Annotated in this window: 63 protein-coding genes (1 of these 63 cut by a window edge); 16 read left to right on the top strand and 47 right to left on the bottom strand. The window is 61.8% G+C overall.

Features of this window, described 5'->3' with window-relative positions; genetic code table 11:
* Window positions 1-625: the 5' end (the start) of a glutamine--fructose-6-phosphate transaminase (isomerizing) gene (glmS, locus tag O1W68_RS09355; protein ID WP_269303008.1), read on the bottom strand. 1,238 nt of this gene lie to the left of the window's left edge; only the first 625 of its 1,863 coding nucleotides appear in the window; it begins with the start codon at window positions 623-625; its stop codon lies beyond the left edge, outside the window.
* Window positions 626-736: 111 nt separating this feature from the next.
* Between glmS and O1W68_RS09350 the strand changes: the two genes are divergently transcribed.
* Window positions 737-1,591, top strand: a complete 855-nt coding sequence (locus O1W68_RS09350) for a dienelactone hydrolase family protein (RefSeq protein ID WP_269303005.1) — start codon at window positions 737-739, stop codon at window positions 1,589-1,591.
* A 320-nt stretch (window positions 1,592-1,911) separates the two neighbouring features.
* Here the strand turns inward: O1W68_RS09350 and O1W68_RS09345 are convergent, their stop codons facing one another.
* Together O1W68_RS09345 and O1W68_RS09340 are read right to left on the bottom strand one after the other, a co-directional pair.
* Window positions 1,912-3,942: a hypothetical protein gene (locus O1W68_RS09345; RefSeq protein ID WP_269303003.1), complete on the bottom strand. Its 2,031-nt coding sequence runs from the start codon at window positions 3,940-3,942 to the stop codon at window positions 1,912-1,914.
* On the bottom strand, window positions 3,939-4,259 hold the full coding sequence (locus O1W68_RS09340) for a type VII secretion target (RefSeq protein ID WP_269303001.1): 321 nt from the start codon (window positions 4,257-4,259) through the stop codon (window positions 3,939-3,941). Before O1W68_RS09340 ends, O1W68_RS09345 begins: the two co-directional genes overlap by 4 nt.
* Before the next feature lie 149 nt (window positions 4,260-4,408).
* Between O1W68_RS09340 and O1W68_RS09335 the strand changes: the two genes are divergently transcribed.
* Window positions 4,409-5,449 (top strand): LLM class F420-dependent oxidoreductase, encoded by a 1,041-nt coding sequence (locus O1W68_RS09335; RefSeq protein WP_136169553.1) that lies wholly within the window; start codon window positions 4,409-4,411, stop codon window positions 5,447-5,449.
* A gap of 36 nt (window positions 5,450-5,485) precedes the next feature.
* Here O1W68_RS09335 and glmM read toward each other — a convergent pair whose 3' ends face one another.
* The 8 genes from glmM to eccCa all read right to left on the bottom strand — a co-directional run bounded on the left by glmM (window position 5,486) and on the right by eccCa (window position 15,020).
* Entirely contained in the window at window positions 5,486-6,823 is a 1,338-nt protein-coding gene (glmM, locus tag O1W68_RS09330; RefSeq protein WP_269302998.1) for a phosphoglucosamine mutase, read from the bottom strand.
* A gap of 109 nt (window positions 6,824-6,932) precedes the next feature.
* Window positions 6,933-7,469: a 30S ribosomal protein S9 gene (gene rpsI / locus O1W68_RS09325; protein ID WP_269302996.1), complete on the bottom strand. Its 537-nt coding sequence runs from the start codon at window positions 7,467-7,469 to the stop codon at window positions 6,933-6,935.
* A complete protein-coding gene (gene rplM / locus O1W68_RS09320; protein ID WP_136169556.1) occupies window positions 7,466-7,909 on the bottom strand; it encodes a 50S ribosomal protein L13 in 444 nt (147 codons plus the stop codon). Before rplM ends, rpsI begins: the two co-directional genes overlap by 4 nt.
* Window positions 7,910-8,073: 164 nt before the next feature.
* A complete protein-coding gene (locus O1W68_RS09315; RefSeq protein WP_269302993.1) occupies window positions 8,074-8,421 on the bottom strand; it encodes a TraR/DksA C4-type zinc finger protein in 348 nt (115 codons plus the stop codon).
* 134 nt (window positions 8,422-8,555) lie between these two features.
* Window positions 8,556-8,846 carry a WXG100 family type VII secretion target gene (locus tag O1W68_RS09310; protein WP_084348455.1) on the bottom strand — a complete coding sequence of 97 codons (291 nt, stop codon included), beginning with the start codon at window positions 8,844-8,846 and terminating at the stop codon, window positions 8,556-8,558.
* A gap of 91 nt (window positions 8,847-8,937) precedes the next feature.
* The gene (locus O1W68_RS09305; protein WP_269302992.1) at window positions 8,938-9,246 is read right to left on the bottom strand and encodes a WXG100 family type VII secretion target; all 309 of its coding nucleotides are present in this window, start codon (window positions 9,244-9,246) and stop codon (window positions 8,938-8,940) included.
* Window positions 9,247-9,411: 165 nt separating this feature from the next.
* Window positions 9,412-11,025 carry a type VII secretion-associated protein gene (locus O1W68_RS09300; RefSeq protein WP_269302990.1) on the bottom strand — a complete coding sequence of 538 codons (1,614 nt, stop codon included), beginning with the start codon at window positions 11,023-11,025 and terminating at the stop codon, window positions 9,412-9,414.
* On the bottom strand, window positions 11,022-15,020 hold the full coding sequence (gene eccCa / locus O1W68_RS09295; protein WP_269302988.1) for a type VII secretion protein EccCa: 3,999 nt from the start codon (window positions 15,018-15,020) through the stop codon (window positions 11,022-11,024). Before eccCa ends, O1W68_RS09300 begins: the two co-directional genes overlap by 4 nt.
* A gap of 243 nt (window positions 15,021-15,263) precedes the next feature.
* Here eccCa and O1W68_RS09290 point away from each other — a divergent pair, with 243 nt between their 5' ends.
* The 3 genes from O1W68_RS09290 (at window position 15,264) to mycP (ending at window position 19,338) form a co-directional block, all read left to right on the top strand.
* Complete coding sequence (locus O1W68_RS09290; RefSeq protein WP_269302985.1) at window positions 15,264-16,253, top strand: LLM class flavin-dependent oxidoreductase; 990 nt, start codon at window positions 15,264-15,266, stop codon at window positions 16,251-16,253.
* A gap of 134 nt (window positions 16,254-16,387) precedes the next feature.
* Window positions 16,388-17,899 (top strand): type VII secretion integral membrane protein EccD, encoded by a 1,512-nt coding sequence (gene eccD, locus O1W68_RS09285; protein WP_269302983.1) that lies wholly within the window; start codon window positions 16,388-16,390, stop codon window positions 17,897-17,899.
* Window positions 17,900-17,919: 20 nt separating this feature from the next.
* Window positions 17,920-19,338, top strand: a complete 1,419-nt coding sequence (gene mycP / locus O1W68_RS09280; protein ID WP_442972337.1) for a type VII secretion-associated serine protease mycosin — start codon at window positions 17,920-17,922, stop codon at window positions 19,336-19,338.
* Here the strand turns inward: mycP and eccB are convergent.
* Window positions 19,287-20,738, bottom strand: a complete 1,452-nt coding sequence (gene eccB / locus O1W68_RS09275; protein ID WP_269303702.1) for a type VII secretion protein EccB — start codon at window positions 20,736-20,738, stop codon at window positions 19,287-19,289. The two genes, mycP and eccB, sit on opposite strands and share 52 nt — an antisense overlap.
* 262 nt (window positions 20,739-21,000) lie before the next feature.
* Here eccB and eccE point away from each other — a divergent pair, with 262 nt between their 5' ends.
* Window positions 21,001-22,686, top strand: coding sequence for a type VII secretion protein EccE (gene eccE / locus O1W68_RS09270; protein WP_269302981.1), 1,686 nt, complete (start codon window positions 21,001-21,003; stop codon window positions 22,684-22,686).
* On the opposite strand, the gene O1W68_RS09265 is transcribed toward eccE, so the two are convergent.
* The 22 genes from O1W68_RS09265 to rplN form a co-directional block, all read right to left on the bottom strand.
* Window positions 22,656-23,213: an NADPH-dependent FMN reductase gene (locus tag O1W68_RS09265; RefSeq protein WP_269303701.1), complete on the bottom strand. Its 558-nt coding sequence runs from the start codon at window positions 23,211-23,213 to the stop codon at window positions 22,656-22,658. The genes eccE and O1W68_RS09265 overlap by 31 nt on opposite strands.
* Window positions 23,214-23,265: 52 nt before the next feature.
* A complete protein-coding gene (gene truA, locus O1W68_RS09260; RefSeq protein WP_269302979.1) occupies window positions 23,266-24,156 on the bottom strand; it encodes a tRNA pseudouridine(38-40) synthase TruA in 891 nt (296 codons plus the stop codon).
* A 5-nt stretch (window positions 24,157-24,161) separates the two neighbouring features.
* Complete coding sequence (gene rplQ / locus O1W68_RS09255; RefSeq protein ID WP_269302977.1) at window positions 24,162-24,752, bottom strand: 50S ribosomal protein L17; 591 nt, start codon at window positions 24,750-24,752, stop codon at window positions 24,162-24,164.
* A gap of 34 nt (window positions 24,753-24,786) precedes the next feature.
* Entirely contained in the window at window positions 24,787-25,851 is a 1,065-nt protein-coding gene (locus O1W68_RS09250; RefSeq protein ID WP_084348463.1) for a DNA-directed RNA polymerase subunit alpha, read from the bottom strand.
* A 97-nt stretch (window positions 25,852-25,948) separates the two neighbouring features.
* On the bottom strand, window positions 25,949-26,554 hold the full coding sequence (gene rpsD, locus O1W68_RS09245; protein ID WP_084348464.1) for a 30S ribosomal protein S4: 606 nt from the start codon (window positions 26,552-26,554) through the stop codon (window positions 25,949-25,951).
* Between the two features lie 21 nt (window positions 26,555-26,575).
* Entirely contained in the window at window positions 26,576-26,989 is a 414-nt protein-coding gene (gene rpsK, locus O1W68_RS09240) for a 30S ribosomal protein S11 (protein WP_084348465.1), read from the bottom strand.
* Window positions 26,989-27,363 carry a 30S ribosomal protein S13 gene (gene rpsM, locus O1W68_RS09235; RefSeq protein ID WP_269302974.1) on the bottom strand — a complete coding sequence of 125 codons (375 nt, stop codon included), beginning with the start codon at window positions 27,361-27,363 and terminating at the stop codon, window positions 26,989-26,991. Before rpsM ends, rpsK begins: the two co-directional genes overlap by 1 nt.
* A gap of 215 nt (window positions 27,364-27,578) precedes the next feature.
* Window positions 27,579-27,692 (bottom strand): 50S ribosomal protein L36, encoded by a 114-nt coding sequence (gene rpmJ / locus O1W68_RS09230; RefSeq protein WP_136172438.1) that lies wholly within the window; start codon window positions 27,690-27,692, stop codon window positions 27,579-27,581.
* 107 nt (window positions 27,693-27,799) lie between these two features.
* Entirely contained in the window at window positions 27,800-28,021 is a 222-nt protein-coding gene (gene infA / locus O1W68_RS09225) for a translation initiation factor IF-1 (RefSeq protein WP_005140011.1), read from the bottom strand.
* A 415-nt stretch (window positions 28,022-28,436) separates the two neighbouring features.
* Window positions 28,437-29,231, bottom strand: a complete 795-nt coding sequence (gene map, locus O1W68_RS09220) for a type I methionyl aminopeptidase (RefSeq protein ID WP_269302971.1) — start codon at window positions 29,229-29,231, stop codon at window positions 28,437-28,439.
* On the bottom strand, window positions 29,231-29,785 hold the full coding sequence (locus O1W68_RS09215) for an adenylate kinase (RefSeq protein ID WP_186627021.1): 555 nt from the start codon (window positions 29,783-29,785) through the stop codon (window positions 29,231-29,233). Before O1W68_RS09215 ends, map begins: the two co-directional genes overlap by 1 nt.
* Window positions 29,782-31,104, bottom strand: coding sequence for a preprotein translocase subunit SecY (secY, locus tag O1W68_RS09210; RefSeq protein ID WP_186627185.1), 1,323 nt, complete (start codon window positions 31,102-31,104; stop codon window positions 29,782-29,784). The genes O1W68_RS09215 and secY overlap by 4 nt, the downstream gene beginning before the upstream one ends.
* 295 nt (window positions 31,105-31,399) lie before the next feature.
* The gene (gene rplO, locus O1W68_RS09205) at window positions 31,400-31,843 is read right to left on the bottom strand and encodes a 50S ribosomal protein L15 (RefSeq protein WP_269302968.1); all 444 of its coding nucleotides are present in this window, start codon (window positions 31,841-31,843) and stop codon (window positions 31,400-31,402) included.
* A 2-nt stretch (window positions 31,844-31,845) separates the two neighbouring features.
* Window positions 31,846-32,025, bottom strand: a complete 180-nt coding sequence (rpmD, locus tag O1W68_RS09200) for a 50S ribosomal protein L30 (RefSeq protein WP_084348471.1) — start codon at window positions 32,023-32,025, stop codon at window positions 31,846-31,848.
* Complete coding sequence (rpsE, locus tag O1W68_RS09195) at window positions 32,025-32,696, bottom strand: 30S ribosomal protein S5 (RefSeq protein ID WP_269302965.1); 672 nt, start codon at window positions 32,694-32,696, stop codon at window positions 32,025-32,027. Before rpsE ends, rpmD begins: the two co-directional genes overlap by 1 nt.
* A gap of 34 nt (window positions 32,697-32,730) precedes the next feature.
* Complete coding sequence (gene rplR, locus O1W68_RS09190; RefSeq protein ID WP_088943008.1) at window positions 32,731-33,147, bottom strand: 50S ribosomal protein L18; 417 nt, start codon at window positions 33,145-33,147, stop codon at window positions 32,731-32,733.
* Window position 33,148: 1 nt separating this feature from the next.
* Window positions 33,149-33,688, bottom strand: a complete 540-nt coding sequence (rplF, locus tag O1W68_RS09185; RefSeq protein WP_269302963.1) for a 50S ribosomal protein L6 — start codon at window positions 33,686-33,688, stop codon at window positions 33,149-33,151.
* 14 nt (window positions 33,689-33,702) lie between these two features.
* On the bottom strand, window positions 33,703-34,101 hold the full coding sequence (rpsH, locus tag O1W68_RS09180; protein ID WP_084348475.1) for a 30S ribosomal protein S8: 399 nt from the start codon (window positions 34,099-34,101) through the stop codon (window positions 33,703-33,705).
* A 434-nt stretch (window positions 34,102-34,535) separates the two neighbouring features.
* A complete protein-coding gene (locus O1W68_RS09175; RefSeq protein ID WP_084348476.1) occupies window positions 34,536-34,721 on the bottom strand; it encodes a type Z 30S ribosomal protein S14 in 186 nt (61 codons plus the stop codon).
* Between the two features lie 4 nt (window positions 34,722-34,725).
* Complete coding sequence (rplE, locus tag O1W68_RS09170; RefSeq protein ID WP_084348477.1) at window positions 34,726-35,298, bottom strand: 50S ribosomal protein L5; 573 nt, start codon at window positions 35,296-35,298, stop codon at window positions 34,726-34,728.
* Window position 35,299: 1 nt separating this feature from the next.
* Window positions 35,300-35,617: a 50S ribosomal protein L24 gene (gene rplX, locus O1W68_RS09165; protein ID WP_084348478.1), complete on the bottom strand. Its 318-nt coding sequence runs from the start codon at window positions 35,615-35,617 to the stop codon at window positions 35,300-35,302.
* Window positions 35,618-35,986 carry a 50S ribosomal protein L14 gene (gene rplN / locus O1W68_RS09160; protein ID WP_084348479.1) on the bottom strand — a complete coding sequence of 123 codons (369 nt, stop codon included), beginning with the start codon at window positions 35,984-35,986 and terminating at the stop codon, window positions 35,618-35,620.
* A gap of 250 nt (window positions 35,987-36,236) precedes the next feature.
* On the opposite strand from rplN, the gene O1W68_RS09155 reads away from it, so the two are divergent.
* Genes O1W68_RS09155 through O1W68_RS09145 form a run of 3 tightly spaced genes read left to right on the top strand, consistent with a single transcriptional unit; the run spans window position 36,237 to window position 41,118 of the window.
* Window positions 36,237-37,313: a DUF559 domain-containing protein gene (locus tag O1W68_RS09155; protein ID WP_269302959.1), complete on the top strand. Its 1,077-nt coding sequence runs from the start codon at window positions 36,237-36,239 to the stop codon at window positions 37,311-37,313.
* Window positions 37,310-37,945, top strand: a complete 636-nt coding sequence (locus O1W68_RS09150; RefSeq protein ID WP_269302958.1) for a hypothetical protein — start codon at window positions 37,310-37,312, stop codon at window positions 37,943-37,945. Before O1W68_RS09155 ends, O1W68_RS09150 begins: the two co-directional genes overlap by 4 nt.
* On the top strand, window positions 37,945-41,118 hold the full coding sequence (locus O1W68_RS09145; protein ID WP_331283582.1) for a helicase HerA domain-containing protein: 3,174 nt from the start codon (window positions 37,945-37,947) through the stop codon (window positions 41,116-41,118). The genes O1W68_RS09150 and O1W68_RS09145 overlap by 1 nt, the downstream gene beginning before the upstream one ends.
* Before the next feature lie 147 nt (window positions 41,119-41,265).
* Here the strand turns inward: O1W68_RS09145 and rpsQ are convergent, their stop codons facing one another.
* Genes rpsQ through rpsJ form a run of 11 tightly spaced genes read right to left on the bottom strand, consistent with a single transcriptional unit; the run spans window position 41,266 to window position 46,574 of the window.
* Window positions 41,266-41,544: a 30S ribosomal protein S17 gene (rpsQ, locus tag O1W68_RS09140; RefSeq protein ID WP_084348482.1), complete on the bottom strand. Its 279-nt coding sequence runs from the start codon at window positions 41,542-41,544 to the stop codon at window positions 41,266-41,268.
* Window positions 41,541-41,786 (bottom strand): 50S ribosomal protein L29, encoded by a 246-nt coding sequence (gene rpmC, locus O1W68_RS09135; RefSeq protein WP_072806568.1) that lies wholly within the window; start codon window positions 41,784-41,786, stop codon window positions 41,541-41,543. The genes rpsQ and rpmC overlap by 4 nt, the downstream gene beginning before the upstream one ends.
* Window positions 41,786-42,202, bottom strand: coding sequence for a 50S ribosomal protein L16 (gene rplP, locus O1W68_RS09130; RefSeq protein ID WP_084348483.1), 417 nt, complete (start codon window positions 42,200-42,202; stop codon window positions 41,786-41,788). Before rplP ends, rpmC begins: the two co-directional genes overlap by 1 nt.
* A gap of 2 nt (window positions 42,203-42,204) precedes the next feature.
* A complete protein-coding gene (rpsC, locus tag O1W68_RS09125; protein ID WP_088943003.1) occupies window positions 42,205-43,011 on the bottom strand; it encodes a 30S ribosomal protein S3 in 807 nt (268 codons plus the stop codon).
* Window positions 43,011-43,442 carry a 50S ribosomal protein L22 gene (rplV, locus tag O1W68_RS09120; RefSeq protein ID WP_084348485.1) on the bottom strand — a complete coding sequence of 144 codons (432 nt, stop codon included), beginning with the start codon at window positions 43,440-43,442 and terminating at the stop codon, window positions 43,011-43,013. The genes rpsC and rplV overlap by 1 nt, the downstream gene beginning before the upstream one ends.
* Window positions 43,439-43,720, bottom strand: a complete 282-nt coding sequence (gene rpsS / locus O1W68_RS09115; RefSeq protein WP_008718309.1) for a 30S ribosomal protein S19 — start codon at window positions 43,718-43,720, stop codon at window positions 43,439-43,441. The genes rplV and rpsS overlap by 4 nt, the downstream gene beginning before the upstream one ends.
* 13 nt (window positions 43,721-43,733) lie before the next feature.
* A complete protein-coding gene (gene rplB / locus O1W68_RS09110; protein WP_136169584.1) occupies window positions 43,734-44,573 on the bottom strand; it encodes a 50S ribosomal protein L2 in 840 nt (279 codons plus the stop codon).
* Between the two features lie 39 nt (window positions 44,574-44,612).
* Window positions 44,613-44,918 carry a 50S ribosomal protein L23 gene (gene rplW, locus O1W68_RS09105; protein ID WP_027496310.1) on the bottom strand — a complete coding sequence of 102 codons (306 nt, stop codon included), beginning with the start codon at window positions 44,916-44,918 and terminating at the stop codon, window positions 44,613-44,615.
* Window positions 44,915-45,592 (bottom strand): 50S ribosomal protein L4, encoded by a 678-nt coding sequence (gene rplD, locus O1W68_RS09100; RefSeq protein ID WP_269302948.1) that lies wholly within the window; start codon window positions 45,590-45,592, stop codon window positions 44,915-44,917. The genes rplW and rplD overlap by 4 nt, the downstream gene beginning before the upstream one ends.
* Window positions 45,589-46,254 carry a 50S ribosomal protein L3 gene (rplC, locus tag O1W68_RS09095; RefSeq protein ID WP_269302946.1) on the bottom strand — a complete coding sequence of 222 codons (666 nt, stop codon included), beginning with the start codon at window positions 46,252-46,254 and terminating at the stop codon, window positions 45,589-45,591. Before rplC ends, rplD begins: the two co-directional genes overlap by 4 nt.
* 14 nt (window positions 46,255-46,268) lie before the next feature.
* A complete protein-coding gene (gene rpsJ, locus O1W68_RS09090) occupies window positions 46,269-46,574 on the bottom strand; it encodes a 30S ribosomal protein S10 (RefSeq protein WP_003938093.1) in 306 nt (101 codons plus the stop codon).
* A 510-nt stretch (window positions 46,575-47,084) separates the two neighbouring features.
* Here rpsJ and O1W68_RS09085 point away from each other — a divergent pair.
* From O1W68_RS09085 to O1W68_RS09055, 7 genes are all read left to right on the top strand, one after another.
* Window positions 47,085-47,588 carry a hotdog fold domain-containing protein gene (locus O1W68_RS09085; RefSeq protein ID WP_269302945.1) on the top strand — a complete coding sequence of 168 codons (504 nt, stop codon included), beginning with the start codon at window positions 47,085-47,087 and terminating at the stop codon, window positions 47,586-47,588.
* A 36-nt stretch (window positions 47,589-47,624) separates the two neighbouring features.
* Window positions 47,625-48,521: a prephenate dehydrogenase dimerization domain-containing protein gene (locus tag O1W68_RS09080; RefSeq protein ID WP_269302944.1), complete on the top strand. Its 897-nt coding sequence runs from the start codon at window positions 47,625-47,627 to the stop codon at window positions 48,519-48,521.
* Window positions 48,518-49,471: a diiron oxygenase gene (locus tag O1W68_RS09075; protein WP_269302943.1), complete on the top strand. Its 954-nt coding sequence runs from the start codon at window positions 48,518-48,520 to the stop codon at window positions 49,469-49,471. The genes O1W68_RS09080 and O1W68_RS09075 overlap by 4 nt, the downstream gene beginning before the upstream one ends.
* A 134-nt stretch (window positions 49,472-49,605) precedes the next feature.
* Window positions 49,606-50,649, top strand: a complete 1,044-nt coding sequence (locus tag O1W68_RS09070; protein ID WP_269302941.1) for an ATP-binding cassette domain-containing protein — start codon at window positions 49,606-49,608, stop codon at window positions 50,647-50,649.
* 56 nt (window positions 50,650-50,705) lie between these two features.
* Complete coding sequence (locus tag O1W68_RS09065; RefSeq protein WP_269303698.1) at window positions 50,706-51,491, top strand: ABC transporter permease; 786 nt, start codon at window positions 50,706-50,708, stop codon at window positions 51,489-51,491.
* On the top strand, window positions 51,488-52,345 hold the full coding sequence (locus tag O1W68_RS09060) for an ABC transporter permease (RefSeq protein WP_269302938.1): 858 nt from the start codon (window positions 51,488-51,490) through the stop codon (window positions 52,343-52,345). The genes O1W68_RS09065 and O1W68_RS09060 overlap by 4 nt, the downstream gene beginning before the upstream one ends.
* Before the next feature lie 151 nt (window positions 52,346-52,496).
* The gene (locus tag O1W68_RS09055) at window positions 52,497-53,465 is read left to right on the top strand and encodes an esterase/lipase family protein (protein ID WP_269302937.1); all 969 of its coding nucleotides are present in this window, start codon (window positions 52,497-52,499) and stop codon (window positions 53,463-53,465) included.
* A 94-nt stretch (window positions 53,466-53,559) separates the two neighbouring features.
* Here the strand turns inward: O1W68_RS09055 and O1W68_RS09050 are convergent, their stop codons facing one another.
* Window positions 53,560-54,624: an alpha/beta hydrolase gene (locus O1W68_RS09050; protein ID WP_084348495.1), complete on the bottom strand. Its 1,065-nt coding sequence runs from the start codon at window positions 54,622-54,624 to the stop codon at window positions 53,560-53,562.
* Window positions 54,625-54,758: 134 nt separating this feature from the next.
* Window positions 54,759-56,596: thioesterase domain-containing protein (locus O1W68_RS09045; protein WP_269302935.1), on the bottom strand; the 1,838-nt coding region annotated here is incomplete at its 5' end.

Genomic DNA, 56,596 nt, shown 5'->3' with positions numbered 1-56,596 from the left:
TGTGCTCGATGAATGCAGCCACATCCGAACCCACGAACATTTCGCCGACACCTACGCCTACGACCAGCGGCGTCGAGCGACGCGCGGCGACAATAGTGTCGGCATGATCGGAATGGGTGAACACGAGAGTGAACGCGCCCTCGAGTCTGCGTAACACCGCCTTCGCGCTGGCGACGAAATCGCCCTTCGTCGGGCCCTCTTCATACGCGCACGAGACGAGGTGGACTGCGACCTCGGTATCGGTGTCACTGGAGAACTCGACGCCCCGGGCTTCGAGCTCGGCGCGAAGTGGACCGAAGTTTTCGATGATTCCGTTGTGCACGACCGCGACCGACCCCGACACGTCACGATGTGGATGTGCGTTTCGATCTGTCGGCCGCCCGTGAGTTGCCCACCGGGTGTGACCCATCCCCGTCGACCCGACGAACCTCTCGGCGCCGACTTCTTCCAGTTCGGCCTCCAGATTCGCCAACCGACCCGCCTTGCGTTCGACAGCGGTGTTCCCAGCACCGTCGAGTATCGCAATCCCCGCTGAGTCGTATCCCCTGTATTCCATACGCCGAAGCGCCTCGACCACTACACCCAGAGCTTGGCGGTGGCCGACGTATCCCACGATTCCGCACATGGTGCTTGAGGGTACTCGGAGACCGGCGGAGATCCTCGCGGGAGAACGCGAGAACCCCGACTCGGCCCCGTACCCCCGCCGATCACACTCGATCCGATAGCGTCTACATCCGTGGCGACACCTAAGAAGCTCGCAGCAGAACTCAGCAAGCGCGGTCCGCACGAAGTGCTCCGCGGTGACCTCGCCCTCGCCGGGCAACCCGGCGTCGTCTACACCCCGGCGGAGGGCTACAACCTGCCCGGAGTCGCTTTCGGGCACGGCTGGCTGTTGCGCGGCGACCACTACACGAACACCCTGAAGCACCTTGCGTCGTGGGGCATCGTCGCCGCGGCGCCCGACACCGAACGCGGGCCATTTCCGTCACACCGCGGCCTTGCCGCCGACCTCGGCACAGTGCTCGACATCATGACCGGAGTGCGGTTGGGAACCGGCAATATCAGTGTGCACCCCGACAAACTCGCCGTAGCCGGCCACGGCATGGGAGCGAGCGTTGCAGTTCTCGCAGCCGCATCGCGCTCGGACATCAAAGCCGTAGCCGCGCTCTTTCCAGCACCGACGGTGCCGAGCGCGGAGACCGCAGCGCAATCCTTGTCGGTGCCAGGTTTGGTGCTGGGAGATGCAGCCATGACCGATTCGTTGAACGACAACACACTCGCGCTCGCCGGCGCATGGGGAGGGCCCTCGACATTTCGACGCATCGACAAAGCGTCGTCCGACGGCATGGTCGAAGGAAGACGGCTTCTCAGCCCCCTCGGCTTCGGCGGTACCGAGAGGTCGACAGTCGAGGTCGTCCGCGCGCTACTGACTGCATTCCTGTTGTTCCACCTCTCCGGCGACAAGAAGTACGAAGAACTCGCCGGTGCAGCGGAATTGAAGAACACGCGAGTAATCGATCCCCACGCACCAATCGCGGAGCAGCCGAAGCCGAGCGCAATCTCGGCAGTGCGTGCAGTGATCGGTCGCTGATCCTCTTCACCTCAGCCAGCTCGAAGGCGGGTCATCCTCGGCCCAGGTTGCCTGGACTGCTGCATGCACCCGCGTATCGAGGTTCGCCGGCAACAGATACGACCGGTACGCGTTCACGGATCGATCTTCCTCGACGTTCTCGTTAGAAACTCCACTCGGCCCCGGACGCGGGCCGTGGTCGTCAATTGCGGCCGGTGACGGCCCGACACCGGCCGTAGTTCGCGCAATCGTGTCGAGTCGATCCGACACCCGATCCAGTGCGGCACGGTGCTCGGCCCGAACGCGTTGGATTTCGCTCCTCCACGTGCCCCCACCGCCGGTCACAGCGGCCCGGCTTCGGCAAGGTGTGCACCAGAGTCCAACGACGGCCCCTCTGCACCCTGCTCCGCCGCTGAAGGTGCCGGACCCTCTGCCGGTGTCCGGGGCTGCGACGGAGTTTGCATCGGGGGTTCTATCGGGGCGGCTTCACCCTCGGCACTCCCCCGGTCCGGCGCGCACCCCCCAGGTTCGAAATATTCGGGTTCGGAGTCTTCGGACGTACCGAGGTCCGGTACGGCGGGTGCAGGCTCTGGGTCGGGCCCTTCCTCCGGTTCCACCTCCGGCTTCTCGACGTTCGATTCACCCGTAGGCCGGTCGGGATCTCCCTGTTCGGGGATAGCTCGCTCGGGGTTAGCTAGCTCGGGTGTCTGTTGTTCCGGAGCCGAGCCGGAAACGACTGGCGGAGCTTCGAGAGTCTCGACGATCACGGGAAGCCCGAGCGGACCCATCCGAAGTTCGAATCGACGTACTCCGCCGTCGGGGTTACCGAGTTCCAATGACAACGTTCCATTATCCGCCACAGCGATCTTCGCGCTGTGCCCATCCAACTCGGCCATGAGGTGCCCTCGTTCTGGTGACATTCCACCCGGGTCCGGCTCCGCCGGGCCAGCAGTCGGCAATTGCGTGCCAGCGTTCGCTGGTTCCGCGTCAGCTTCCGGCAGCTCCACGAAAGCCGGTGAATCCTGTTCCGGAACAGAGCTGTTCGAGCTCAGCTCCTCCCCTCGACCGTTCAGAGGGGCCGGTGTTTCACCAGCTTCGGAATCAAGAATGCGATCTATGGCCGAGCGAATATCAGCGGTGAGCGGTTCGAGTGCACGTTGCACCGCCGACTCGATTGCTGCCACCGAGTCGGGCGAGCCTGCTGAACCGGAAGGGCCAGTGCGACTTCCGGTGTCGATGTCCGGGCTCTGCTGCGGCTGCGGCTGCGCTGGCATGCTGCTGGTCGCAGGGGCTGTTGTCGGCACAGCCTGTTGAGGAAGTGCGGCCTGCGGCTGGGCCGAGTGCTGCGGTGCGGACTGCTGCGGTTCGGACTGCTGCGGTTCGGACTGCTGCGGTTCGGACTGCTGTGGTTCGGACTGCTGTGGTTCGGACTGCTGTGGTTCGGACTGCTGTAGTTCCGGCGGCGGCATCGTGCCCGGGCCAGATTCCGGAAGATCGTCGGGTGCAGTTCGGCACTCGGGGTCCAGTCGGCTCACAGCCGAGTCGTCGATGTCGGTGGACCGAAATTCGGAATCATCGATGGCCTCCGCTGTGTTCGCCACGACTGCCAAGAGGTCTCGAACGCCGGTGTCCGTAGCCGCGCAGATTTCCACGAATGCGAGGCAGGTCTCCGTGACCGCGGGCCGGAAAACCTCGTTCAGCCACGCATCGCAGACTTTTCGAACCTTGCCCAGTCCGGCACTGTCGAGGGGTGTCCGCGTGTCGACCACCTCCGCGATCTCCGGCAGCGCAGTCTCGACCGTAGCCAGAAACGCATTCGCGACCGGCCCGACACCTTGGAAGGAATCGAGCTCGAGACCGGCGAAGTACGAGATCGCCTCGATCGACTCGATCGGTTTGCCGCCGACGCGAGAGAAGTCGATCGATCCCACGACGGTCGCCTTGTCCCGTACGATCTCGCCGATGACATCGACTGCGGTGTGCATGGATTGGTGCAGCTGATCGATCGAGTTCACACGCGAGAGTGCGCACTGCAGGTCCGATTCCACGTCCGACATCGCCGCCTCACCGGCTGTGCCCGACCACGAACGGTCCAGCACCGCGGACAGACGCCGCTGTTCCTCGATCTGCGAGCGTGCAAGCTCGAGCACTCTGCCCAACGCTTCGGCATCGGCAGTCAAGGCCGCAATATCCAACCCGCGTTGCTCGTCGTAGCGTGCGCACATTTCGGCGTACGTCCACTCGAGAGAACCATCGATCCGATTCAGCGTCGGGAGGTGACGTTCGAAATACAGCAAGCCACGGGTACCGCCGTCGAGAAGGCTGTCGACCGAGACCAAAGACTCCACACCCGGCATCGTCGGTGATGTCATCGGGTCGATTCGATTCGGGGATCGTGCAGGCCCGTCGACAGCGCATCGTCGAAAAATCGATATCCGTCGACGCTGGTGCGAAACCGGTCGGCGTTGTCCTCGGACGCCTCACTCCAGCGTCGTAGCGACGACCCCACACGTTCGCCGGCCGCTGCAATACGCACACCGAGGTCGCCGTAGTTCCGGCCGGCGACCGTCGGACCGAAAGTAAACCCGCTCGCAATTTCTGCAGCCGACGCAATTGCCTGGGCGCTATCGCCGAAAGCTCCGGCTACAGCACCGACTGCCTCCGCATCGATGTCCAACTCGTCACACATCTCGCACACCACGCTTCCACGTCCGTCGGGCGAAATACCCCTGTCCTGTTCGACGCAGCCCGCGTGGGATCGGTTCCCTCCGGTACCGGTAACGTCCCAGGTATACAGCTCGGGTTACAGATAACACGCTCACACCTGCGAGGAGTCTCATGCATATCGGAACCACGCTCAACTACTCGGGCGGTTTCAAAGAAACCGTGGCCGAGGTAGAAGAACTCGAGAAGTCGGGCCTCGATATCATCTTCGTTCCCGAGGCATACTCGTTCGACGCCGTCAGCCAGCTCGGCTTCCTGGCAGCGAAGACGTCCACGATCAAGATCGCGTCGGGCATCTTCCAGATCTACACCCGCACACCATCATTGACTGCCATGACTGCAGCCGGCCTCGACTACGTCTCCGACGGTCGCTTCGTTCTCGGCCTCGGCGCGTCCGGCCCCCAGGTCGTCGAGGGTTTCCACGGGGTCAAGTACGACGCACCCATCGCTCGGACTCGCGAGGTCATCGAGATCTGCCGTCAGGTGTGGCGCCGCGAGAAGGTCGTCCACCAGGGCAAGCATTACCAGATCCCCTTGCCTGCAGACAAGGGCACCGGCCTGGGCAAGCCGCTCAAGTTGATCAATCATCCTGTGCGCGAAAAGATCCCGGTAGTCATCGCTGCACTCGGACCCAAGAACGTCGAGCTCACCGCAGAAATCGCCGAGGGCTGGCAGCCGATCTTCTACTTCCCGGAAAAAGCGGACCAAGTGTGGGGCGACGCGCTGAGCGCAGGCAAGGCCAAGCGAGACCCGTCCCTGGGCGACCTGGAGGTCTTCGCAAGTCCGACGCTCGCCATCGGCGAGGACGCTGAGAAGTACCTCCCGTGGGTCAAGCCTCACCTCGCCCTGTACATCGGCGGAATGGGAGCCAAGGGAAAGAACTTCTACAACGACCTCGCTCGACGATACGGCTACGAAGCCGAGGCCGAGAAGATTCAGGACCTGTATCTGGCAGGCAAGAAGGAAGAGGCAACGGCTGCGGTGCCCGACGAGCTCGTGCGCGCCATCAACCTGATCGGGCCGGAAAGCTACGTGAAGGAACGCGTCGCAGCATTCGCCGAGGCCGGTGTCACCACACTGAACGTCCAGCCTCTGGCAGAAAACACCGCAGGACGTGTCGCACAGTTGACCGCGCTTCGTGCTCTGACGGACTGATCCGACCGAAAACACTGATCTCGGGGACGGCCCGAGTCAGACCTGCCCGACCCGATTCGCCAACTCCTCGGCGAGTCGACGGGCGAGGTCCGGCTCGGCCGCCTCCACCATCACCCGCACCAACTGTTCGGTGCCGCTGGGCCGCAACAACACTCGACCTGTGTCCCCCAAAATGCGCTCGACCTCGGCCACACCTTCGAGCACCGCAGGCGCCGTCGCCACAGCTGTCTTGTCCGATACCTTCACGTTGATGAGCACCTGCGGAAGTGTGGTCATTGCCGAGGCCAGATCGGCCAAAGAACGACCGGTCTCGGCCATTCTCCCCATGATTCGCAACGCGGTGAGGGTTCCATCACCGGTGGTCCCGAATCCGGGAATGACAACGTGGCCACTTTGCTCGCCCCCCAAGGCGTAGCCCCCAGCTCTAAGATCCTCGAGAACATACCGGTCGCCTACTGCTGTGGTGCGCATGTCGATATCAGCGGCGCGCATCGCAATGTGCAAACCGAGATTGCTCATGACGGTCGCGACCAGCGTGTTGTCGGTGAGCTCGCCGGATTCCTTCATTCCGATGGCCAGTATCGCCATGATTGCGTCGCCATCGACAATGTGCCCGGAGGCGTCGACGGCGAGGCATCGGTCGGCGTCACCGTCGTGAGCGATGCCCAAGTCCGCTCCATGGGACACCACGGCTGCCTGTAGCTCTTCCATGTGCGTGGATCCGCAGCCGTCGTTGATATTGAGGCCGTCCGGGTCCGCGTTGATCGCGATCACCCTCGCTCCCGCTGCCGCGTACACCGAGGGTGCGACGGCGGACGCAGCACCGTTCGCACAATCGACGACAACGGTGACGCCGTCGAGCCGAATCGACAGTGCCGAGCCGAGATGCGCCGCATATTCCTCGGCAGCACCCGTCATCACTCGGACGCGGCCGATACCCGAACCGGTGGGTGCGGGCATGGCACCGTCTCCGGCTACGAGGGTCTCGATTCGAGTTTCGACGTCGTCGTCGAGCTTGTGTCCGCCTACCGCGAAAATCTTGATTCCGTTGTCCGGCATCGGATTATGAGACGCGGAGATCATGACACCCAGTTGCGCACCGCGCGCCGATGTCAGGTACGCAACGGCAGGTGTCGGGAGGACCCCGACGTCGAGCACGTCGACTCCCGACGCCGTAAGGCCTGCAGTGACCGCGGCTGCGAGCATCTCACCACTCGCTCGAGGATCACGACCCACCACCGCGACGGGTCGTTCCGTCGCTGAAGCCTGCGTCAAGACGGTTGCGGCAGCCCTGGCTACCTTCACCGCCAACTCCGGAGTCAACAAGCCGTTGGCCAGCCCCCGCACACCATCGGTACCGAACAGTCGAGTCATCTGGAGTTCGTCCCCCTTCGCCAGAATAAAAATTGATCTTCAAACGCCGCGAGGGCAGGCATCCGAGAATTCTGGACGCCTGCCCTCGCGGGTAGAACTGGAAAGAACGTCAGCGCTTGGAGTACTGCGACGCCTTACGTGCCTTCTTCAGACCGTACTTCTTGCGCTCCACCGAACGCGCATCACGCGTGAGGAAGCCGGCAGCCTTGAGCGGCGGACGGTCTTCCGGGGTGAGCTCGATGAGGGCGCGCGCGATAGCCAGACGCAATGCGCCTGCCTGTCCGGACGGGCCGCCACCGTGAAGCAAGGCGACGATATCGAAGGACTCTGCCCGATCGACGAGGACCAACGGAGCCTTGATCAGCTGCTGGTGCACCTTGTTGGGGAAGTAGTCTTCGAGGCTACGGCCGTTGAGCTTGAACCCACCGCTGCCCGAGGAGAACCGCACGCGCGCGACGGCTTCCTTACGACGACCGACCGTCTGGATCGGGCGATCGAACAGGATCGGTGCAGGCGCTGCAGCAGCGGCTTCGATCTCCTCGACTACCTCAGGCTCTTCGACGGCCACGAACTCGTCCGCGGCGATCTCGACGACCTCTTCGGTGTTCTCCTGCGACGTCACGTCATTTCCCTCCGGCGCCGTCACTGGGACACCTGCTTGATCTCGAACGGAACGGGCTGCTGAGCTGTATGCGGGTGGTTCGGTCCCGCGTAGACCTTCAGCTTGCCCGCGATGGCACTGCCGAGCTTGTTCTTGGGGATCATGCCGATGACGGCTTTTTCCACGAGACGATCAGGGGTCCTGTCGAGAACCTCGCCGACCGTGCGCGACTTCAAACCGCCCGGGTGGCCGGAGTGGTGGTAAAGGAGCTTGCCATCGCGCTTGTTACCGCTGATGGCAACCTTCTCCGCGTTGATGATGACGACGAAGTCGCCACCGTCGACGTTCGCTGCATAGGTGGGCTTGTGCTTGCCACGGAGCAAGTTGGCTGCCTGGACGGCGAGCCGACCGAGTACAACGTCCGTAGCGTCGATCACATGCCAAGTCCGGGTGGTGTCCCCGGCCTTAGGGCTGTATGTAGACACAAAAATTCCTGTCTTCATGATGTCGCTGCTGGCCAAGACGTGTGTATCCCCTCGGCGGCCAGTTGAGACCCGAGAGCAAGTGATCGCCGTACAACGCGCGCGACGATCTCATCCACGCCATCGTGGGACAATACCGGTTGTAACTACAGCAGGTCAAAACGCCTTCACCGAAGTCGGACGCAGACTATGCAGCGCCGAGCCGAGGGGAGCGCCTCCAAGCGCGGATCCGCGATAGCCGAACCGCATCGCTCGCACACTCCGTAAGAACCTGACGCGACACGTTCCTGAGCTGCGTCGAGCTCACGAACTTCGTCCTCTGCATCCCGCGCCAGCCCGATCACCTTGGCGCGCTCGAAGGCGATGGTCGATCCTTCCGGATCGTGCTCGTCGTCATCGGTGGTCCACTCGGACCCCGCCACGATCACATCGAACTGTGCACGCAAAGACTCCAAGCGACTCTGCGCTGCACTCCGCGCATCGACTATGCGCCTGCGTGCTTCGACGGGGTCCACGCTTCCACCTCACAGGTACGACGACGTAGAAGCAACCCGAGTCGAGTGCCGATCAGTATTGGCGGCTGGTCCTGCGGACACGACACGGCCCCGGCATCGAGCGCAATGCCGGGGCACATGGCCACACGACTACCTCACGAGAAACGGGACCGGTTCATAGCTTCCTGTTCCATCATCTTTTGGTTGCCGGAGTTGACCGCGCCGATCAGGCTTTGCAGGACCGTGGTGAGCTCGGTCTGCGCCGAGTTCCACTCCCCTTGCTTGACCTGATACGCGTCGGCATCGGCACCCTGCCACGTCGCAACGAGAGGTTGAATCGACGACTTGATCTCGTCGAGTTTGTCGTTGAGCGACTGCCATTTGTTGGTCATACCGCCGGCCAGATCGGTGATCGAGCCGAAGTTGTATCTGATTTCGCCGTCCATAGTCAGTTCCTCGTTTCCGTTCGGTGGGGCAAGTGGTGGACTCTCGTGAGATGTGTTCGAGTGCTTCGCAACCGCGAAGCACGCTCGGACATCACAGGTTCAGCGTGCCTGCGACCGCATTGATCGACGAGACGTTGTCCTGCTCGGACTGGTCGTACTCGATACCACTGGTCTTGATCGACTCACTGATGCCCGCGAGCGCATTCTCGAGTTTGAATGCGCTCGAATCCCAATTGATCATGACCTGACCGAACGAGGTCGACGCCTTCCCTTTCCAGATTCCCGATGCCGCAAGGTCGACATCCGAGCGAAGCAGCCTCAGCAGCCCTCCGATCTGGTCGCGCAGGCCGTCTACCTTTGCGGCCACGGCGATCATGGTTTCGATATTGGCTTCTGCCATGTCAACTCCTCGATGTCTTCGGTTCCGAGTGCTCGGTCGAGTACTCGAACTGGGCAGCGGTTCGCCTTCGGCGCAAGTGCGATTCCCCCCTACATCTGGTTGGACGCACGCGCGATGCCCTTCGGTTCCATGGATGTGGAAATTTTTGAATGAATTGATCGCAGTTCACTCGGGTGCAACCGTCAAAGTGGAGACAACCCCGGCGCATTCGGCATCGAGCAGGTGCTGCTCACCACGCCGACTCTGACAACCGATGCTGATCTGCAGATCGTCCTCGACGAAGATCTGCCAGGTCACCGTCGAGTCGACATCGGGGGATTCCGTGTACGACAGCGCGACTCGGCCACCGACGTCCCTCGCCCGAATCAGATCGCCGACCACGCCATCGGAAGCACGGGCGGCCACCATCGCGGACAGATCGTCGGCAACGTCGTCGAACGATGCGCCTGGACGCAGAACGGTGGTAGTGACCACGATTCTGCGATCGGGCAGATCCGACGGCACGAGAATCGACCGCTCAGCGTCCTCCCGGTGCGACCAACCGTCCGGAATCCGAAGCTCGACGCGGCCGTAGGAGTATTTCGTCGACGGTCCGTCTTCAACTCCTCTCGGCGCCGAGGCAGCGGGTACGGCAGTGCTCGTCACCGGTGAGGACGAGGTAACAGGACCGGGCACCGACGCGGACGGGATGGTCACCGATGGTGAATCCGCGTGCGAGGGATCAGCGAGCCGATTCGGTTCTCCACGAATCGAGACGACGGCCACCAACACCGCCGAACTCAGCGCCACCGCGACCGCCACCAGGACAGCCTGCTGCACCTTCCGACGACGCCGGGCACCCGACACCGCGCCGGTATCGAACTCGTCCAGCCAGGCTGCCGCACGGACGGGCATGGGCGTCATCCTCGCCCAGTGATCCTCCGTCTCGTCTTCCGAGCTGCCCGAATAACCAACTTCATCCGCTGGATTCGCCCTCGACTGCCCCGGGCTGTCCGCTGGAATCGACAGCCCTGCGCGAGCCGCCATGGACCGAACGATGTCCACGCCGCGCATTCGATGGATGCGATACGGCGATTCGTCGAGTACTTTTGCGTCACCGCCGGCCGTAGTGTCCAGTACGAATACATCCACCCCCTCCCGATGGCGTTGCGTGGCAACGAATGACGAGACCCGGTCGAGAATCGAAGCCTCGGCCCCTCGATCACCACCCAAGTCGCGCGTGCCCTGCACATCCCATCTGCACGTCCTGATGTAGCCGCCTCGGCCGTCGGCGGTGACCGCACACACCACCGAATCGAGTTCGGCCAATTCGACGACGATGGCGTACGAAGGCGCTCGCTGACCGACGGAGTGAGTTGCCGCGCTTGCAGCATCGACCACGATCACCTCACGCGCCAAAGGCATGGCGGCAGCGCGAACGTCGCGCACAGCGACGGGGCCCCAGTGCGACGGACAGGCAATTTCGAGGACGTCGACGATCGGTGGTGCACCAGCCGCAGCGAGCGATGCACCGAGGACACCGTGCATCACCACTGCCGTGGGTACAACGGTCGAACCAACAAGGCACTCGGCGTCCTCGACGAAGCTCATGGGGTACGCGTGCGCAACCTCCGGTGGGGTATCCCGCCCGAGTTCGGTTACCAGGTACTCGGGCGTTCCGTCACGCATCGACACCGTGGGTCGAAACTCGAACTCTGCCGAGCCGCGACCCGACACCGTCAATACCGACACCGGACCGTCCCCGAGACTTACTGCTGCGTAGCTGCTTTCGCTGATCACCGCGCTGTCCACGCCAGCTGAACAAGCGACTTGCCTCGCCTGTCGACCAGCGTGCCACGCCCGGGCGGCATGGCGCTCGGCTTGACCGAACCGATCAGATTTCCCTCGTCGCGACTACCGCTCATGACCAGACCAGGCGACACGAGATCACGCATACGTGAAATGACGGGGTCGTACAACGCTCGCGATGCCCCGCCCGATCTCCGCGAGAGCACCACGTGCAACCCGATGTCGCGGGCGTGTGGCAGATACTCGACGAGAACGGTCAATGGGTTTCCCGTCGACGTGGCCACCAGGTCGTAGTCGTCGACGATCACGAATATCTCCGGTCCACTCCACCAGGTGCGCTCACGAAGTTGCTGCTGAGTGACGTCGGGCCCAGGCATCCGATCGGCGAGTTTGGCGGCGAGCTCGGTCATCATCGTCATCAGAACAGCTTGCGAGGCTGCATATCCCGCGAGATGGTCGGTGTCGACTGTGCCGAGCATCGTGCGACGGTAGTCGGCGAGTATCAACTTTACCTGCGACGGCGTGTTGGCCTCGATGAGAGAAGTGCAGATCGACTCGAGCAACGCTGTCTTACCGCACTCGGTGTCACCGAATACCAGGAAATGCGCTTGCTCGGCGAAATCGAGTGACACCGGATCGAGTTCTGCCTCGTCGATTCCGATGGGAACCCGCAATTCCGGCACCGACCCGCGTGAGCGTGGCCAGCGGCCGACAAGCCGATCGACCAGCTCGCCTCGCGGCAAGCTCTCGGGAAGCATGCGCACACGTGGCGCCGAAAGACCGACGTAGGCCTGCGCAACCGCCGCCACTGCATGCTGAATTCCGACACCGAGATCGACGGTCGACGAGGAGCCGTCGACCCGCGGCAATCCTGCGAGGAGGTGCAACCCCTCCTTCGTGATTCCCCGACCGGGCCTGCTGTCCGGAACCCGCACGGCCTTCACTCTCCCGAACTCGGAATCGGACGCGTCACCCAACTTCAGTTCGATCCTCGTTCCGACGAGATCCTTGGTTGCAGGACGGATCTCGGCCCACCGCGACGCGGTGAGGATCAGGTGAACGCCATACGACAACCCCTGCGCTGTCAGCGCGGCAAGCTGAGGCTCGAGTGCTTCGAAATCGGATCGAATACTGCCCCAGCCATCTACGACCAGGAAGACGTCTCCGAAACCATCCTCGTCGTCGATCAGTTGCTCGGCACGACGACGACGAAATTCGACGATAGAGTCGATACCCCGTTGTTGGAATATTCTCTCGCGTCGTCCGATCACTGCCGCGACTTCGGCGACGGTCCGCCGCACCCGGTCGACGTCGAGCCTGCTCGCGACCGATCCGACGTGTGGAAGCGAGGCGAGTCCGCCTAGCGTTCCTCCCCCGAAATCGAGGCAATAGAACTGCACCTGCGCAGGAGTGTGGGTCAGAGCGAACGACATGATCAGCGTCCGAAGCGCCGTCGACTTCCCGGACTGTGGCCCTCCGACGATCGCGAGGTGGCCTTGGGCCGCCGACAAGTCCACCACCAGTAGATCGCGCCGTTGATCGAACGGGCGGTCCACTATGCCGATCGGTGCCCGTAGCGACGGGATCGTTGCAACCGGCGCCGACAGAACCGAATCGGGAATCATCAGATCGAGCGTGGGCGGCAAATCGAGCGGTGGCAACCAGACCCCGTGTGCCGCTTGACCGCTGCCCTGCAGCCGTTCGACCACGACGTCGAGCACCGTCCTGCTGTCGCGCCTGGCTTCTTCCTCCTGAAGGTGCTCCTCGTACGGGGCACCGATATCGTTGATCGACGGTTCGACCGCATCCATCTGCACCGGATAAGCGCTGAAAATCCGCGGTCGAACCGTCACCGAACTATCGCTGCTCCCCCGTACCGCATTTCGAGGGCGGACGTAGGGCCCGGACACGTATGCCGCCGCGAAGCGGACGATCTCGGCAGAATCGCATTTGAGATACCCGGCGCCAGGTTGCGCGGGTAGATGATACGCATCCGGAACTCCGAGAACAGAGCGAGACTCGTTGGCAGAGAACGTCTTCAATCCGATTCGATACGATAGATGACTGTCCAGCCCGCGCAGCTTCCCTTCCTCCAAGCGCTGACTGGCCAGCAGGAGGTGCATGTGCAGCGACCGCCCCAACCGCCCGACAGCAACGAAGAGATCTGCGAACTCGGGCTGTTGGCTCAGCAACTCCGAGAACTCGTCGACAACGATGAACAACGCAGGCAATGGAGCGAGCGCGGCACCGCCAGCTCTTGACTTCTCGTAGTCGGACACATTGGCGTAGTTGCCCGAATCGCGGAGTAGCTCCTGACGGCGATTCATTTCGCCCGCAATGGCGTCCTTCATCCGATCGACCAGCGACAGGTCCTCGGAGAGGTTGGTGATCACCGCAGCAACGTGTGGCGCTCCTTCGAGCCCGGCGAACGTCGCACCACCTTTGAAGTCGACGAGTACCAGATTGAGCTGGTTCGGGTCGTGTGTGGCAATAAGACCCAGGACGAGTGTCCTGAGAAACTCCGACTTTCCCGAACCGGTTGCGCCGATGCACAACCCGTGCGGGCCCATGCCGTTCTCGGCCGACTCCTTCAGATCGATCTCCACCGAGCTTCCATCGGGTCCAATTCCGATAGGTACGCGAAGGCGATCACGGCCACGACGGGGCACCCACGCGCGACTCGGGTCGAGGAGACCGACGTCGGCGATTCCGACAAGATAGTTCCAGCTCGAGGTCGACTCGGTATCCTCTCCGCCGGAATCGACGCCGACATCGACTGCGGTTCGATACGGAGACAGCCTTCGCGCCACGGTTTCCGCCTGTGCGACGCTCATCGCGTCCGAGACGCCGAATACCTCGACGCGTGAGCCGCTGACAGCGCCGATCGAACCGTTCTCGGCAAACAAGCGAATGCCTCGACTGGCAGCAAGTGCGGTGCAGAAGTCGGAGAGATCGACGATCGTGACCGCATCGAGCCCGGTTCGCGGAAGATCGGTTCCACTGTTGTCGAGTAGGCCACCGTCGACGATGATCACGAGCTGCGGGACTCCCGCGGACGGCGAGCCACCACGGGCGAATCTGTTCCGCCGCGAGAGGTGTTCGCCGAGCGAGGATTCGAGTTCGAGGAACGATCCATAGATCATTCGCGCAGTCCCGACACCGTCCCTGGCAACATCGTGCTGAGTGTGGGGAAGCCATTTGGTCCAATCCCAGAACGCAACCGTGTCGGGGCCGCAGACCACTGCGAGCCGCAACTGGTCGGGATCGTGGAACATGCAGAGCGCCGCCACCATCGAACGGACCATGGCACGTGAGGAATCACGATCTCCGGACACGGAAATGGCAGCGAATCCGCGAAGCGACACCGCGGTGGGGAGACCCCCCACAACGGAATGTGCCCGTACGAACCGCCGCAGTGACACCGCAGAGACGGGTTCGAGTTCTTCGACGGGCCCGGTCTCCGGGGGAACGAGGCGCGTCGCCAGTCGCTGGTCTCCCCGACCTATCCGAACATGACAGAAGTCCGGATCGGAGATGCGGCGCTCCCACATCCTCGGGGTGCCCGCATACGACCACAAAATCTGCGGGTCAGGATGCGACCACTCGAGCGCCTCACGCTGGCTGGCCGCGGTTGCTGCCACGTCCCTGCGCAGTTGGTCGAGGTAGCGCAGATAGTCCTTGCGGTCTTCGTTCGACTCCGCAGTTTTGGCGCCACCGCCGCGCCCACCACCGGCGACCATGCCCAGCATCGATACCAGCATCATCGCCGGAAACATCAGCATCATCGGGTTGGCAGCCATGCCGGAGGTGAACATCAACGCGACCATGCCGACCATAGCTGCCACCATGACCAGGGGCATGAGCTTCATCAGCAAGTTTCCCGGGATCACCCGAGGTATCTCCGGTGGCGTCTGAAGCGTCACCTCACCGCCTGGAGTACGAGGAACTTCACGCCGCGCACCGCGAACGAACCGAACAGTATTCACGCCTCGATGCCCCCACCGGTCGGTATCCCCATTACCGCACACACGTCACGTTTCCCCAACGAGCAGTATGTTTCGCGAAAGGCTAACTCATTCGGTGCTTCACTGCCACCGACCACCGGCTGCCTACCAAGGCGGAATAGGACTACCTCGCGCACGGTTGATTACCGGAGGAAGTGAGTACTCACACTCTTACCGGTGTGTCACTTCGCACTCGAGCTCCTCTGCGAAAGGCAGGCGTACACCGTGACCGTTCCACTCTCGATTCTCGATTTGGCCTTCATCGGCGAAGGCGAGAGCGTCAAAGACAGTTTCGACGCCAGCGTGGAGCTCGCGCAGCGAGCCGAAGAATGGGGCTACCAACGCATTTGGTATGCCGAGCACCACAACATGACCACAATCGCCTCGTCGGCGACCAGCGTTCTGATCGGACACGTGGCTGCGAACACCAGCCGTATTCGGTTGGGATCCGGCGGCGTGATGCTGCCCAACCACGCCCCGCTGACCATCGCAGAACAGTTCGGCACGCTGGCCACTCTGCACCCGGACCGGATCGATCTCGGTCTCGGACGTGCACCCGGCAGCGACCAGGCCACCATGCGCGCGATGCGCCGCGACCCGTCGTCGGCCGAACGATTCCCACAAGATGTGCAAGAGCTGCAGGCGTACCTGTCGAACGAATCGTTGATTCCCGGGGTGCGCGCCACCCCGGGAGCGGGGACACACGTGCCCCTCTACATTCTCGGTTCTTCACTTTTCGGCGCCCAGCTCGCCTCCGCACTCGGCCTCCCGTTCGCGTTCGCCTCGCATTTCGCACCCGACGCACTCGAGCAGGCCGTCTCAATTTATCGACGTGACTTCAAGCCGTCGGCGCAGTTGGAAGCACCACACGTGATCGCCGGCGTCAACGTCATCGCCGCCGATACCGACGAGGACGCTCAGCGACAATTCCTCGCCACCAAGCGAAGCCGAGTGAGCCTCCTCCTCGGCCGCGGACGCAAGTTCACCGACGAAGAAGCCGATATGCTGCTCGATTCGCCCCAGGGACGCCAGATCAACCAAATGACGACGTACTCCGCCGTCGGCACGCCCGAGGTGGTTCGTGAGTACTTGGACGGGTTCGCGCGTCACGCGAACGCCGACGAGCTGATCGTTGCTTCCGGCGTCGTGGATCGACAGTCGTGGTTGCGCTCGTTCGAGCTCCTCGCCGATGTCAGCGAACTGGCCCCCGTCTGATCTCGGCTCCGACTGAGCTTCGTTCGCGGTAGCTGATACACCCTGGACGACTCCGGGACGGTACAGTCTCTCGCTGCCGGCATTCGTGCGGAATGCGGCGGTGATTTGCCGTAATCAATTCCGGGGGGAACTTGATGACAGGGAACCTTGTCGAGCCCGTCGACCACACCGGTCTTCGCGTCACGGGTGGGGAGCGTCGCCGCTCGGTCGGCACGTCCGCGCCCATAGCAGCGATGGAGCTGTGCCGATTGACGATTCTTGCCCGGGCGGTGCAAGTGGACATGGCCCTTCCCACCGATGTGCCGATCGCGTTGCTGATCCCGGGGATCGTGGATCTGGCCGGGAGCCGAGCAGTGAGCGGCGAGGCTACGGACACCGAGAGCCGTCGGCCGGCGTCGTGGGTTCTTTCCAGAGTCGGCCAACCGCCGCTGGAGGCAACACGGACACTCAGCGACGCGCTTGTCCGCGACGGTGAACTCCTGGTCCTCGGCGATGCCGAATCTCCCGCGCCGTCACCGCTGTTCGACGACCTGATGCATGCCGTTGCATTGTCGGGAGCTACCGAGAGTCGACTGTGGACGCCTCGGACTGCGCAGTCGGTCGGGTTCGGTATCGCCGCCGTCGCACTGCTGATTGCCTGTTTCGGCCTTCTTCGAGAGCCGTTGTCGCAAGGTCCGCGTTACACCGCGGATATCTTCCTCGGTGTCGCAGCTGCATTCGTCGGATTGCTGTTCTTGGTCGCCGGCTCGATAGTCGGACGTGCCTACTCGGACGAGCGAACCGGAGTCTTCTTGTCGGGATGCGCTCTGCCACTGGTGTTCACCGCGGGTGTGCTTTTCGTGCCAGGTGCGCTGGGCGGTGCGCATCTGATGCTCGGCGCCGCGGTCGCGGGAGCTGTCGCGATACTTGCCCTCCGTCTCGGTGGACACGGCGAGGCATTGTTCACGGGTATCGCGGCGCTTTCGGGCATTGCTGTTTCAGCTTCTGCGGTAATGCTGTTCGGTTCTCTTTCACCATCCGCAGTCGGCGCCGGCGCCACCGCAGTGGCGTTGTTGGGGCTTGCCGCCGCACCGAGGATGTCGATGATGCAGGCGCGAATGCCACTGCCTCCGGTGCCGACCGCTGGTGCATCGCTCGACGGAGAGGGCGAAGCGGATACGAATTCCTTCCACGATCTGGAGGACGTGTCACGCACTGCGCGTAGCTACCTGACCGGTTTTGTTTGCGCTTGTTCGGCTGCCGCGACCGCCGGGGCGCTATGTTCAGCATTTGTTGGCCAGCCGATTTCCGAGATCTATTGGCCGGGAGTCGTCCTAGCGTTGCTCACTGCGTTCGTACTCGTCCTTCGCGGTCGCACTTTCGCGGAACTCGACCATGCAGTCCCTGTTGTTGCTGCCGGATCGTTCATCGTTCTCGCGGTGTCGACGGCATCGGTGTTTGGCATTCCCGATCGACCGATCACACCCTTCGCGGCTGCCATCGGTGTCGCTGTCATCGCACTCCTCTTCGGATCGTTCGTTCCCCAACGCGAATATTCTCCGGTGCTCCGGCGCACCGGAGAACTCGTCGAGTACGCGGCGATCGCTGCGATCGTTCCCATCGTCTGCTGGGTCTGTGGCCTGTATGCGGCGATGCGCGGATTGTGAAAGCGCTGACGCCTCGGACGATGGGTGCGATCGGTGTCGCGGTCGTGGTAGCTGCGTCCTTTCTCGGTGGCGGAGCGGCATCAGCGGACAGGCCGTTCGTCGACCCCGCGCTACTCCCCGAACCGGCTCCGCCTGCGCCACCGGAGCCCACCGAGCAACGAAATCTCTGTGTGCCCGCTTCGCCAACCCCGGACGGCCCCGCCGTGCCCGATGCACAGGGCGTACTCGATTTCCGTGCCGTGTGGCCGATCACTCGTGGTGCTGGTCAAATAGTCGCTGTCATCGATACCGGCGTCTCACCACACCCTCGACTACCCGGCCTCCGGCCGGGAGGGGACTATGTATTTGCCGGCGACGGGTTGTCGGACTGCGATGCGCACGGAACCTTGGTGGCGGGACTCATCGCTGCACAGACTGTCCCGGGCAGCGGTTTCGCCGGTGGAGCTCCCGACGCCCAAATCCTGTCGATACGTCAGTCCAGCAACGCATTTCAACGTGAAAGAGCTGCAGAGGATGAGGAGACACCAGCAGACAACGCGTCCGGATATGGCAACGTCATGACGATGGCGCAGGCCGTGCGTACCGCCGCAGATTCCGGCGCTTCCGTCATCAATATCTCCGAGGTCGCGTGCGTTCCGAGCGGTAGGGGGATCGCCGACGGGCCCCTCGGCGCGGCGATCGACTATGCCGCTCGTATCCGCAACGTAGTTGTCGTCGCGGCCGCCGGCAACACCGGTGGTAGCGGTGAAGCCCAATGTCGCAGTCAAAACCCTCCACCCGATCCAGCCGATCCCGATGCCGAGCAATGGGATCGAATCGCGACCATCGCCACCCCTGCGTGGTTCGACGAGCAGGTGCTGACCGTCGGCTCGGTCGACCCAGACGGCCGACCCTCTGCCTTCACCCTCGGTGGACCCTGGGTGGACGTAGCAGCGCCGGGTACCTCGATGACCTCACTGTCTCCGACTGGCAGCGGGTTGACCAACGGCACGGTCGACGGGCAGGGCCATACTGTGCCGATTCAGGGCACCAGCTTCGCTGCTCCCCTCGTCTCCGCGGTAGCGGCACTGATTCGGGCTCACCGACCCGAGCTGACCGCAATGCAAGTAATCGAACGTATCGAGGCCACAGCACACAAGCCCGCAGATGGCTGGAATCCGCTGATCGGTCACGGAATCATCGATCCACTCGCGGCCGTAACCGCACAGGTAGATGGAATCCCTTCGGCAGCCGCGGTGGACCCGGTGTCGATGCAGGCGCCCGTCGTACCCGACCCACCGGATCTTCGGCCACGCTCGATCGCCACCACAGGATCCATCCTCGTAGGGGTCGCACTCCTGCTGGGGCTGGGAATCGCGATGCCACTCCGGCGCCGAAACCTCAGCGGTCACCCCGCCGGGAGTCTCGCCGCATCGGGATCGGGCCCGACACCGTCGTGAGCAGTCAGTGCCGCGGCACGACTCAATGTGGGCCCAGTGCCCAATAATTGGACGATCTGCCACGGAGCAGGGGCAGGAATGCCGAGACCCAGCGCATCGACAGCATCGACGTCGGGCACGCCGAACCGAACTCCGGTATCGGCAACGAAGAACGACGCGTCCTGTCGCACGCTCGTCGGTTCGATGCCTGTGGTCTGCACGAAACCACCACTGCCAGGCTCGAGGTAGACCTCATCGGCAGCCACTCCTCCCCCGTCTGCCTGCGCAAGTCTCACCGGACGCGCCGAGTCGACGAGAGGAAGAGTGCGCCCTGCCGACATGACCAGCTGCGCAGTAGGACCACCGTCGGGGGCAGCCTGAGGAATCCACGTGAGGCATCCGACCGGTTCGGCGGCTGCATCCACGATCTTCGGGGCCACCCGCGGAAACATCTCGACCTGCAGCCCTGTCACCGTCGGCGCCGAAGGCAACACGTCGGGGTTCAGGGAATCGATCTCGGGGCTGCCCTGCGAATCGGCGAACTTGATCAGCTGCGCCGTCGACTCCGTGATCGCCTGGATGCCGTCTTCCAACACGACGTAGTACCGAACGTCGACACCCGATACCTTCACGACCGAACCGATCGTCTTCCCCGCAATCGGGTAGGTCGGAATCTCGCCTGCACGCGCGATCGCCGGTGGCACGATCGCTGGAACAACAGGAACAGCATTCGCAAGTCCGTCACTGACACTCGACGGCCGCGCTCCCTCCAGCCCGAGTGCGCGCACGACCGAGCGATCGCCCAGATCGATCCGTGCTCGGACGCCGTCGTACACCAGGTACGTTCCGTTCGTCGTGCTCCAGAGGAAGGCTTCGGCGTCGTCGAGTGGACCGATTCGGTCGTCGTAGTGCGGATCCCCCACCACTACGGTCGTACCGGCGACGGCACCCGTGGAGTCGAGTGTGTCGCACACGGTCCACGACTCCGGCGAGCCGGACTCCTCAGTTGGCAGGCTCGACGGCGCTCCGGGTATCCCCACCAGCGAACCCCGATCGAGTGCGGCCAGCTCGGATTCCTTCACGATCACCGGGTTGTCCGGACTACCGACGATCAACCGCGCCGAGGCAAGATTCAGAACCGGATGAAACGCTTCCTCCACTCGGACGAACATTGCACCCGAGTCCTTCCCCACCGCGATCGTCGCGTCGCCGATCTTGTCCTGGGGCCGAAGCAATGCCAACGCCGCGCATCCGGCAAGACCCAGACACGCCACCACGAGGCCTACTGCCAAAGCCCTCGATTGTGAGCGCATCGGATCGTGCAGCATGCGCACATCGCGACGCACCAAGGCGTGTTCCATCCGTCGGACGAGAAATCGATACCCGCCGACCTGCCACTTGGTTGTGGGCGTTGCCGCCACGAGACCCCCCTGCTGTGCTGCGGGCTCGATCCCCATACGAGCCCTTCCCGCGCGAAAGACTACAGCCCCTAGGCGAAGCGAAGGTCCTCTGTGCCCGTGGCACCTGACGAGGGCAGCACGCAGGAAGACCCGGTACAGTCTCGAACACGAGTCGACGAGCTGCTCCGCTGCTCGACTACGTGACCTTCGGGGGGAGGAAAAGTAAATCTTGTCTGCGCCAACACATTCTCATGGCAGTTCTGGGTCGGGTGACAACCGTCAGATGCCCGCGCGTTCCTCGATGTACTTCGTGTCGCTGCGCATTCCCAGGATCGCCAGATTGGTCGCACTCGAGTCGGTCCTTGCTGTCGGCGTGGCGATCGCGGTGGCGTTCGACGCCTCGCTTGCCGTAATCGTGTCCGCCGCCGCACCCGCAACGACAGTTCCATTTCTGGTGATCGCCGGGCGACCGGTCCTCGACTGGGCTACCACGGCGTCTCGTTACGCATCGCGCACGATATCGAATCCCGGTGTTACACGAGACTATTCAGAAGACGATGGCCGAGCAGCCGGAATTCACTGGCGAGGTGGAACCGTATCGTGTGTTCTCGAACTACACCCTCCCAGTGCGGCGATGACAAGGCTCGGCCGTGCGGAAGCATCCACCGATACCGGACTCGACCTCCCCGTACTGGCAGAGTGTCTTTCTCAGCACGATATTTCCATGAGCAGCATCGACATCGTCTCTCACGGTATGCGAACAGCGTCGGGTACACCGGCAACCGACGTCTACGAACGGTTGATCGGGCCGCTTCCAGCAGTGGCGACGCGCACTGTCTGGGTCACCGTCACGCTGAATATCTCGCACAATCGTGCTGCGATCGACGCGCGCGGAGGCGGACGACTGGGGGCATCGCGTGCTGTGTGGGTCGCATCGGAACGACTCGCTCGCGCCCTCGAAAGGAGGGGAATCAGTTCGAGGATGCTGGTGCGCAGCGAGATTCAGTCGACGGCTTCCCATATGTGTCGGGGTGTCGCCGCCAACCGTCTGACCGAGAACTGGGGATCCGCACCACTTCCTGGCGTGATCGACACCGGATTCGGGTTCGACTGTCGCACAATCGATACCACTGCCCTGACCGAGTTGTGGGCAATTCCGTCACTGTCGACAACGATCGCGTTTCGCCTGACCCCGGGTTCGAGCGCCGACCGTGTGCGCATCAGTGGCGCATGCCGTTTCGTGAACCGGGGGGCCACTCCCCGACCCGACATACCGGGCGCGGTATCGATGAACGGGCGCCACCGTGAAGCGTTGATTGCTTCCCTCCCACTCGCAATCTTCGCTCGTGGCCATGCAGAACCTATCCGAGACCTTCCTTACGACAGTGTCGAGCGCCTGGACATTCCGATCTCCGGGTGCGGCCAGCTTCTCGGGTCGGACACCGCAGGCCATGGCGTTGCAGCACGGGTACATGGAAGAGGCATCGACACCGTACTGGTGGCAGGCGAACTGTACTTGGCTCAGCAACTCGTATTTCGCGCACTGTCGACCGGCGCACACGTTCTGATCAGGTCCGATCGACCACACGCTTGGGGCCCACTCGTCGACTCGATCGCGACGCCGGACAGGCTACTCATCGACGGCGGCCCACACCGAGCCATAGGAGGATTCGACGTACTCGTGCAGGACTTCGCCGAGGCCGTCGTGGTGCCCGCGCGCTCGCGACCCGACGGCACCACAGTGATGACCGTGACCGAACGTCCACCTCGCGAACCGATGTCGGATCCCGACCTTTCCATCATCCAACCCGGCGCCGCAGGTGACCGCATCATGGTTCGCGCCGGTCGAAACGAAACCGAGTTGACGCTCGTGACGATTTCCCAGGAAACCGCGTTCATCGGCAGGCCCCGCAGCGTGCGAAGCGCTGCCGATCTCATTCAGCCCGGATACGGAAACGCTCTCGATTGAACTTTCGATGCAGTTGCCCACCAATGCAATTGGCCCAACATCCGGCCGGCAGCATCGACTGCAGCACTGTCGTCGGTATTACCGTTCTCATCGAACGCGGCGCGTACCCGGTGAAAGCCGACACTGTCGCGGACCGACACCATGTGCAGCTCCGCCGCCACCTGACGCAGTTGTTCCGTTGCGCGCAGTCCACCACCGAGTCCGCCGTACGACACGAATCCGATGGGCTTGCCCCGCCACTGATATTTCACGGTATCGAGTGCCGTCTTGAGGGAAGAAGGATATCCATGGTTGTACTCCGGCGTAACTACCACCACCGCGTCCACCGCACCGATCGCCGCAGCGAACGCCTCCCCTGCAGGAGACGGCGACAAGTCCGCGGGGAGCGCTGCATCCATCAGGTCGATCTTCGTAGCCACGACGTCGTTGCGCTCCGAAACGGTCCGCAAGAACCAATCAGCAACGACAGGCCCGAAGCGTCCCGGCCGGACACTGGCTAGAACGACGGCAAGTCCGATCGGGTCCATGGTCACGGTGAAAGTCTAGAGGTGCCGGTATCACCGGAACGGAACCGCTCGGCTAACAACACCCGCCAGGCTGGGTGATTGCCGAGCGAACTTCGCGTGTCGCCCGGTTCCGCGCGACGAGCTCACCCTCGGCAGGATAATCGACAGCCATCAGCGACAGTCCGTGTGCGGGCGCAACCGTCACTTCACTCGACCGCGATCGCGTATTCAGAAGCGCCTCTGTCCACTCCGGAGTCCGACGACCTTCACCCACTGCCTGCATTGCTCCTACGAGACTGCGAACCATGGACCAGCAAAACGCGTCGGCACTGACGTATGCGCTGACGCGGTCCCCAGTGCGTTCCCAGTCGAATCGTTGGAGCTCGCGGACGGTGGTGGCGCCATCCCTACGCTTACAGAAGGCCGCGAAATCATGCAGGCCCAACAACCTCGACGACGCATCCCGGATCGCATCGAGGTCGATCTCTCGCGCCCATCCCACCACACCTCGCACTTCGAGTGGGTCGACTCCGTAGCGAGCAGTACTGAACCTATATTCGTAGTGTCGGCGAAGCGCGGAGAAGCGCGCATCGAAATCTTCCGACACGACCGAGATCGCCTTCACCCGAACATCGGTGGGTAAGAACCTCGCCATCCGGCGTACCAAACGCTCCGGCTCGTCGATTCCTCCGACCACATCGAAGTGTGCGACTTGCCCGAAAGCGTGCACACCGGCGTCGGTACGGCCCGCGACCGTCAGCTCGATTCGCTGCCTCAGCACGGTCGAAAATGCGTCCTCCAGTACTCCGCACACAGTCCTGATGCCGGGCTGCCGGGCCCAGCCGGAGAAATCCGTACCGTCGTACGCAATGTCCAGCCGAAGACGAGCAGCCGACCGCAAAGAAGCGGACCCGCCATCCCCGGAAGGAATGGCGGGCCCGCTTCGGTCGTGCGATGAGGTCAAGGGAACTAGTCCTTCTTGCCCTGTGTTTCAGTCGACACGGCCTCGGCATCAGCGGCGTCCGACGCGTGAGCGTCGTTGTCCTCGATGCCTTCGACTACAGCTTCGGCGTTCTCGACCTCGGCCTCGGTCGCATCGGCTTCGACAGCCTCTACGACGTTGTCTGCGGCAGGTGCCTCCGCAGCTGGAGCAACCTGCGAAGCCTTCACGCGACGAGCGCGATCTGCTTCGTTGGACACCGTCTGCTCGTTGACGAGCTCGATGATGGCCATCGGCGAGTTGTCACCCTTGCGGGGAACTGTCTTGATGATGCGCGTGTAGCCACCGTCGCGATCGGCGAAAAACGGCCCGATCTCGGCGAAGAGCTTATGAACGACATCTTTGTTGTTGATGATCTTGAGGACCTCACGACGATGAGCGAGATCGCCATGTTTTGCATGGGTCACGAGCTTCTCGGCGTGGGGACGAAGGCGCTTGGCCTTCGACTCGGTGGTGGTGATGCGGCCGTGCTCGAAGAGTGCCGTCGCGAGGTTGGCCAGGATGGCCTTCTGGTGCGACGCCGACCCGCCGAGACGGCGGCCCTTGGTGGGCTTGGGCATGTTGAATCTCCTAGTAAGAGCTCCAGCGAGCTGGTTACAGCTGTTCTGTCTCGGCGTAGTCCTGCTCGGCGCCTTCGCTTTCAGCGAAGGATCCGGCGTCGGTGTCGCTCCACGTACCCGTGGTGGCGTCGTATCCGGGCACGGTCGTCGGATCGAAGGACGCGGGGCTGTCCTTGAGTGAAAGACCAAGCGAGTGCAGCTTGACCTTCACCTCGTCGATGGACTTCTGTCCGAAGTTACGAATGTCCAGCAGATCGGACTCGGTACGACCAACCAGCTCGCCGACGGTGTGAACACCTTCGCGCTTGAGGCAGTTGTAGGAACGGACCGTGAGGTCCAGATCCTCGATTGGGAGTCCGAAGGATGCAATGTGATCGGCCTCGGCGGGCGAGGGTCCGATCTCGATTCCTTCTGCTTCGACGTTCAGCTCACGGGCGAGGCCGAAGAGCTCAACCAGGGTCTTGCCCGCCGAAGCGAGCGCGTCCCGCGCGGTGATGGAGTTTTTGGTCTCCACGTCGAGAACGAGCCGATCGAAGTCGGTGCGCTGTTCGACGCGAGTGGCCTCCACCTTGTACGTGACCTTGAGCACGGGCGAGTAGATCGAGTCGACCGGAATACGGCCGATCTCGGCGCCTGATGCCTTGTTCTGGACGGCAGGGACATAGCCACGACCGCGCTCGACTACGAGCTCGATCTCCAGCTTGCCTTTGTCGTTCAAAGTCGCGATATGCAGATCCGGATTGTTCACCGTGACGCCGGCCGGAGGAACGATGTCGCCTGCGGTGACAGCGCCTGGGCCCTGCTTGCGGACGTACATGGTGACCGGCTCGTCCTCTTCGGAGCTCACGACGAGTCCCTTGAGGTTCAGGATGATGTCGGTGACGTCTTCCTTTACTCCCGGAACAGTAGTGAACTCGTGGAGGACGCCGTCGATACGGATGCTGGTGACAGCAGCGCCGGGGATCGACGACAGCAGGGTACGACGGAGCGAGTTGCCGAGTGTGTAACCGAAGCCAGGCTCGAGCGGCTCGATGACGAATTTCGAGCGATTGTCGGCGATGACCTCTTCGGTCAGCGTCGGGCGCTGTGAAATGAGCATTGTGTGTTCCTCCTGTACGGACGTCCGCTATTTGACGTCCAGGTATGGAGACGCACACGCATGTGAACTTGTCGAAAGCTCACATGCGTGGTGCGTCTTACTTCGAGTAGAACTCGACGATGAGCTGCTCCTGGAGCGGCACATCGATCTGTGCGCGCTCCGGCACCCGGTGAACGAGGATGCGAAGACGGTTCGGAACTACCTGCAACCATGCGGCCACCGGACGATCCCCGTAGCTCTCACGAGCGATCTGGATCGGCAGTGTCTGCGCGGACTTCTCGCGGACATCGATGATGTCGTACTGCGAGACGCGGTAGCTGGGGATGTCCACTCGCTTGTTGTTCACAAGGAAGTGACCGTGTGTGACCAGCTGGCGTGCCTGACGGCGCGTGCGTGCCAGACCGGCGCGGTACACGACGTTGTCGAGACGCGTCTCCAGGATTGTCAACAAGTTCTCACCGGTTTTGCCGGGGCGACGGTTGGCTTCCTTGTAGTAGAGACGGAACTGCTTCTCCATGACGCCGTAGGTGAAGCGAGCCTTCTGCTTCTCCTGCAGCTGGAGCAGGTACTCGCTCTCCTTGATCCGCGCACGGCCGTGCTGGCCGGGCGGGTAGGGACGACGCTCGAACGCCTGGTCGCCTCCAACAAGGTCAACGCGCAGACGACGAGACTTGCGGGTGATAGGACCGGTATAACGTGCCATTTTCTAAACCTTTCCTTCCCGCTAGACCCGACGCCGCTTCGGCGGACGGCAACCGTTGTGCGGCTGGGGGGTGACATCGGAGATGGTGCCGACTTCCAGGCCTGCGGCCTGAAGCGAACGAATAGCGGTCTCACGGCCGGAGCCTGGACCCTTGACGAACACGTCGACCTTCTTGACACCGTGTTCTTGCGCCTTGCGAGCAGCACTTTCGGCTGCAAGCTGGGCCGCGAACGGCGTGGACTTACGCGAGCCCTTGAAGCCCACGTGACCCGAGGACGCCCAGGAGATGACGTTGCCTGCGGGGTCGGTGATCGAGACGATCGTGTTGTTGAACGTGCTCTTGATGTGAGCAGATCCGTGCGGGACGTTCTTCTTGTCCCTGCGACGCGTCTTCTGTGTCTTCTTGGGACCTGTACCGCGTGCTTTAGGGGGCATTACTTCGCCTTCTTCTTGCCGGCAATGGTGCGCTTGGGGCCCTTGCGGGTGCGCGCATTGGTCTTGGTGCGCTGTCCTCGGACGGGCAGACCACGACGGTGGCGAAGGCCCTGGTAGCAGCCGATTTCGATCTTGCGACGAATGTCGGCCTGAACCTCGCGGCGCAGGTCGCCCTCGACCTTGAGGGACTCCTCGATGTACTCGCGGAGCTTGCCCAGATCTTCATCGGACAGGTCCTTGCTGCGAAGGTCGGGACTGACCCCTGTCGCAACCAGGATTTCCTTGGAACGGGTACGGCCAACGCCGTAAATGTATGTCAGTGCGATCTCCATGCGCTTTTCGCGCGGAAGATCCACACCTGCGAGACGTGCCATGTGGCAATCCTTTTCGTGTCCGGAGGTCTGCTCCCAGTCCGTCCCCTGTGCCTCTGTACTGCCGAAAACAGGTCCTTCTCGAAGCAACCGTCTTCTTAAAACTCAGTGGGGCCCCGGCCTCCGTGCCGGGGGTATGCCGCGACGCATGTGTCGCGGTTGGTGCTGGGAGGTCATCTTCTAGCTATGTGCCAAGCAGAAAGCGAAATGCTCGGTGGTTATCCCTGACGCTGCTTGTGACGCAGGTTGTCGCAGATCACCATGACTCGCCCGTTACGGCGAATCACCTTGCATTTTTCGCAGATCTTCTTGACGCTTGGATGAACCTTCACGTCGTTGATCTCCTGTGTGTAGCTCGTGCGCACCAGGCCGTTCGTAAAGAACGGCTCCGACACGTTCGAGCATGGTTCTCTTCGACCGGACCTGGCCGAAGAAGCTCTTACTTGTAGCGGTAAACGATGCGCCCACGCGTGAGGTCATATGGAGATAGCTCCACTACGACGCGATCCTCGGGAAGAATACGGATGTAGTGCTGCCGCATCTTTCCACTGATGTGTGCGAGTACTTTGTGGCCGTTCTCGAGCTCGATGCGAAACATCGCATTGGGCAAGGGTTCGACAACTCTGCCCTCTACCTCGATGGCGCCGTCTTTCTTTGCCATATCCTCCGCGTCCCTGGCTTTGTACACCTGGTTGATTGCATATGTGATTCGTCTACCGTGATGCTCGCGCCGCCGCCCAGCCGAAGCCGGCGACTCCAACCTTCAGAACCGGCAACATCCATTGCACGAGCAGCAATTTCTATCGTCTGAGCTGGCAGTATCGGCCGGTCGACCGTTCGCCAACTTGCGTAGGCATGCGAGCAACCGGCGCGCATGGCGCACCGTCGATCAATGTTACCGGCAAACCCTCACCAGGCCAAATGAGGTCAACCGCGAGTGAACGAAAGACGGGCAATTCGTCCACATGAGCGTTGATATGTCGCACACGAAACGCTGTGGAATCGAGATGCCGATCACCTGAGATCAGCTCGGCGAACGCCGAGCGACAGAACTACGACACCGCAGCCGAAACGTTTCAGGGGCGCAGAGTCAGGATCCGGGGACCATCGTCTGTGACCGCGACAGTGTGCTCCCAGTGCGCTGCTCGCGAGCCGTCGGTTGTTACGACTGTCCAGTCATCCGACAGGATCTCGGTCTCGTAGGTGCCGAGTGTGAGCATCGGCTCGATCGCCAAGGTCGACCCCACTACCAGCTCAGGCCCCTTACCCGGAGCACCCTCGTTCGCCAGGAACGGGTCCATGTGCATTTCACGACCGATGCCGTGACCGCCGTAACCGTCGACAATTCCATAAGCGCGACCGTGAGCCTCTTCCGCCGCACGTGTTCCGTTTTCAATAGCATGCGAAATGTCGGTGAGCCGATTGCCTGGGAGCATCGCCGCAATTCCAGCTTCCATCGACAGCCGCGTCGCTTCGCTGAGCAACGCGTCTGCCTCGATGATGTCTCCGATACCGAACGTCCACGCCGAGTCCCCGTGCCAACCATCGAGAACTGCACCGCAGTCGATCGAGATCAGATCTCCGACAACGAGGATGTCCTCGGCCGACGGGATTCCGTGCACGACTCGGTCATTGACTGACGAGCAGATGCTTCCGGTGAACCCGTGGTATCCCAGAAAGGAAGGGACCGCACCGGCGTCGCGAATGACGGCCTCGGCCACCCTGTCCAATTCGAGGGTCGACACTCCAGGCTTGGCCGCATCACGCACGGCTACCAGCGCAGAACCGACGATCAGCCCAGCTGCAGCCATGGCGTCCAACTCGCCCGCGCTGCGAAACGGCACTACCTTGCGTTTACGACCGAAAGCCATCAGTTGTCGAGATCCTCTATCGCCTTCAACGCGCGTGCGCTGACTTCTTCGACCTCACCGATTGCATCGACAGTAAGGATCCGATCTTTGTAGTAGTCGAGCAGAGGCGCAGTCTCATCGCGGTAGACCTTGAGCCGGTTGCGGATGACGTCCTCTTTGTCGTCGGCGCGCCCACGCGAGAGCATGCGAGCAACTACGACGTCCTCGTCGACGATGAACGACAACACGCCATCGAGCTTTGCGCCCATATCGGCGAGGATAGTGACGAGTGACTCTGCTTGACCTACCGAGCGCGGGAATCCGTCGAGAAGAAAGCCGTTGACGGCGTCTGGTTCGGCCAAGCGACTACGAACCATATCGACGGTCAGTTCGCTCGGTACGAGATCTCCAGCATCGAGGTACTTCTTTGCCTCGATCCCGAGGGCGGTCTTCTCGCCGATGTTTGCGCGAAATAGATCGCCCGTCGAAATGTGCGGTACACCCAGCTTCTCGGAAAGAATCTCGGCTTGGGTGCCCTTGCCGGCACCGGGAGGACCAAGAAGAACAAGTCTCACTTGAGGAACCCTTCGTAGTTGCGCTGCATCAGCTGACTTTCGATCTGCTTCACCGTATCGAGACCCACGCTGACCATGATCAGCACAGCGGTGCCACCGAACGGCAGGTTTTGCGCACCGCCCGAGCTCCCGATGTCGAGGAACAGGTTGGGCAGCACGGCAATGGTGCCCAGGTAGATAGCACCCGGCAACGTGATGCGGCTGAGCACGTAGTTCAGGTAGTCGGCGGTCGGCTTACCCGGTCGAATACCCGGGATGAAACCACCGAACTTCTTCATCTCATCCGCGCGTTCCTCTGGATTGAACGTGATCGCGACGTAAAAATAAGTGAAGAAGACAATGAGTCCGAAGTAGATGGCGATGTAGACCGGATTAGCCGGGTTGACCAGGTACTCGTTGATGATTCGCTGCCACCAACTAGGGTCCGTCGCCGTACTGGCAGAGGTGAGCTGCGCGATCAGGTTGGGCAGGTACAGCAGCGACGACGCGAAGATCACCGGGATGACACCAGCCTGGTTGACCTTCAACGGAAGATACGTCGATGATCCGCCGTACATCTTTCGGCCGACCATCCGCTTGGCGTACTGCACCGGAATTCGACGCTGCCCCTGCTCGACGAACACAACGCCGGCGATGATGAGTAGTGCGGCAACGCACACCAGGCCGAACACAAGGCCGCCGCGGCTGTCCAGGATGGACTTGCCTTCGGACGGGATGCGCGAGGCGATGCCTGCGAAGATCAGCAGCGACATGCCGTTTCCGACTCCGCGCTCGGTGATTACCTCGCCGAACCACATCACTACCGCAGCACCTGCGGTCATGACGAGGACGATGATGATCAGACCGAAAATGCTCTGGTCGGCGATGATGTCCTGTTGACAGCCCTGGAGTAGTTGACCGCGGGACGCGAGAGCCACCAGCCCGGTCGCCTGCAGGATCGCCAAGGCGATCGACAGGTAACGCGTGTACTGGGTCATCTTCGCTTGGCCCGACTGGCCCTCCTTGCGGAGTTCCTCGAACTTGGGGATGACGACGGTCAACAACTGCACGATGATGCTCGCCGTGATGTACGGCATGATGCCGATTGCAAACACGGACAGCTGTAGCAGCGCGCCACCGGAGAACAGGTTGATCAGCGAGTAGATGCCGGCTTGATCGCCGCCTGATACCTCATCGATACACGCCTTGACGTTGGCGTAATCCACGCCTGGGGATGGGAGCGTAGCGCCGAAGCGATACAGGGCAACCAACCCGAGGGTGAAAAGGATCTTCCGTCTCAGGTCAGGAGTCCTGAGGGCCGACACGAAGGCGGAAAGCAAAGATCCTCCTGGCACGACTGCGTTGGTGGTCGGTGTCTGCGGTGCCGTTACCGGCCTCGGCGACACTCGACCATGGACTGCGAACGATAGGAATCGTCTGCATGGAAAAGCACTTCCGTGAACTCTAGAACTCTAACAGTGTGCAGCAATCGACCTATCGGTCAGTCGCCGCCCCACCCTGCCGGACAGTGTAGAGATACCGGTGAGGCAGCGATGGCCGCAGCGTTGGCCTGTGAAGGCTTGTCGCTGCGGCCATCGACACACGATGCGCTCACTCGACCAAGGTCGAATGTGGCTAGACCTCGGTTACAGAACCGCCGGCAGCGGCGATCTTTTCCTTGGCCGAACCCGTGAACTTATTGGCGGAGACATCGACCTTGACCGATATCGTGCCGTCGCCGAGCACCTTGACGGGCTCGTTCTTACGGACTGCGCCCTTGGCAATCAGATCAGCGACGCTGACCTGGCCACCCTCGGGGAAGAGCCGCTCGATGTCGCGAAGGTTTACAACCTGGAACACGACGCGGTTGGGGTTGGTGAAGCCCTTGAGCTTCGGAAGCCGCATCTGGAGAGGCATCTGCCCACCCTCGAAGCGTGCCGGCACATTCTTGCGCGCGCCGGTTCCCTTGGTACCGCGACCTGCGGTCTTGCCGCGCTTGCCGCCTTCACCACGGCCGACGCGAATCTTCGTCGACTTGGATCCGGGCGCTGGGCGCAGGTGATGGAGTTTGATGGTCATGGTTAGACCTCCTCAACTGTTACGAGGTGGCGCACCTTGTTGACCAGACCGCGATTTTGCGAGTTGTCCTCGCGGAGCACCGTCTGGCGAATGCCTTTGAGTCCGAGAGTCCGCAAGGTGTCACGCTGTGTCGCGCGCTGGCCGATGGTGCTTCTGATCTGGGTGACCTTGAGCTGCGCCATTACTTGACCGCTCCTGCCTGTGCACGTGCACGCAGCATCCCGGCGGGTGCAACCTCTTCGAGGGTCAGACCGCGGCGAGCCGCGACTTCCTCGGGACGCTGCAGACCCTTGAGTGCTGCGACGGTGGCGTGCACGACGTTGATGGCGTTGTCGCTACCGAGCGACTTCGACAACACGTCGTGAATACCAGCGCACTCCAGGACGGCGCGAACTGCACCGCCGGCGATGACGCCGGTACCTGGGCTGGCCGGACGCAGCATTACGACACCAGCCGCAGCTTCGCCCTGAATCGGGTGCGTGATGGTGCCAGCGATCATCGGAACGCGGAAGAAGCTCTTGCGAGCTTCCTCGACACCCTTCTGGATCGCCGCAGGAACTTCCTTGGCCTTGCCGTAGCCGACGCCGACCAAACCGTTGCCGTCTCCGACGATGACGAGGGCGGTGAAGCTGAAGCGACGACCACCCTTGACCACCTTGGAGACGCGGTTGATGGCAACCACGCGCTCGATGAAGTTCGACTTGTCGGCAGCGTTTCCGCCGCGCGAGTTGTCACGACGGTCACGACCACCGCGGTTGTCACCGCGCTGGCTGTTGTCACCGCCGGCTGCGTTCGGGCCACTGTTCTGTCCGGCGGGGCCGCTTCCGCCGTCACGCCGTTGACGTCCCGGCATCAGGCTGTCCTTCCGTTTTCGGTCATTGTCATCATCAGAACGTCAACCCGCCTTCGCGAGCCGCTTCTGCCAGGGCCGCGATGCGGCCGCTGTAGCTGTTTCCACCGCGGTCGAACACGACAGCGTCGATTCCGGCAGCCTTCGCACGGCTGGCGATGAGCTCGCCCACCTTGGCGCTGACAGCCTTCTTGTCGCCATCGAGTGCACGCACGTCGGCTTCGATGCTCGAGGCGCTCGCGAGCGTACGGCCCGCAAGATCGTCGACCAGCTGGACGTGAATGTGACGCGAAGAACGGTTGACGACCAAGCGAGGACGCTCGGGCGTTCCGGAGATCTTCTTCCGAAGGCGGAAATGACGGCGTGCCTTCGACAGGCGACGCTTCGTCGACACGTCCGTGCCGCGCGGAGTGCGCTTCACGACGTTCGCTTTGTCTGCTGTTTGCTGGCTCATATCACTTACCCGTCTTCCCGACCTTGCGGCGGATAACTTCACCCTCGTAGCGGATGCCCTTACCCTTGTACGGGTCGGGGCGCCGCAGACGACGGACGTTGGCCGCGATCTGGCCGACCTTCTGCTTATCGATGCCGATGATGGTGAATCGCGTGGGCGACTCGACCGTGAACGTGATGCCCTCAGGTGCTTCGATCAGCACGGGGTGGCTGTAACCGAGCGCGAACTCGAGGTCCTTGCCCTTCACCACAACGCGGTAGCCGACGCCGTGGATCTCCATCTTGGTGGTGTAACCGTTGGTGACACCGGTGATGAGGTTTGCGACGAGGGTGCGCGAAAGGCCATGCAGTGAGCGACTACGACGCTCGTCGTCCGGACGGGTGACAGCGAGAGTGCCATCTTCCGACCGGGCAATCTGGATGGGTTCGGCGATCGTCAACTCGAGGGCACCCTTGGGGCCCTTGACCGCGATGTTCTGCCCGTCGATCGTGATGTCAACGCCCGCGGGGACCGTGACCGGCAATTTTCCAATACGTGACATGGTGGTGGCCTCCCCTACCAGACGTAGGCGAGGACTTCTCCGCCCACACCCTGCTTGGCCGCCTGACGCTCCGTAAGCAAGCCTGTGGACGTGGAGATGATCGCCACGCCCAGGCCGCCGAGAACCTTGGGCAGATTGGTGGATTTTGCGTATACGCGAAGACCGGGCTTCGAGATACGACGGATGCCTGCGAGGCTGCGCTCGCGGCTGGGTCCGTATTTGAGGTCGACGATGAGGGTCTTGCCCACCTCGGCGTCCTCAGTGCGGAAATCTGCGATGTAGCCCTCGCGCTTGAGGATGTCGGCGATATTCGCCTTCAACTTCGAGTGGGGAAGCTTCACCTCGTCGTGGTACGCCGAATTGGCGTTGCGCAGACGGGTCAAGAAGTCTGCAATTGGATCGGTCATCGTCATGGTGTGACCTGTGCACCTTTCTCGTAGCGGTTCCCATGCAGCACGCGCGAGCTGGTGCCCCGTACAGGGCCTGACTCGTCACATCGTGGGCCTACAGCGAAGTGAACATGTCCTGACCGACTGTTGCCGGTCAGGGGTTGCGCTCCCGGCAATGCACGAGTCGATGGCACATCCGATGCGCGCACGTGCACTGTCGAGTGTCTCTAGCAACATGCTGGAAACTCGAGCTGCTCGGGCCGTGTGCAGACACGACGGGACCCGGGCAACCGGTTAAGTGTAGACACGTGAGCTTCCAATTCCAAATCGAGCCGACGTGTCACTCGATGATGCGGTCCCGGAGATGCCTACTGCTGGGTAAACAGAAAATGGGTGTGGGTTCCTGAAACGGAACCCACACCCATCGACGTGGTCGAACGAGGCCCGAGGGCCTCAGATCACCAGGAGCTCTTGCGAACGCCGGGAAGTTCTCCTGCGTGTGCCATTTCGCGGACACAAATTCGGCACAGGCCGAACTTGCGGAATACTGCGCGGGGACGGCCGCAGCGGTTGCAACGTGTGTAACCTTGCACCGCGAACTTCGGCTTCTTGTTGGCCTTGTTGACCAATGCCTTCTTCGCCATGGACTCAGTTCTCCTTGAACGGGAAGCCGAGGTGCTTGAGCAACGCACGGCCTTCTTCGTTGTTGGTTGCGGTGGTCACCACGGTGATGTCCATGCCGCGCGGACGATCGATCTGGTCCACGTCGATCTCATGGAACATCGACTGCTCGTTGAGGCCGAACGTGTAGTTTCCGTTGCCATCGAACTGCGTGCCGGAGAGGCCGCGGAAGTCCCTGATACGGGGAAGGGCAATGGAGGTCAACCGGTCCAGGAATTCCCACATGCGGTCGCCACGAAGTGTGACGCGGGCGCCGATGGGCATGCCTTCGCGGAGCTTGAACTGAGCAATTGACTTGCGAGCCTTGCGGATCTCCGGCTTCTGACCGGTGATCGCTGCGAGGTCGGCAACTGCACCGTTGATCAGCTTGGCGTCACGGGCGGCGTCGCCGACGCCCATGTTGACGACGACCTTGACGACACCGGGGATCTGCATGACGTTCTCGTATGCAAACTCGGTGTTCAGGGCGTCTTTGATCTCGGCGCGGTAGCGCGCCTTGAGGCGGGGCTGTACGCCCGCGGTGTTCTCAGTGGTAGTCATCTCAGATGTCCTTCCCGTTTTTCCGGGAAATCCGAACGCGCTTGCCGGTCTCCTCGTCGGTCCGGTAACCCACACGCGTCGGGTTTCCGTCCGAATCGACTACTGCAACGTTCGATACGTGGATCGGGGCTTCCTGTGTGACGATGCCGCCCGAAGACGCGCCACGCTGGTTGGAGGAAACCGCAGTGTGCTTCTTGATGCGGTTGACGCCCTCGACGAGAACCTTGTCATTGTCCGGGTAGGACTGAATGACCTTGCCCTTCGCGCCTTTGTCCTTGCCTGCGATCACGAGAACGGTGTCGCCCTTGTGCACCTTCATTTACAGCACCTCCGGGGCGAGCGAAACGATCTTCATGAACTTCTTCTCGCGCAGCTCGCGGCCGACCGGGCCGAAGATGCGGGTTCCACGGGGATCGTTGTCCGGCTTGATCAGCACGGCAGCGTTCTCGTCGAAACGGATGTACGAGCCATCCGGACGGCGGCGCTCCTTGACGGTGCGGACGATGACGGCCTTGACGATCTCGCCCTTTTTGATGTTTCCACCGGGAATGGCATCTTTCACCGTAGCTACGATGATGTCGCCGATTCCGGCGTAGCGACGTGACGAGCCACCGAGAACGCGGATGCAAAGGATTTCCTTCGCGCCCGTGTTGTCAGCGACGCGTACTCGCGACTCCTGCTGAATCACTAACTTCTCCTAGACCTGGATTTACTTACGCGCCGGATTTCCGTCCCGACGCGCGCGGTCGGCTGCCAGAACGGCAGTGGCACGAAGACACACTGCTGCCTCGGGCAACCGGTCAAGTGTAGGGGAAACAGCTGAAGGAGTCCAAATCGGTGAACCCGAAAGAGGCAGCTGGATGCGAGAAGAGAAACGGACCACCGGTATGGTTTCTCGATGTGTATGCGCAGCGCAGGAGGGAACCGGTGACTGTGGCATGACAATTGGACACGTCGACACGTGGGGTCTCCCCCTCGATCGAGCCGTATGCCTCGTGGGCGCACCCGGAGATGCGATCGCGGTCGCGCTCGAGGATCTGTCGGACACGGCCGCTGCCTTGATTCGCGTTCATGTCGGGCCGAGGGACCGTCAGGCCGCTGTGATCGAGCAGGTGCTCTCGGCGCTGACTACGATCGCGATCGAACTGTTCCCTGCGTGGTTGCCCGACGCATCGTCGATCACCGGTTGCAGCTCGCTGGATTTCGCGGCGGTTCGGATCCACGCGCGTCGGCTGGCCGCGACGAGCGATCACTACGGCCCGTTCCTGGCGGATCTCGCCGAACGATCCCTCGGCAACAAAAACAAAGTAGTGGGACGTCAGTTCTCCGACGCCGAGGTGGCGGAAGGGTTGGCCGGCATCCTCGGTGCCAGTTGGCAACGTGCGCAGGTCGCGCTTCTGTTGGATTCGGACGAGCTGTCATCGATGCAGCAGCGTGCCCTCGCGGCTGCGTCGGAGTGGCTGGCCGCCCGCGGGTTCGCCGTATGGCTCGTCGACAATCCAGTGCCCACCGTCGACCGACTGTCCAGCGTGTTCGTGACGTTGCCACGGGAACTACTCGAAGTGGAAGACACCGGCCAGCGCTCTCGAACGAGGCCCGCGGTCGAGTATTGGGCCGTCGCTGGAAGGCCTCACCCGGGCAGCGACGTCGAGAAGAGCGTCGACCGAGAGCTTTCCAAGCGTTCGTGGGCCACGAATCGGCGACTCAATCACCCTTTCCAGTACAACGACATCGCGCAGAAGTACTTCCTCGACATCGTGTGGCTCGAAGACTTGTTCGCCGTCGAGTTGGACGGCCACGAACATCGGTCTGTATGGAGTAAAGCCAAGGACGACAAGCGTGACGAGATTCTTCGTGGCGTGGGCTTCGAGGTCCTGCGGATTCCCAACGAGCGAGTACATGCAGACGTATGGCAGGTTGTCGACGAGATACAGGCTGCGCTGTACCGCCACCGCATCATCCGAGACTCCGATCCGAACATACTTACTGCCACGAAAGAAGGATCACACCAGTGACAACCGAGCTGACATTCGTCGAACGGACAACACTGCTCGTATTGATGGCGGAATCTCGGCCACTGAAGCTCACGGAGCTGAAGGCCCTCGGCTCCGAACTGAGCGCGAAGTCACGGGACAAGCTGCTCGGAGCCCAACTGATCGGGGTCGAGAAGGTCGGCCGCGGAATAGTTGTCGACCTCACGGACACGGGATGGGCCCGCGGAAGCCAGGAGTTCGGCGCTCCCACCCCGTCACAGGCAAGCCGCAGTGGCGGCAAGACTTTGTACACACTGCTGCGCGCAATGCGGCGATACTTCGATCGCGTCGGGATCGAACCCAACGAGGTGTTCCTGCCCGCTACAGCGGGCACGACCCAGAAGCACGCCAGCATCGATCCCGAAAGCCTGGTTCGCGACAGTTATCACCGCCTTGCCAGTGAGCCGCGTGCATGGGTCTCGCTGACGCGACTTCGCGTGGCTCTGCCGGCCATGGATCGATCGGTGCTGGACGCGGCTCTGAGTTCGCTCTACCGTGCCCAGAAGATCAACCTGATTCCCGAAGCCAACCAGGCGACCTTGACCGATGACGACCGCACAGCAGCACTCCATATCGGCGGTCAGTCGCGTCACATGATGAAGATCGACCGCTGATGGCCATGGACGCCGAGCAGTACGCAGCACTCTCCTCCATTCAACTGACCTGGGCCCCCACTCCCGACGACGTCTGGCGCACGAACGAACTTCACGTCGGTGGAATGAACGAGAGCTCACTGAGCAGTGTCATGCGATCGTTCGACGAAGCCGACAAGCGATCGACCTCGAAGCCATTGGGAGTGGTGATCCAGGGCGCCGCCGGGTCGGGAAAAACTCACATGTTGGGCCAGGTTCGTGAGAAGGTTCAAAGCGCCGGCGGATACTTCTTCTTGATCGAATTGCTCGACGAGAAGGTCTTCTGGGACTCGGTCCTTCACGGAATACTCACCGACATCGAAAGACCGACACCAGGTTTCGACAGCCAACTCGAGAAGCTGCTCTGGGATCTCGGCACCGACGTCGGACTCGGCCGCATGGAATGCCGAGCTCTGCAGGGCGAGCGCACCGTCAGCCCCGAGCTGATAACGCAGTTCATCGATCGACTGCGTCGCAAGTACCCGGACCTCAAACAAGCGCGTCACACACTGCGGGCACTGGTATTGGCAGCGAGCGCTGACTTCGACCTGCAGGATCTGGGCGACGCGTTCCTGCGGTCGAACGATGCACTCGACCACGAACAGCGGACGTACTGGGGTCTCCCCAATGCCGTGCTGACCTCACAGCAAGTGGCCGTCGATATTTCGTGGCTGCTTTCGCTGAGCGCTCCCACTGTTGTTGCTGTCGATCAGATCGACACCCTCATAGCGCAGTCGCGTATGCAGAGCGACCCGAAAGGGGTCTTCACTACAGAACAGGGCACCCAGCTCGACAGTATCGCTCACGGCCTGATGGGGTTGCGGCAGAACCTCGTTCGCACCGTAGCGGTCATTTCACTACTACCCAGCGCTTGGACTTTCATCGCTGACAACACGGTCGAGTCGGTCAAAGACCGCTTCCACGTGGCCGAATCGCTGCATCAGATTCCGACGAGAGAGATCGGCGTCGAAATCGTCGCCAAACGCTTCGCCGCCCGATACGAAGAGGCTGGATTCACTCCTCCACATCCGACGTGGCCCGTCGCGCCCGAAGCATTCGACGATGTGAATCTCTACAATCCGCGGACTCTGCTGCGCATCGTGGATGATCACATCCAAAATTGCCTACGCAACAACGACATCACCGAACTTGAAACCCTGAACCCAGCCGTCACGCCGCCGGCAACGCCACCTCCTCCCCCAGGCGATTTCGCAAAACTCGATGCCCGATTCGCGGAGCTGCTCGCCGTAGCCGATCTCTCGGCACTCGACGCCGACGACGAGGACGACACTGTGCCTTCACTGCTCGGTGCTGGACTCGACGCCTGGATCACCGAAACCGGCACGGTAGAGCACAAGTTCACTCGCGACGCCGAACCCGGGCGCAAACCGTCCCTTCACGGGCGGGTACGGCGAGTCCTGGATGACGTCACGGACGATCAAGAGCACTGGGGATTCCGCGCGATTGCCGCTACCCATCCGATCTCCGTCCAAAATAGGATCCAAAAGGCATGCACTGCTGCTGGATTGACGCAGGGGACCGACAAGCGACGACTGGTGATCCTCCGGTCTGCACCCTGGCCGAGTGGGCCCAAGACCGCAAAAACGGTGCAAGCATTCGAGGATGCGGGCGGAATCGTCGTCTCGTTCACCGAAAGCGATGTCCTCGCGCTGTCCGCGTTGAAAGCCCTCGCCTCCGAGAAGGACGAGAACCTGCAGGCGTGGCTGGTTGCCAGGCAGCCCGCTCACAAGATCGCCCTGTTCCGCGATGTACTTCCGGCGACGCCGGTTCTCGACGAAGCAGCTGTAGCAACTACGGTCGTTCGCCCACCGGCTACCGAGCCCGGCCTGTTTACCGCCACTGATGCGCGAAGCGGAGAACAGGCTCCGGCACCGGCCGTGTCGGGGCCACCAGCGCAGCCGCTTTCGGACACGGCGATTCCACTGGGAACACCGACAGAAGGTGGTCCCGAGGTCAGTGTCGAACTGGAGACACTGCGTAAGCACACCGCCATCTTCGCCGGTTCCGGTTCTGGCAAAACGGTTCTCATCCGTCGCCTTCTCGAGGAGTGCGCACTCAAAGGCGTCTCGGCAATCGTGCTCGATCCCAACAACGACCTGTCGAGACTGGGCGTCGAGTGGCCCAGCGATGCTCGCACTTGGACGGGTGACGACGAAGCCAAGGCCTCGGACTACTTCTCCAACAGCGAGGTGGTCGTATGGACACCTCGCCGTAGTGCCGGTCGAGCGTTGAGTTTTCAGCCTTTGCCGAATTTTGCGGAGGTCATCGACGATCCCGACGAGTTCGACTCCGCTGTGGAGAGTGCCTTGTCGTCGTTGGCTCCGCAGGCAATGGCAGTAGGCGGAACGGCCAAGAGTCGACAGATGATGGCAGTACTTCGTCAAGCGCTGGTCGACTTCGGCCACCGCTCTCAGGGAAACCTGGAAGATTTCATCGACCTCCTCGAGAACTTCCCGGACGGTGCCAGCACCCTCAAGAACGGTGTGAAGATTGCTGCCGACCTCGCAGAGAACTTGAAAGCGTCCACGACCACCGATCCCCTATTCGGTGGTGCGGGGTCATCGGCGGATCCGGGGATGCTGCTCACTCCCAGCACAGGCAAGGGCGCGCGAATCTCGGTCATCAACATGTCAGGGCTGACGACGGCATCGCAAAAGGAGAACTTCGTCAATCAGCTGCAGATGGCGCTGTTCGCATGGATCAAGAAGAACCCGGCCGGCGATAGGCCTCTCGGTGGGTTGTTCGTGCTCGACGAGGCTCAGAACTTCGCCCCGTCGGACCGAATGACGATCTGCCTCCACAGCACTCTTGCGCTGGTGTCGCAGGCCAGGAAGTACGGATTGGGGATGGTCTTCGCGACCCAGGCACCGAAGGGTCTCAACAACAAGATTCCCGGAAACTGTGGCACACAGTTCTACGGTCGCCTCAACGCACCGGTACAAATCGAGGCTGCCAAGGAAGTTGCGCGGGTAAAGGGCGGCACAATCCCCGACATCGGCAAACTTCCCGCCGGCGAGTTCTATGCGGCGGTCGAGGAATCCTCGTTCGTACGCACCAGAACCAGGCTGTGCCTGTCGTATCACCCGAAGAGTCCACCGACCGAAGAGGAGGTCATCCTCTTGGCACGAGGATGAGGCAGTCGGACCGGTTGCGCTGAAAACGTCAGCCCACGAAGACAACAGTGCCGTTGTGCGCGGCCTACCGTGAATCCGCTTGCTCGCTTACACACAACAAAGCCCCCGTCCGCGACAGCGAACGGGGGCTTTGTTGTGTACTGCTACTTACTTGGCCTTTTCGAGAACCTCTACCAGACGCCAGTGCTTCGTGGCGGACAGCGGGCGGGTCTCCATGAGCTGAACGCGGTCGCCTACACCGGCGACACCGTTCTCGTCATGAGCCTTGACCTTCGTGGTGCGACGGATGATCTTGCTGTAGAGAGGGTGCTTGACCCTGTCTTCGAGCTCGACCACGATCGTCTTCTCCATCTTGTCGGAGACGACGTAGCCAATCCGAATCTTGCGGTTGTTGCGTGTTTCAGTCACTGTCTTTTCCTCGCTCATGCCGCGTCACCTGCAGTGTCCTCGGCAGGACCGGTGGCCAGACCGAGCTCGCGCTCACGCAACACCGTGTAGATACGAGCAATCTCGTGGCGTACTACGCGCAGGCGACGGTTGTTGTCCAACTGTCCGGTCGCCATCTGGAAGCGAAGGTTGAAGAGCTCTTCCTTCGACTCGCGCAGCTTGTTGACCAATTCTTCACCGGTGAGCTCACGGAGCTCTGCGGCTGGGGTTCCGGTAGCCATCAGAACTGCTCCTCCCGGGTGATAATGCGTGCCTTGATAGGCAGCTTGTGGATGGCGCGAGTAAGAGCCTCACGCGCAACGGTGTCGTCCGGGTATGAGAGCTCGAAGAGCACACGACCCGGCTTGACGTTCGCAATCCACCACTCGGGTGAACCCTTACCGGAACCCATGCGGGTCTCGGCAGGCTTCTTGGTGAGGGGGCGGTCCGGGAAGATGTTGATCCAGACCTTGCCGCCACGCTTGATGTGGCGAGTGATCGCGATACGAGCAGCCTCGATCTGACGGTTGGTGATGTAGGCGGGCTCGAGAGCCTGAATGCCGTAGTCACCGAACGTCACAGCGGTTCCGCCCTTGGCGGCACCCGAACGTCGCGGGTGGTGCTGCTTGCGGTGTTTGACCCGCCGTGGGATCAACATCGTCAGCCCTCCTGTTTCGGCTCGGACGAGGCCGGAGCCTCGGCGGATGCAGCGCGACCGGCCTCAGTGCTGGTCGCGGTGGTGCCCGAGGCACCTGAGCGACGCGGACGTGACGGACGTTCGCGACGCGGGCGCTCGGGTCCGCCGGCAGCCGGAGCTGCAGCGGCGAGCTCGCGCTTGCCACCGACGATGTCGCCCTTGTAGATCCAGACCTTCACGCCGATACGACCGAAGGTGGTCTTGGCCTCGTACAGCCCGTAGTCGATATCCGCACGAAGAGTGTGCAGCGGCACACGGCCTTCGCGGTAGAACTCCGACCGGGACATCTCGGCGCCGCCGAGACGGCCGGAGCACTGGACACGGATGCCCTTGACGTTCGGCTGACGCATGGCCGACTGGATGGCCTTACGCATGGCGCGACGGAAAGCGACGCGGTTGCTGAGCTGCTCGGCAACACCCTGTGCCACGAGCTGAGCCTCGGACTCGGCGTTCTTGACCTCGAGGATGTTGAGCTGAACCTGCTTGCCGGTCAGCTTCTCGAGAGCTCCGCGGATGCGGTCCGCCTCGGCGCCACGACGGCCGATGACGATTCCCGGGCGTGCCGTGTGGATGTCCACGCGGACACGATCACGGGTGCGCTCGATTTCGACCTTCGCGATACCCGCGCGCTCCATGCCGGTGGCAAGAAGCTTGCGGATCGCGACGTCTTCCTTGACGTACTCCGAGTACTGCTTGTCTGCGTACCAACGCGACTTCCAGTCAGTGGTGATACCCAAGCGGAAGCCGTGCGGGTTGATTTTCTGACCCACTACTGAGCCCCTTCCTTGGACGCCTGGCCCTTACGACGGTTACGACTCGTTCCGCCGGTCTTGGGCAGGCTCTCGACGATCACCGTGATGTGACTCGTGCGCTTGCGGATCCGGAATGCCCGGCCCTGAGCGCGCGGCTGGAATCGCTTGAGGGTCGCACCCTCGTCGACGAATGCAGTCGCCACGATCAGCGTGCTGGGATCGAGATCGAGGTTGTTCTCTGCGTTCGCCGCTGCTGAAGCGATCACCTTGGCGACCGGCTCGCTGGCTGCCTGTGGCGCGAACTTCAGGATGTTGAGCGCGTCCTCTACGGAGCGCCCGCGAACCATGTCCACGACACGACGAGCCTTCATCGGCGTCACGCGAACGTGCTTCGCGATTGCCTTTGCGGTCGGGTTGGCAGTCGGATTGGCGGTTTCGGTCTTACTCATCGCCTCTTCGCCTTCCGGTCGTCCTTGATATGACCCTTGAACGTACGGGTCGGTGCGAACTCTCCGAGCTTGTGTCCGACCATCGAGTCGGATACGAACACCGGCACGTGCTTGCGGCCGTCGTGCACCGCGAACGTATGTCCGATGAAGTCGGGGAGAATTGTCGAGCGACGGGACCAGGTCTTGATGACCTGCTTGGTTCCCTTATCGTTCTGGACGTCAACCTTCGCGAGGAGGTGATCGTCTACGAACGGGCCTTTCTTCAGGCTGCGTGGCATTCTGAACTCCCTCCTAGCGCTTGTTCTTGCCGGTACGGCGACGACGGACGATGAGCTTGTCGCTCGCCTTCTTCCTACTGCGGGTACGGCCTTCGGCCTGTCCCCACGGGCTGACCGGGTGGCGGCCACCGGAGGTCTTACCCTCACCACCACCGTGCGGGTGGTCGACCGGGTTCATCACGACACCACGGACGGAGGGGCGCTTGCCCTTCCAACGCATGCGGCCGGCCTTGCCCCAGTTGATGTTCGACTGCTCGGCGTTGCCGACCTCGCCGACAGTTGCGCGGCAGCGCACGTCGACGCGACGGATTTCACCGGAAGGCATACGCAACGTGGCGTAGGCGCCTTCCTTACCGAGGAGCTGGATGCTCGCGCCGGCAGAACGTGCCATCTTTGCGCCGCCGCCCGGACGAAGCTCGACCGCGTGAATGGTCGTACCCGTCGGGATGTTGCGCATAGGCAGGTTGTTGCCCGGCTTGATGTCGGCGTTGGCGCCCGATTCGATCGGTGACCCCTGGACGATGCCCTTGGGTGCGACGATGTAGCGCTTCTCGCCGTCTGCGAAGTGCAGCAATGCGATGTTGGCTGTGCGGTTCGGGTCGTACTCGATGTGAGCGACCTTGGCCGGCACGCCGTCTTTGTCGTTGCGACGGAAATCGATCAGACGGTACGCGCGCTTGTGTCCGCCACCCTTGTGCCGGGTGGTGATACGACCGTGTGCGTTACGTCCACCGCGACCGTGCAGGGGGCGAACCAGCGACTTCTCGGGCGTGCTGCGAGTGATCTCCGCGAAATCGGAGACGCTCGAACCACGACGGCCCGGAGTGGTCGGCTTGTACTTACGGATTGCCATGAGTCTTCTCGTCCTCTATATCCGAAGAGTCCCAGTCGCTTACGCGACCGGACCTCCGAAGATCTCGATGGGCTTGCTGTCGGCGGAGAGCGTTACGAGCGCGCGCTTGGTGTCTTTGCGCTTGCCGTAACCGAATCGGGTCCGCTTTCGCTTGCCCTGACGGTTCATCGTATTGACGCTGGTCACGGTGACGTCGAAAATCTTCTCGACGGCGATCTTGATCTGCGTCTTGTTCGAGTCCGGGTGCACCAGGAAGGTGTACGTTCCCTCTTCGATCAGTCCATAGGACTTCTCGGAGATGACCGGCGCCAGCAAGATGTCGCGGGGATCGGCGATGGTGGTCACTTGCTATCCTCCTCGTTCTTCGCAGGACCTGCGATGAACGTATTCAGCGCTTCCACGCTGAAGATGACGTCATCAGCTTCGAGCACGTCGTACGTGTTGAGCTGGTCGGGTGCAATGGGATGCACGCCGTCCAGGTTCTGGACGCTCTTCCACGCTGCGGTGTCTTCGCGGCCGACGACGAGCAGGACCTTTTTGCGGTCCGAGAGCTCGGCGAGGAACGTTTTGGCACCCTTTGTGGAAGGAACCTGCCCGGCAACCAGTTCGGTGATGACGTGAATGCGCTCGCTGCGAGCCCGATCAGAGAGGGCACCGCGCAGAGCGGCAGCCTTCATCTTCTTGGGTGTGCGCTGGCTGTAGTCACGCGGCTTCGGTCCGTGGACCGTGCCGCCGCCGACGAACTGAGGTGCACGCGTCGAGCCCTGACGGGCGCGACCGGTTCCCTTCTGACGGTATGGCTTCTTGCCGCCACCGCGAACCTCGCCACGAGTCTTCGTGGAGTGGGTTCCCTGACGAGCTGCTGCGAGCTGCGCAACAACGACCTGATGCAGGAGCGCGATGTTGGCAGGCGCGTCGAAGATTGCGGCAGGCAGATCAACGGTTCCGTTGGTCTTACCGCCGAGCTCCTTGACGTTCAGCGTCAAGTTGGTTTCGGTCTTCTTGTCGAGGCTGGTCATGCCCGTGCACCACCCTTCAATGCAGACTTGACGATCACGACGTTGCCGCGACGGCCCGGGATTGCTCCCTTGATCAGCAGAAGCCCGTTCTCGCTGTCCACCTTGTGGACCGAGAGGTTCTGCGTGGTTACGCGATCGCCGCCCATACGTCCGGCCATGCTCTTTCCCTTGAACACGCGGCCGGGAGTAGCGCAGGCTCCGATGGATCCTGGGCGACGGTGCACAGCCTGTGTACCGTGGCTTGCTCCCTGACCCTTGAAGCCGTGACGCTTCATGGTTCCGGCGAAGCCTTTGCCCTTGCTGGTGCCGGTGACGTCGACGTATGCGCCGTCCTCGAACACTGCCGCAGTGAGCTCCTGGCCTACCTCGAACTTGGAGGCGTCGGCAACGCGGAACTCCACGATGTGACGACGTGGCGTAACACCTGCCTTGTCGAACTGGCCGGTGATCGGCTTGTTGACCTTGCGCGGGTCGATGGCACCGAATGCGACCTGGACGGCGCTGTAGCCGTCGCGCTCCATGGTGCGGATCTGGGTGACCACGTTAGGGCCTGCCTTGATCACGGTCACCGGAACGACGCGATTGTTCTCGTCGAAGACCTGGGTCATTCCGAGCTTGGTGCCCAGAATTCCTGTTGCAGGCCGATTCTTGTTATCAGTCATCGTTGTCTCCGCGCTCACTGGATGTTGACATCGACACTGGCAGGCAAATCGATGCGCATGAGCGCGTCGACCGTCTTCGGCGTCGGGTCGAGGATGTCAATGAGCCGCTTGTGAGTACGCATCTCGAAGTGTTCGCGCGAATCCTTGTACTTGTGGGGCGAACGGATGACGCAGTACACGTTCTTTTCGGTCGGCAACGGCACCGGTCCGACGACGCGGGCACCCGTACGGGTGACCGTCTCGACGATCTTGCGTGCTGACGCATCGATCGCCTCATGGTCGTAGGCCTTGAGCCTGATGCGGATCTTTTGTCCCGCCACGCTTAGTGTCCTTTTCTTGCCGCTTGTCGTAGAACCGGCCGTTCGGCCTGCTCCACCTCGTATGCACAGTCCCCGAGTCCGGCCGACTCGGGAGCCGTCGAACTCGAACTGCCTTCGTGCTCACACGACAAACCGAACGTTGGCGATCGGGCGTTACCCGATCCGTTGCCGCTGTTCATCTGTCATGGTTCTCCGGTCCACGCGGTCGGGCGTGTCGTATTTCTACTCACATTTCGACCGTTGCTTCGTCATCTTCGACCCGGGGGTCTTCGCTTTCGAAGCTGCAGAACCGGACGCACTCACTCGGAGTGCTGATTCTTCGTGCTGCATTTTCGTAACACTTGATCCAACTGCTTGGAACTACTCACCCAGGTGCGGCCGCGAAAGACCGCGTCCCGTGTCCAGGCAACCCGACCAGTATGCCGCAGACATGACTCGAGCACAAATCAGGCCTGGTGCACATTCACTACTCGTTTTCCGAAGGAACTTACCGAACAGTAAGGTCGGACCATGAATTCGACGCTGCCCGACACCGGACTCACCTATCGCGCCTGGCTACGGCTCCCACGGAACTCAATAGGATCGGCCGTGTTCTCGCTCGCGATGTGTGTGCGCGTGCCCTATTTCGGCTCTGTTCTCCCCCGCGTTCGCTCGATGGCTCCGGGCAAATGCACCGTGACGGCCCCGAAGTGGTGGGGAATCCGAAACCATCTCGGGACCTTTCACGCCATCGCCGCATGCAATCTCGCCGAAGCGGCCATGGGAATGCTCGCCGAGGCGACCGTGCCGACGACCCATCGCTGGATTCCCAAGGAGATGAACGTCCGCTATCTGGCGAAAGCCACCACATCGTTGACTGCTATCGCAGAGTTGGCCGAACTTCCCGACTTCGACGCGATCGACGACTACATCGAAGACGGGTTCGATCTCGTCGTTCCCGTATCCGTGACCGATGCACACGGACTCGAGGTGGTGCACGCCGACATCACGGTGTGGATCTCCCGCAACCGTTGAGTGATGCCGGAGACCGGAAGAGGCAATACTGCTCGTATGAAGAGGTTCGATGCCGTGGTCATCGGCGGCAGCGGTGAGGTCGGCCGATTGATCGCCTCCCTACTGGCCGCGGATGGCGACACGGTGCTCACTCTCGACCCGGTCGCCCCGACCACTGCAAGTCCCGGCATCGACCACCTCATCGGCGACATCGTCCACCCTGACGCCGAAGTACGAGCGGTGCTTCGAGCCACGCCGCTTGTCGTACTAGCGGTACCCGAATCGGTGGCGTTCGAGAGCGAATTGACCTTACTCGGCGCGCGCTCACTGCTGGTGGAGACTCTGTCCGTCAAGTCGGCGTTCGCCCAAAAAGTTGCCGGTGCCGACCCACCCGGCTCGATTGTGGGCATCAACCCCATGTTCGCTCCATCTCTCGGGATGAACGGCCGCCCAGTGGCCGCCGTGGTCCATCGCGGCGGCGGCGGAGTCGAGGACTTTCTCGGCCGAATCTCCGGCTGGGGCGGTCGAGTCGTGCGCGTCGACGCCGACCAGCACGATCGACTGGCCGCGGCGACACAGGCGCTGACCCACGCCACTGTGTTGGCCTTCGGTTCGGCTCTGGCGAAGCTGGAAGTGGACCCGAGATCGATCGATTCTCTCGCTCCACCGCCGGCTACCACGCTGCTCGCTCTTGTCGATCGCGTCGCCAGCGGTGAGCCGGAGGTGTACTGGGATGTTCAGGCAGGTAACCCCTACGCCGGGCGTGCCAGAACCGCGCTCGCCGAATCGCTCCGAGAATTGGACGAGATCGTCTCCTCCGAGTCCGAGACCGACTTCAGATCCTTCGTGGCGCAGGCCGGCACAGCCGTGCCGAACCACACTGCTTACCAGGCTCTGTGCACACGTCTTTTCGGTATCGTTCGTGGTACCGCACACGAGGGGGATCGATCATGATCGAGAAGCCGTCATTACCGGACTTCGACGCGGACGACGTCGTAGAGAGTGCCGTCGTGTCACGACTGGCGGGCAACTGGAGCAAGCGTGCCACTGTCAAGAAGAGCGAACCCGACCTCGACGATCTTTTCGACACCTCGAAGCACGACTACCCCGAGGCATTGATTCCGTTCGCCGACCACGACGTTTACCGCACTCTTTCGGACATCACCAGAGCAAAGTTGCGAGCTTGGGGTTGGATCGCCTTCAACAAGAACGTCATGGACGTGGAACAGCATGTCGTACATCCGGGCTTTGCCCTGCTGGCTCAGGATGCGTTCGACATCGGCATGGGCGACGTGACGGCGATCGCCGTCACGCAAGCCATGGTCGACGAGCAGTACCACACACTCATGCACCTGAATGCGAGCGCGCTGACGCGCCGCAAGAGGGGCTGGGCACTGCCGGATCGGTGCCTTCCACTCAGCGGCACAGTCCGCAGAAGGCACGCCACTCAGGCGAGTGCGGTCGATTCCAACGACGCTTCTCTCAATTCACTGGCATTCATGACGGTGGCCGAGATATCGATTACGTCCTACCTGAATCTGATCGAAGACGACGACATCATCCAACCGGTGAATCGCGCCACTGTCGCGCTACACAATCGAGACGAGTATTGCCATGCGTCGATCGCCGACGAGATGGCCGCCATTGTGTTCGAATCCTTGAATTCGGGAGATCGTCGGATATTTCTCGACGGTCTTGCCGACGGAATGGACGCATTTTCCAGCACCGATTTCTCGACTTGGTCTGCGATTCTCCACCAAGAAGGCATCGTCGGCGGGGATCTTATGCTGCGTGAAGTCGAGACGGACGGCAGTCGCAAGCAATTGGTTCAGGACTACGGCGGAATTCGATCATTGTGCAGGAAACTCGACGTAGAAGACGAAATCGGTATCGATTGGGCTTAGACGCAAAATTGCGTTGGAGCAACCGGCAGGTAACGTTTCGGCGGGGTGCACCCGATGAGTGACGTGAAGGATGCCCCTCACAATTTGCTCCACTGCCCTTCTGCCCGCTCCAGAACCGACCGCACGGAGTATCGATGCCCTTATCCGAGGACGTAGCTGTACTTGTGGAGGACGTCCACAAATCGTTCGGTGACGTTCATGCGCTCCGCGGGATCAGTTTCTCGGCACCCAAAGGGACGGTTCTCGGAATCCTCGGCCCGAACGGCGCCGGTAAGACCACCGTTGTCAAGGTCCTCTCGACACTGCTCAGCCCGGATACGGGACGAGCTCTGGTCGCCGGACACGACGTCGTCACCGATGCCGCATCGGTGCGTCGGTCGATCATGATGACCGGCCAGTATGCGGCGCTCGACGACACCTTGTCAGGCCGAGAGAACATCGAATTGTTCGGCCGTCTGATGGGATTGGACAAGAAGGCATCGAAGACGCGGGCACTTGCACTTCTCGAAGAGTTCGATCTGGCCGACACCGGCAAGCGACCCGTGCGGGGCTATTCCGGTGGAATGCGTCGGCGAATCGATATCGCGTGCGGTCTCGTCGTACGTCCCCAGGTGGTGTTTCTGGACGAGCCGACCACGGGACTCGATCCGCGAAGTCGCCAAGGCGTCTGGTCGCTCGTGGAAGCGTTGAAAGCACAGGGGATCACCGTTCTCCTCACCACTCAATATCTCGAAGAAGCCGATGTATTGAGCGACAACATCATCGTCATCGACAAGGGCACCGTCATTGCTGAGGGGACCTCGGACGAGTTGAAGGCTCGAACTGGCGGCAGCTACTGCGAAGTAGTCCCCCTCGACCCGTCGCAGTTGCAGCATGTGGCGAACGTGCTCGGCGAACTCCTTCCCCCCGCCAATCGCGTCGACCTCGGTCCGGAAGCGGTTCAGCTCTCGGTCCCTGCCCCGGACGGTGCGGCAACTTTGTCCGAAATCCTGCGGCGCATCGACACCGCCGGAATCGCTCTCGCCGACATCGCACTTCGCCGCCCCTCGCTCGATGATGTCTTCCTCACTCTGACCGGACACTCGCATTCGAGTGACGACGAGGTACCGGTCTCTACCGACACCGGGCCTCCGAGGCCACCGGTTGCCCGGGCCGGATCAGAAGTCGAGTACCGATGACGGCGACGAGTGCGCGCACGCGTGCATCCGGTTCGGACCTTGTCAGCGGTTCTTCGATGTCCACTACCTCGGTCCGACGACAGGGCCGGCCGTCCGGCTTCGTGCAATGGCAGGTCCTGACGGCTCGGTCGGTATGGACAATGATGCGCCACGGCGAGCTCGTGGTGGCGGTCATTGCACCGCTCATCTTCACCGTCGGCTTCTACTTGCCACTCAAGTTCGTCATGCAACTTCAGGGTATCGATTACGCCCAGTTCTTGATGCCGATCATCGTGCTCCAGGCGATGGCGTTCACAGCGATCTCAGCGTCGCAACGTGCTTCGTCCGAATCGTTGAGTGGGCTCAATATGCGATTGCAGACCATGCCAGTAGTAGGCGCAGTGCCGCTGGTGTCACGGATCTCGTCCGGAGTCGTCCGATCGGTGGTGTCGCTGACGGCTGCCCTCTCATTTGGTTACGTCATCGGCTTCCGCTTCAGCGCGGGGTTGGGACAGGCCGTCCTGTTTTGCGCGTTCGCGTTGGCGATCAGCACGATGCTCTCGATCGGCGCAGACGCGATCGGCACTCTGTCGAAGAGTCCGGAATCGACCAGCCAAATGCTCACGCTTCCCCAGTTGATCCTCGGGATGGCTTCGTGCGGCTTCGTTCCCGAATCGGGGTTTCCCGAATGGATCCGACCCTGGGTGCGGAATCAGCCGATCTCCCAATTTTCGTTCTCGATGCGCGACATGGCCGAGGGCGGTGTCAGTTTCCACGTACTGTTTCCCTCGCTCATTTGGATTTTTGGCCTGCTGGCGGTATTCATTCCCCTGGCCATGTGGGCTAGTTCGAGGCGCTCATGACTGCCTCATCCATCGCGCCCGGTAACACCCCGCCGGTTAGCCGATTGACGTTCCCGGAGCCGACCCTCGACTATGCCGAGAATTCTGCCCGCGCACTATGGGCGCACAGTCTGATTCAGTGCAAGCGGCTTCTCATCCGATGGACTCGCGATCCGTCGACGATGATTCAGGCACTGCTCTACCCTGCCTTGACGCTCCTCATGTTCAGGATCGTGCTCGGCAACTCGATCTCCGCCGCGACGGGCTCACCGAGCGTGTACGGGACGGTTCCTATGATCGCGCTGGTCGGTGCGATGTTCGGATCGATTGTCAGTGCCGTCGGCTTGAAGGGCGAGAAGACGAGCGGTTTGCTCAGTCGGTTCGCGACTACGCCCACCCACCGAGCGTCCGGTCTGGTCGGTCGCATGATGGCCGAAGCTATTCGGGTGTTTGCAACGACGATCGTCATCGTGGCGGTGGGGATGGTTATCGGTTTCCGCTTCAACCAGGGCATTCCTTCGGCTATTGCACTCTTGTTGCTACCGATTGCGTTCGGCATCGGCTTTGCGGTGATGGTGACATTCCTCGCCACCGTCGCTGGTCAAACTCCTCTCGTGGAGGTCGTCTCTATTGGCTGCACGTTGCTGATGTTCTTCAATTCCGGATTCGTTCCAGTCGCTGCGTACCCACCGTGGCTCCAGCCCGTCGTAGCTGCTCAGCCCATGTCGTGCGCGGTAGATGCGATGCGCGGCCTATCGCTGGGTGGGCCGGTGTTGGTTCCGGTGTTGCAGACACTCGCGTGGGCGGTGGGCATGGTCGCGGTATTTCTGTACCCCGCAATCCGGGGATACAAGCGTGCGGCCGAGACTGGATAGTAGGTAAAAGTTCACTTATCTACACTTTCAGGTTGTTTCAGCTGCACCCGGCGCTGTTATCGTGAGAGACGAACCGGAGACGAACCTCGCCTCTGGTTTTTGCTTTGAGCGCTACCTTCCAGTAGTAGAACCGAACGAAAGGTCGTTGTACGTGCCGAAACACAGAGGCAGGGTCGCCATAGCTCTCGCGTCCGCGGCGTTGATCTCGTTGGGCAGTACAGCAGTGGCGACGCCGTCTGCAGTGGCCGATATTTCGGGGTCCCCGTTGCCGCCCGAGTTCTCGGACATGGGACCGGCTCCGGCAGGCGCGAACGACTGGTCATGCGTCCCATCCGAAGCGCACCCCCTTCCGGTCGTACTCGTACATGGCACCGGTGTGGATATGGCCACGACGTGGCAAACAATGGCGCCTGCATTAGCCGCCGAAGGCTACTGCGTGTACGCACTCGACTACGGTGCCGTGCGGACGTTACTCGACCCCGACCAAGTGATCTGGGGTCTCGGAGATATACCGGCATCGGCAGCGCGTTTGGCTACGTTCATCGACGCGGTACTTGCTCGAACGGGCGCGCCGAAGGTAGACATCGTCGGTCATTCGCAGGGCGGAACCGTTGCCCGCCAGTATCTGAAGTTCAACGGTGGTGTCGACGATGTCAATCCTTCCAGCAGCAAGGTTGAGAACCTGGTGACGCTGGGTGGCACCAATCATGGGACCAACTTCGGTGGTATCGAGCAGATGTACCTGATCCTCGCCGCTGCTGGACTGGATCAGACGATCATCTCGGAAATACTTTTCGGCCTGACCGGACTCGGCACTGCCGGTCGTCAGCAATTGATCGGCTCTCCCACCCTGCAACGACTCAATGCAGGCGGCGAAGTCGAACCGGGAGTGCGGTACACGGTAGTGGGCACCAAGTTCGACAAAGTCGTCACACCTCCGGAGAGAACTTTCCTCGATCCGAGCGGTTCAGCCGAGGTCCGGAATATGTGGGTTCAGGACGGCTGTGAGTCCAACGTAGTTCCGCATCAAGGTTTGACCTTCGATGACCGCGTTACCTACATCGTCCAATCCGCGCTCGATCCGACCTTCTCGACCGAGAACGCAGCACCGTGTTCCTGACAGGACAGTAGCGGTATATTTCCCGCCGACATGAAAAAGGCCCCATCCGTAGATTTCTCGGATGGGGCCTTTCTTATTCTGTGGATCTCTGCTGTCAGACCCCGAGCGACCGTGCGAGTACGGGCCACGAGTTCTTCAGATCGTCCTGCCAGTAACCCCACGAGTGGCTCCCGGAATCACGGAAGTTGAACGTGGCAGGGATACCCAGCTCGCCCAAACGGTTGGCCATGTTGTGGGTGCAGTAGTTCGTGGCAGCTTCGATGACTCCACCGACGATGACCTGGTTCGCCAGGGTGCCGGGCTTCCCGTTGATCTCGGGACCATTCAGGTTGTCGTATTGCCCGGGCAATCCGTTGCCATTGGAGATGTAGAGTTCGAGGCCGCGAAGGCCTTCAGCGTGTACATAAGGATCGTTGTCGGCCCACATCGGATCGGTGGGCGGCCCCCACATGTTCAGTGTGTCGCCTCCACCCCACGTTTCGGTGGTGAGCTTGACGAACTGCTGGCCGATCGGATCGCTGGTCTGAGCGCAACCACTGTATGCGGCTACACCCTTGTAGAGCCCCGGCGCATTGATCGCCAACTGCATAACCGAGGTGCCCGACGAAGACACACCGGCAATCGAATTCACGCCGTTCGTGCCGAGACCTGCATCGATCAGCGGGGGTAGTTCTTCGGTGAGGAACGTAGTCCACTTGTTGACACCGAGAACTGGGTCGGCCTGCTTCCAGTCGGTGTAGTAGCTCCACTTGCCACCGACTGGCGAGACCACGTTGACGTTCTTGTCTGCGAAGAAGTCGATCGCATCCGTGCGGTAGCGCCAGGTTGCGCTGTCTTCACCGCCGCCCGCTCCATTGAGGAGGTAGAGAGTGGGGCGAGGAACGCTCGTGTCGGCCGGTCGCCATACGTCGAGCGGCACTTCCTTGTCCATCGCAGCGGAATAGACATAGACAATCAAATGCTGATCGTCCATGACCTTGGTGTGGGTTATCTTCGAGCCGTTGGGTGCGCTCGGGTAGGCGTAGAGGTCTCCGTTGTCGGTGACTGGATCGGCCGAAGCCGTGAAACCACTTGCGGCAAGCGGCAGCAGAGCCATTGCCGCGGCCGCCACTGCTAACTTGGCACCCCTCGCCGAGGGACGTGAATTGACTCTCCGCATAAATCGATTACCTAACTTGTCGGACATACCCTTGTGTGGGAATGCTGTCGGCCGTGCAACCTGCTGACGCGCAGGAACTACGTCGATCCCCCCCGCGCACTGCACTAGCCGCAGAGTTTATCGTGTCTGTCTCATCACCCGTTACGCCCGTCACTCGTATTCAGGTACGCGTTCAGGATTGGCCCGACCAGCGCGAGGGCCTCCGCACCGGTCATATCCTCGTGAGCCGCATCGACAACGACCTCCCTGACCTCGACTACATGATCGGTCCATTGTGCGGCCGCCTCGACATCCTCGGGATGCGTTCTACCCGCAGTGAAGTAGAGCAGCGGCACATCGAGACGTGCAGGCTTGTAGTCGTTTATCTGGCCAGGAGACGCGACTGCACTCTTGTAGACCGAATGCACCTGTCCCACAGATAGTTCTACCGGACCTTGAACGATGGCAGCGGCGGCCCGAGTAGCCTGTTCGGTGGACAGTACGGTCGGTGTCGACTCATCTTCCTCGATCACGCCCACCGGAACGAGTAAGGACTTCAACTCCGCCTCGAACTCGCTTCGTTCGATGTGCAACACCGAATCCATCATCGTCAACGTCACCGTGTCCCCTGCTTCGCGTAACTGCGCTGCCATCGCATGCGCGATGACACCGCCGAGCGACCATCCAAGAAGGTGATAAGGCCCCGTCGGACGCACACGACGGACTTCGACGACGTATCGGGCCGCGTACTCGTGAATCGAAGTCGGTACCTCCTCCGACATCGAGAGTCCCGGAGATTGAAGTCCGTAGAGGGGGCGGTCTTCATCCAGGAAGGACATCAGCCCCGCATACGGCCATGCGAATCCGAGCATCGGATGAACGCAGAATACAGGCGCAACATCTCCGTGGTCGCGAATCAGAAGAAGAATGCCGAGTGCATCGCCGGCAGAATGTGTTGCCTCGCTATCGAATTCGTCGATCCTCCTGGCCAAGTCCTCGACTGTCCGATCAGTGAAGAACCACTGCACTCGAACATCGGACGTAGCTACCCTACGAAGCCGAGCGACCGCTTGCGTTGCGATGAGTGAGTTGCCACCCAACTCGAAGAAGTCGTCATCGAGCCCCACCCGATCGACATCGAGCACATCCTCGAACACACCCGCCACCACCCGCTCCGACTCCGACACCGGCGCCCGGAACTCCCGCACCACACCCGCAGGCTCCGGCAAAGCAGCACGATCCAACTTACCCACCGGAGTCAACGGCAACTCATCGAGAGCAACCACCTGCGAAGGCACCATATGACGCGGCAACCGCTCCTTCACCCACCCCCGAATCTCCAACACATCCAGATCCGAACCCGCAGCAGGCAACACATACGACACCAACACCGTCGCACCCGCCACACCCTGCTCCCCCGAACGCGCCACCGTCACCGCGAACTCGACCCCCGGATACGAGGTCACCACAGCATCGATCTCACCCAACTCGATCCGGAAACCACGCACCTTCACCTGAAAATCACTGCGCCCCACATACTCGATCGAAATGGGCTCACCGCGGTCGTCGCCGATCCACCTCACCACGTCGCCGGTGCGATACATCCGGGAACCATCGGCACCGAAGGGATTCGCTACGAATCGCTCCGAAGTGAGGCTGTATCGGCGGTGGTAACCGCGCGCCAATTGCATTCCAGCCAAATATAATTCACCGGAGACGCCGATCGGAACCGGCTGGAGTCCGCCGTCCAACACCAGGGAGGACATCCCGCGGATCGGGGCACCGATCGACACCACGTCCCCCGCCACCAACGCATCCGAAATATTGGACATAATCGTCGTCTCCGTCGGACCATACCCATTGAAAAACTCACGAACACCACCACCGACACCACGCTCGACCGCCCACCGACCCAACAACTCAGACGACCACGCCTCACCACCGACCACCACAACCCGAAGATCGACCAACCCCACCGGATCCACCGACGCCA

Origin of the sequence: Rhodococcus sp. H36-A4, from assembly GCF_027158005.1 — a bacterium.
GTDB lineage: Bacteria > Actinomycetota > Actinomycetes > Mycobacteriales > Mycobacteriaceae > Rhodococcoides.
This window is presented reverse-complemented; position numbering and strand designations above follow the sequence as displayed.

Coding starts and splice junctions, on each gene's coding strand:
- rpsM (WP_269302974.1), bottom strand. CDS start 27,363: ATGGCACGTCTCGCAGGTGTGGATCTTCCGCGCGAAAAGCGCATGGAG.
- O1W68_RS09250 (WP_084348463.1), bottom strand. CDS start 25,851: ATGCTCATTTCACAGCGCCCGACGCTGACCGAAGAGGTCATCGCCGAC.
- O1W68_RS09065 (WP_269303698.1), top strand. CDS start 50,706: ATGTCCACTACCTCGGTCCGACGACAGGGCCGGCCGTCCGGCTTCGTG.
- rpsK (WP_084348465.1), bottom strand. CDS start 26,989: ATGCCCCCTAAAGCACGCGGTACAGGTCCCAAGAAGACACAGAAGACG.
- rplX (WP_084348478.1), bottom strand. CDS start 35,617: ATGAAGGTGCACAAGGGCGACACCGTTCTCGTGATCGCAGGCAAGGAC.
- O1W68_RS09265 (WP_269303701.1), bottom strand. CDS start 23,213: ATGGACCCGATCGGACTTGCCGTCGTTCTAGCCAGTGTCCGGCCGGGA.
- O1W68_RS09085 (WP_269302945.1), top strand. CDS start 47,085: ATGAATTCGACGCTGCCCGACACCGGACTCACCTATCGCGCCTGGCTA.
- O1W68_RS09310 (WP_084348455.1), bottom strand. CDS start 8,846: ATGGACGGCGAAATCAGATACAACTTCGGCTCGATCACCGATCTGGCC.
- rplQ (WP_269302977.1), bottom strand. CDS start 24,752: ATGCCCAAGCCCACCAAGGGCCGCCGTCTCGGCGGGTCGGCGTCGCAC.
- infA (WP_005140011.1), bottom strand. CDS start 28,021: ATGGCAAAGAAAGACGGCGCCATCGAGGTAGAGGGCAGAGTTGTCGAA.
- O1W68_RS09075 (WP_269302943.1), top strand. CDS start 48,518: ATGATCGAGAAGCCGTCATTACCGGACTTCGACGCGGACGACGTCGTA.
- mycP (WP_442972337.1), top strand. CDS start 17,920: ATGGGTGCGATCGGTGTCGCGGTCGTGGTAGCTGCGTCCTTTCTCGGT.
- rplF (WP_269302963.1), bottom strand. CDS start 33,688: ATGTCACGTATTGGAAAATTGCCGGTCACGGTCCCCGCGGGCGTTGAC.
- rplR (WP_088943008.1), bottom strand. CDS start 33,147: ATGAGCCAGCAAACAGCAGACAAAGCGAACGTCGTGAAGCGCACTCCG.
- rpsH (WP_084348475.1), bottom strand. CDS start 34,101: ATGACGATGACCGATCCAATTGCAGACTTCTTGACCCGTCTGCGCAAC.
- rpsQ (WP_084348482.1), bottom strand. CDS start 41,544: ATGAGCGAGGAAAAGACAGTGACTGAAACACGCAACAACCGCAAGATT.
- O1W68_RS09340 (WP_269303001.1), bottom strand. CDS start 4,259: ATGTGTGACGAGTTGGACATCGATGCGGAGGCAGTCGGTGCTGTAGCC.
- rpsD (WP_084348464.1), bottom strand. CDS start 26,554: ATGGCACGTTATACCGGTCCTATCACCCGCAAGTCTCGTCGTCTGCGC.
- O1W68_RS09070 (WP_269302941.1), top strand. CDS start 49,606: ATGCCCTTATCCGAGGACGTAGCTGTACTTGTGGAGGACGTCCACAAA.
- rplP (WP_084348483.1), bottom strand. CDS start 42,202: ATGTTGATCCCACGGCGGGTCAAACACCGCAAGCAGCACCACCCGCGA.
- O1W68_RS09050 (WP_084348495.1), bottom strand. CDS start 54,624: ATGCGGAGAGTCAATTCACGTCCCTCGGCGAGGGGTGCCAAGTTAGCA.
- rplO (WP_269302968.1), bottom strand. CDS start 31,843: ATGACCATCAAACTCCATCACCTGCGCCCAGCGCCCGGATCCAAGTCG.
- O1W68_RS09060 (WP_269302938.1), top strand. CDS start 51,488: ATGACTGCCTCATCCATCGCGCCCGGTAACACCCCGCCGGTTAGCCGA.
- O1W68_RS09305 (WP_269302992.1), bottom strand. CDS start 9,246: ATGGCAGAAGCCAATATCGAAACCATGATCGCCGTGGCCGCAAAGGTA.
- O1W68_RS09145 (WP_331283582.1), top strand. CDS start 37,945: ATGGCCATGGACGCCGAGCAGTACGCAGCACTCTCCTCCATTCAACTG.
- rpmD (WP_084348471.1), bottom strand. CDS start 32,025: ATGGCGCAGCTCAAGGTCACCCAGATCAGAAGCACCATCGGCCAGCGC.
- O1W68_RS09335 (WP_136169553.1), top strand. CDS start 4,409: ATGCATATCGGAACCACGCTCAACTACTCGGGCGGTTTCAAAGAAACC.
- eccE (WP_269302981.1), top strand. CDS start 21,001: ATGCCCGCGCGTTCCTCGATGTACTTCGTGTCGCTGCGCATTCCCAGG.
- rplE (WP_084348477.1), bottom strand. CDS start 35,298: ATGACTACCACTGAGAACACCGCGGGCGTACAGCCCCGCCTCAAGGCG.
- rpmC (WP_072806568.1), bottom strand. CDS start 41,786: ATGGCTACCGGAACCCCAGCCGCAGAGCTCCGTGAGCTCACCGGTGAA.
- O1W68_RS09155 (WP_269302959.1), top strand. CDS start 36,237: ATGACAATTGGACACGTCGACACGTGGGGTCTCCCCCTCGATCGAGCC.
- O1W68_RS09080 (WP_269302944.1), top strand. CDS start 47,625: ATGAAGAGGTTCGATGCCGTGGTCATCGGCGGCAGCGGTGAGGTCGGC.
- glmM (WP_269302998.1), bottom strand. CDS start 6,823: ATGACTCGACTGTTCGGTACCGATGGTGTGCGGGGGCTGGCCAACGGC.
- rplV (WP_084348485.1), bottom strand. CDS start 43,442: ATGAGTAAGACCGAAACCGCCAATCCGACTGCCAACCCGACCGCAAAG.
- map (WP_269302971.1), bottom strand. CDS start 29,231: ATGGCTTTCGGTCGTAAACGCAAGGTAGTGCCGTTTCGCAGCGCGGGC.
- rplC (WP_269302946.1), bottom strand. CDS start 46,254: ATGACTGATAACAAGAATCGGCCTGCAACAGGAATTCTGGGCACCAAG.
- O1W68_RS09175 (WP_084348476.1), bottom strand. CDS start 34,721: ATGGCGAAGAAGGCATTGGTCAACAAGGCCAACAAGAAGCCGAAGTTC.
- eccD (WP_269302983.1), top strand. CDS start 16,388: ATGACAGGGAACCTTGTCGAGCCCGTCGACCACACCGGTCTTCGCGTC.
- O1W68_RS09345 (WP_269303003.1), bottom strand. CDS start 3,942: ATGACATCACCGACGATGCCGGGTGTGGAGTCTTTGGTCTCGGTCGAC.
- rplD (WP_269302948.1), bottom strand. CDS start 45,592: ATGACCAGCCTCGACAAGAAGACCGAAACCAACTTGACGCTGAACGTC.
- rplB (WP_136169584.1), bottom strand. CDS start 44,573: ATGGCAATCCGTAAGTACAAGCCGACCACTCCGGGCCGTCGTGGTTCG.
- rpsE (WP_269302965.1), bottom strand. CDS start 32,696: ATGCCGGGACGTCAACGGCGTGACGGCGGAAGCGGCCCCGCCGGACAG.
- rpsS (WP_008718309.1), bottom strand. CDS start 43,720: ATGCCACGCAGCCTGAAGAAAGGCCCGTTCGTAGACGATCACCTCCTC.